Source organism: Escherichia sp. E2586, assembly GCF_005781105.1.
GTDB lineage: Bacteria > Pseudomonadota > Gammaproteobacteria > Enterobacterales > Enterobacteriaceae > Escherichia.
Genome location: NZ_VATN01000004.1, coordinates 115344 through 173014 on the forward strand (window position 1 = coordinate 115344; position 57671 = coordinate 173014).

Sequence of the window (57671 nt, forward strand, 5' to 3'; positions counted from 1 at the left end):
AAGCCAAATGGCATTAAGCGTTCATAGGCTTGTTTGGCAATTTCACTTTGAATCGATCCATCAAAGGTTTGGGTGGCCAGTGGTAATAGCGCCTGATATAAACCAAAAGCAAACCAGTTATCCGAGTTTTGATAATCTGATGCCACTTGCGAGTAGCGAATGTAGAGCGCCAGGTATTTGTCTTGCGTGTCGCGATTAAACAGCTGCTTATCGTGCAGTTGGCCTTGTTCGTCGCGGACAAACCACCCCCTTGAACAGTCGTTAATTTGTGCTACCAATTCATGGCCTAAACGTGATTTACCCCGACCCCATTCGGCTTCGACGGCAAACACATGGGCAAAGCGATCATCGTCGTGATCCACCGTATGCAAAAAGGTTTGAAAGCGTTTAAAAAAGCGGCTCTGGCCCACTAACGGGTCGCGAGGTGGATAATCTGATACGCCCGTCGCCGCCCAGCGATGTTGTTTTGCCAGGCTATCAACCATCTGTTCGTTTAATTCAAAACTCATAACGACGATCCTTGAAGGTTTATTCTATTGGCGGCGCGTTTTTTATTGGCATAGCAGTTTTGCGCCAGTTGCTTAATGGTCCGTTGTAACGTTTGGCTTTTGTAGCCAAATAGTGGTGCTAACGGCAGGCTATAACAGGCATCGCTGAAGCTTGTATGAATTCGATATTGGCCGGCCTCTCCACGACCCGCCTCGGTAAATTGCCAGATTTTTTTTGCCAACAATTCGGCAATGAATGAGCTCAGGACGCGGTTTAGGCGGTTGATGCTTTCCGTGTTCGCATCGAGTGCCGGGTAGAGGGGTATATTGAGCTCACCGAGCAGAAGCACAAGAAACTCGGCCAAACTACCCAGACTCACCTCATCACCTTCAATGCCCTGTACCGCAACATTTATTTGACCAGGGGCAAAGGCATTTTGCCCTGCAGGTAAGGTGAGCAACAAACCGCCACGCTGCTCGGCAGCCCAGGCATCTTGCACAAAGATAATTAGACTGAGTAAAAATAACCAGGGCTGTTGGGCGAATAGCTCGGTAAGCGGCACGTTGGCATGACCCGAGCGGGACACCAATAACCAATCGGCATTGGGTTTAAGGTCATGTTCATCAAGCAAGGTATTAGGGAGTGCTAACAACCGCCCACTACACCAGTTATTTGTCAGTTGTTTTGCGGTGACATCCACCGCTTGTATAGGTGCCGGTGGTTCATTTTGTTCGCTTACGGTAAACAAGGTATGGCTGGTGCGCAAAATACGACATAGCGCGGGAATGGCAGCATTGTCGTTTAGGCTATGACCGAGCAAATCGCGTTCGGTTTGTGCCAGAGGGCCGGCAATGATTTGCGGCGTGGTGGCAGTGCTTTCCAGCTGGGCTAAGACCCATTCACTGGCATTGCCCAGTTGCTGAATGAGTTTAACCAATACCATTGTGTCACTCATCGTGCCTGCTTCCTGGCAGCGAGCGGCGGCTAAATTTATCCAATGTTGGCGAACATCTGGGTTTAAGCCCAACAACGCTAATTGCCATTCACCTGACTGGCTTAAATCGTTAAAGGCATCAAGCAATGGCGCAGTGAGGCTAAAGGCGCTAACGATATCCGTTTCAGCGTCGTTCTTTTTCGGCTGTATTATTGGTTGTAGCAGTGACCTGAGGGCAGGCACAGCCGCCAGTAACAACGCTGCTTTACTGGCGATTAAACCGCCTTGCTGCCAAAGCTGCAGGCAGAGGTCAAGTGCCACTTCGCTATTTACGGGGTCGTTATTTTGCCTGGTTGTAATGCTGTCCATGCCCCTTGTCTCCATCTTTACTCTTCAGCCTCCGCTTGCGCCGCCTCTTCCAGCAAACTGTATAACTCATCCACATCGCTAAATAGCGGTGTGGCCCCTTCTATGGCATAACCCTCAGCGCTCAGTTTACTTAAAATCGCCTGATCTAAGCTGTTGTCGCCATCTTCCAGGGCTTGTTGGGCCTGGATTAATTGTTGCTCGGTCAGTTGGCCTTCGATTAGGGCTTCGACCAGGGTTTTGGCTACTTGTGTTAAAAATTTGGCATAACGATAAGCCAGCCTCGCATTGAGCAAATAATCAGCAAGCTTGTTTTCTAAGCTTTTATCCAGTCGAGGAATTAGTACGCGACCAATATCAGATAGGGATGTATGTTCTACAGTTGTTTTAACTGCCCATTGATTTAGCTGCATTTGTCCTTCGGGGCGATTTAGCCAATGTGTTAATAGTTCGCCACGAATATTTTGAGGTGAGAGCATGGCAACCCGTTGATTAACCAGCATAGGTAGCTCGTCAGATATGAAAAACTGCGAGCGGAAAATACCGTCCATACCGACAACGATCATTTTGTCTTTAGCTTGATACTTAGTCGCATCCTGATATACATCTTGGCTAACGCCAGTATCTAAACCAATAAAATCATCAAAACCGATATTGCGGATGCGAACTAAAGGTATGCCTGAGTTTTCCAAAAAGTCGTTACTGGATACTGGGCAGCCAGATGCCAATTCAACCAAAGTGCTAATGCTGTCATGAGGTAGTTTTTCAATTTCACGCACTAAACATAGGTAGTGAGTCCGATAAGGACGTGGATCGAGTCGATCCTCCATTGTTTGTGCGCTGACTCGGTTTAACAGTGCGGGGGGCTCGTTGATCGGCAGATTTAGACTATTAAGATGAGCGTCAACTGATGTGCGAAGCAGCTTCGCCCAAGCGCGCAGTTGCTCGGCTTGGCGAACTTTATCCCCGATGTATTTTTCTGCACTAGAATCTATTCTAATGACTCTAATCTGTCGTAGCTTTTCATTGTTTATCCATTTTTGAATAACACCAGTCGCTTCTCTTAAAAATCTCATTCTTCCATGATTAGAATTTAAGAATGTTGCTAGAAAATCTGCGTCATAAGAGTTATCTAAGCGAAATCGTGTAACATTTTCACTGATTGCAGCACCATGCATATCCGCTGATACTGCGCTTGCAGCACCAACTTTACCTTTTCGACATACAATCAAATCGCCAGTTTCACATAGTGACTTTGCAACCATGTCTTTACATTTAAGATCGACGTAAATACCATCCGAAAAATCTATATAACCGTCCATCAAGTTTTGAGTTCGTACATAAGGTATTCCATTTGTATTGTTAAACTGAATACCTCTCAGAAATTCAAAACTACCATTTGAGGTTAGGTCAGAAATAGCATTACGAATATTTGTAACGCAATTCTCGAGAGTTACTTGATTGAAATGATTAAGCTTAGTTTCATTTTCCAATAATTCTTTTGCATAGTATTCACCATCAAGTCGGTCTGCGATTTGATCTGGTCTTATACGGTTAAACAGGGAGGTAGTCATATATTATTCCCCCCGCTTATAAGCCGATACAATCTTATCCAGATCGTTTGCGACACCGGCGTTATAGTCTTCGATATTGTTTTTCACCACATAACCCAAGGTTTCAGCCACTGCCATAAACACGTCGGTTTGTGGCTCGGGCAAAAATTGCTCTGGCTGGTTGGGGTTAGCATGGCGTTTTTGTAAATATAATATCGAGGTTTTGGCCCCCGTGCCGGAGAGCTTAAAGCAGTCACTTGGCAATGAAATGACTGCTTTGACTATGGCTTTACCGCCAACAAATTCGCCGGTTAGTTCGTCTTTTTTGCCCATAATGTACTCACGGACATAACGGTCTCCGGAGTTACATAAAATGCCATCAGGCAGCACGATCATCAGACGGCCACCGGGTTTGAGGAGTTGCAAGCAGCGGTCGATAAACAGCACCGCCGGATCAATGGTGGCACCTACCGGTTGCCAGTTGCCCTTGCTATCGGGTTTGCTGCCCAGCGCGAGCCCTGCGGTTGAAGGCTGCAGGCTGTAAAACGGCTTTTTATCTGTACCGCCTGTTCTGCGCAAATCTGTACGATAGCCCGCCCATTTAGGCTCGCCGTTTTCATCCAGCTCTAAATCACCGATATCCTGCCACTTCATTTTCACGTGGTCATACCAGGCGTTGTAGCTATCAACGACTTTTTTGGTCGGACGAAAACCACCGAGCACTTGCTCCATATTGGCTTCGTAATTGGCTTTTGAGTTTTGACCATTTTTGCCTTTATCAAATTTAGGCGTACCGAACGGCGGGTTGGTGCAAATAAGGTCAAAGCTATTCGGCTTCAGAGCGTTAGTGGTGAGCGAGTTGTCGGTATAAAAAATCTGCGCTTTGGGGGCACCTTGCAATGCCATATTCACGCGGGCCAGCATTACCATGCGTGGTGCAGCATCGGCACCGGTAAATGCACAGTCGCGTAATTTCTGTTTCAATGATTCTTTTTTATCGTCGGCCAGCACCAGCTTAAAATCGATCCATTTATCAATCTGGCTTAACGCCACCGAGCCAAAACCAAAGGAGCCACAGGTGGGATCGCAGAAACGAAAATCGCCATTGGCTAAGCGCGATCGCATTTCATCGTCATCGTCGATGTCGTGCATAGCAATTTCTAGCATGGCCTGTTTTACTGGGTTAGGTGTTAAATAAACGCCAAGGCCACCTTTGGATTCAAAGTTAGCGCGTAGGAATACATCAAACACTCTGCCGAGTAAATCTCCTGACACATCAGCCAACGTGCCGTGTTCTTTAGCGATTTTGCCGTCGTTGGTTTTTACCGGACCCAGGTTTTGTATTGCTTCCAGCAAATCCTGATAGTTTTTCGCAACAGATAGCCGCAGGTGTGTTTCTTTACTAAAGATGGGGTTACGTGAGCCATCATCTGAGATCACAACGTAGTTTTCGTGGTTTTTAAATTCCTCAAAGGCGGCTTTGATTTGGGCAACGGCTTTATCGCCGTGGCTCTCCACATATTGCCAATCAAAGACATCACGAAAACGCAGGGTATTTCCCTCATCATCTTTAAAGGTAAGGTCTTCATCGTGATGCAGGCGGAAAGTTTCTAAAAACAGAAGCTTAGCTACTTCCTCAATAATGTCGTTCTTGTCGTTTACCTTGTCTTTGGTAACGCGATAAACATTTTCATGGAAGGCATCAAATCGCTGCATTAAGCGTGTATAAACACGCATCGACCAGCGAAAGGTTGGATCACGCTCCATGCGATCAAAGCTACGTAATTCTTCCAGACCTGGCAGGGTATCTGCACCGTGGGTACCGTCAGATCCATCGGCACCGAACAAGGCCAAAATACGTTGGTTCAAGCCATCGTCCACAACGGCATATACTGGCCAGTCACCTTCGATATCACTTAACAGCTGATAGGCTAAATCATCAAACTTTGCAGTGTCAGCGGCGTATTCCCAATGGCCTTCTGTCAGCGCAATCAACATGACTGGTGGCGTTAAGTTGCCTTCAACCAGGCCTTGAATGAGACCAGCCTTGGCGAATTCATGCTCGGGTAATTCGACCAATGGCTGAGTAAACTCGGAGTGCTGTTTGACCAGTTTATTGAACAGTGCTTCTAGCTGCTGTTGCGGGTCTTGTTTTTTTGCTTCTTTTGCCATGATGTTTTCTAAAATCCTTTAATACAGCCAATGGTTACTACAAATGCCGGCTAATTTATCAGTACCAGCAAGGGGCCTTTAATCTCTATCTGCGCGTGCTTCTGTGCCAGTTTGCGTATCTGCTGTTCACTGGTCGTAATACCAGCAGGGAGCTTTTTCAGTACTTGTGCAAGGGGCATGCGCCCACCAGCTTGTTGTAACAATGATACCAAATGTGCCGCGATATCAGGTATAACCTGGTACGTTGCCATTGTTGGCCCTTTTAGATGATTACTTTGAGGCAATGAGGCAAGCCATAGCGAAACTTGAGACTGGCTAAAGCCAAGTGTTTGCCAGAGGGTTTGGTTCTCATTAAATACAACGGCGGCGCTTTTGGCTGTTGCTGTTTGCTGAGTAATTAGTTGTTCCAGGCTTTGTCGCTGGTATTCATGGGTCATCTCATGCCTCCACTATAGGATACTGAAGCAGCCATCCGATCCTGCTTGGGGCTCATTGTACAGGACACGTCATTCGGCCACATCATCCTCTCACCGCGTTTTGCCGTTATCTGGTATGGCACAACCCATAATTTTAAGGTATCCGAGAAAGCAAAATGCTGCTGTATGGGTTGGTTAAAGTCATCATGTGCAGGGTAAATCAGATACATTTCGCCATGCCCCCCAAGATATTTTTGTCCGTAGGCAAACATTTGATAGAAGTCAGCTTGTGCCAGTCCATAGAGTGATTTTGTTTGCTGGCTGCTATTCACCAGCTTCCATTTTGTATCCATCACCATTTCGGTTTGAACTGGTTTGTGTGATTGAATCAGCAAGTCGGGGCGAAGCTTAAAGCAATCTTTAAGTCCATGCTTTACCAAAGAATAAGTTGCTGCTTGAGGTAAAACTTTGAGGTGAGAAGGTAATTCGTAGGGTAGGGTCTGTGCCACAAAGGATTCAAATACCGCTTCCATAGGGAACAAAAATGATATCGCTTTGGTGTTTCCCTGCAAAGCACTCGGGCTCATTCCCCTCAGGATCAATTGCGCCCATGCCATTGGCTCGTTGTAATGAGCCATACCACGCTCGAGGCGTAAGTTGTTTATATCACGTTCAATATCCCGGCTAAGTGGAATACCGTCAAACGCAAAGCGCAGTTCGTAAAGCCAGCGTTGATTCTCTGATGACAGCTTTAGACTAAGAAGCTTATCTAGCGCGGAGTGTAAGAGCCGATTGGCTGCACAGTCAGGCATGTAGTCATCATAATCGACACAAAACTTATGGCGATTCACCGCGTTATGTCGCAGCTGTGAAGAAAGCATCAGCTTGCCCTTCATAAAAGCCAGATTATCTTGCTCGCTCACATAGTCGGAGCGTAAACCTTGTTTAAGCAATTGGCTGACGCTATGCAAAAACTGATTGATAAAAATCTCAAGCAAAGGCATACGCTGAGCCTGAAGAGTGGCTTGCTGGGTTTGAATATGTCGAAACCCAGGCAGATGGCTTAGCATCGTCAGCAATGTTTGACGTGCATTAGCCGCTGTGAGGTTTTTACCAACCTTGGGCAGTATCTCAAGCTGGAAACCGTGAGGTGTTGAAAGCATCCCTGCGTAGTTTTGAACCTGAAGCAATTTGAAGCCTGAGCGAGAGGTGAGTTTGAGGAACTGGCTCCCTTGATTACTTGCCAGGCTAAGCGCTTCTAAATAATTAAAGACCTGTGGAGGCACCGGTTTTGCGCCAACTGAAGCCGCGTTTCCACTCCCCAGTAGGTCATATTCAAAAACGGAGATAACTTCACCCATGATTTACAGCCTGCTCATCAAGGGGAGTCTGCTGGGGCTGATAAATTGAACGATAAGCCTGTGGAATATTCCAGATCTCTTGATCGAAATCTTTGAGCTCATAAGCTGTTGATTGCTGATCATGGCGTCGTAAACCATGGTTGTTACCAAAAAGCGTATCGAGACCGTCGGTTTTCTCAATCACGAATTGCAGGTTGTCGTCTTGCTTTTGATTGTCTGCCAGCACCAACCGGATCTTGTTCCAGTCATCGAAAAAGTATTCCTGTAAAAGCGGAATGATCTTTTTCTGGAATGCGATCTTCAATTGTTTAAACGCTGCTTCTTCATCACCGGCATCGAGTGCATTTTTTACCGGCATAAAGAACGCATGCCCCAGCGTATGTTCACGATCGTAAAGAGCCTCGATGCGGCTATTGAGTTTCTCTAACAACGACTCGAGCTCTATGCCTTTCACCTTAGCTTCACTCAGTAAAGAGAGATCAGGCATCATTTCGACAAAGTCAAAGCGACGGCGCAAAGCCGTGTCCATCAGAGCTAAAGAACGGTCCGCTGTATTCATGGCTCCGATGATATCGACATTGCCGGGTACGCTGAAGTGATCACCGCTATAAGCCAGTTGCAGGCTCATTGCATTGGGCATGCCTGCACGCTTGTCAACTTCAATGAGTGAGATCAGTTCACCAAAGATCTTGGATATGTTGCCGCGATTGATCTCATCAATAAAAATGGCGTAGCGATGTCCTGGATCGGCATTCGCACGTTGGCAAAGGCGCATAAAGATACCCGGCTCAATGGGATAAGAGATATTGCCACTCTCGTCAGAGCGAGCGCGTATACCTTCAATAAATTCTTCATAGCCGTAAGATTGGTGGAACGTAACCACCGCAAAACGCTGGATGGCTTCGGCAGATTTAGGGCCACGTTTAAGTTCGGCGTAGAGCTCTACCAAATCCTCCACTTGCTCGAGCTGTGAATCAACTAGCAACCATTCGCTGTTATCTGTTTTGTTAAATACGGCAGGCTCACGCCGATTCTTATAATCAACAGTTAGCGACTCCGGAACTGTATAGGATTGCAAAGCTGCCCAGGCAGTATTCGATAGATTGCCATTACGACCGTTTAATAATGCCTTACGTTGAAACCACATATGTTCAATAATTTGGCGAACTTTCGCTCGTTTCCCAAGATCGAGCAGCACCAGCGTTATAACCTGCATCCAGTTCAACGATTCAAGGCGAGAATCCAGCCAGGCATCACGATCAGCGGGAACAGCATGAGAAGTGTACTCTTTCATTTTTTGCTGCAACCTGAAGGTCTTGCCAGTGCCAGGGGGGCCAAAGAAGATCACGTTAGTTGGTGAATGTAGGATGATCTTGTTCTCGATGGGCTCACTGCTGGTTATGGATGTAGTGCTAGCTACTTTCTCCTGCTTTTGTTCATTATCGCGTTCACGGAGCAATTCATAGAGATGCCAGATGGCCATATTCACGTAATAAGGATCTGTATCAGGAGATTGGGCGTGTATGGCTTGTTTCAATTCATAGTTTTTCTGTAACCAATTTCCGGTCAGTACCAAACCGAGATGGAAGTGCTGATTTAAGAATTCTGCTGCTTTATTAAAAGCATTCTCATCCACAGTACTGGTGTAGTTTTCTGGCGAGAACGCGGCAAAGACGCGATTTCTCAAACTCCAATACATGCGCTTGAGAAGTCCGTTTTCTTTAGCTTGTTGTAGTGCATTGCCAACATATTGGTAAGTTTCTTCATCCGGCTGTTGCCGAATTCGTTCAGTTAGTTCTCTAAGCAGTGGCAGGCTTTGCTGATATTCTGCTAAGGATGGAACGCCCTGGCGAATACTTGCAATGCCGTTATCACGTTCATACCAAAGCTGTTTGACCAGACCATCTGTTGCAGGTTCAGCAAAAGTTGAGGTTTGCTGTAGCAAAGTCGTAAACGCACGGTATCGCTGATACCATCTGGAAGCTGTGTAATTTTTATCTTTCGCCAGGGCATCAATCAATTCACTAATCGTTAGCCTACCTGCTTCGACACTATCTACAAGAGTCATCGTGACTTTTCCTCTGTTGTGACATTACTTATTTTTTAATTAATATGAGGTATTCTAACTATATTGAGTTAATCGTTGTGACAAGTGCCGGTTATATATACAACTATCTGTTAACTCAGCTCTAATTTAAATACAATGTAAGGTTGTAGGGTGAATGCTGTTATCAACCTCACCCCCTAAAAACCTCTTTCCGATGCCACTCCACAAACCCCTCATAAGGGTAATTTTTACGTACCTGCGGCAACGCAATAGTTTTCCCGTCAAAATCCCAGAATAGTTTCTCAACGATACCTCCGCCGTTTACCGCATCTGATACCAGCACCCGCATATTTTCATCCAGGCCAATCGATCCTTTATCAAAGGCTTTATGGTGAATTGCGCAAAGCGCCAGGCCATTAGGGATTTCACAAGGGCCGCCGTGCTGTTTCCATTTTATATGCGCCGCTTCCAGCGCGACGGTGGTGTCGTCGTGGCGCATATTAAAGCCACATATCGCGCACTGGTAGTTATAGGCACGTAATACATTTTTGCGAAATAACGGGTCGCGCTGTTTACGGATTTGCTGGAGATCAAAACCCAGCTCGTCAGCGATTTCTTCCTGAATACTCTCGGTGAAGTGCGCTTCGAGTATCTGTTGCGCCAGAGTGTTGATGAGTTTTTTATTGCCGGTTACCAGGGCGTAGTGCTGTTCATCGAAACCGCCTGCAACGTGGTATTCAGTCAGTTCCTTCACTGGCGGTTGTCGGCTGCTCCCTGCTGTTGAGCAAAGCCCGGCATTGTGTAATTGCCAGAATCCGTCGCCTTGTAATCGCCAGAACGGCATATCAGGTCGGTACTGTGAACGCTGTGGCCCAAAACGTTCCAGTAAACTGTGCAGAGGTTCGTAGATTTCCGAGCCATAATCGAAAAGGCGCGGATGTCCATTCAGGTATCCCGCTAATACGTATAGCAGTAACAATGGTTTATGCGGCGCGCGCTGTTCACCCTTGTGCCAGATTTTTATGTTGGCAATTGCCTGCTGTAGCGATTTACTGGAAGCCATTGTTATCCCTGGCAGTGAAATAATTGCGATCATGCTCGCAAATTTTCTGCTGTTCAAGCCTGCAAGCGAAGATATATTACCTTGATCTCATTTGTTTTTTTGCTTCCTGTTTGCCCTAATTGCCATGCGATGCTGCACCGACGCAAACCACCATTTACGCCGGAGGAGTTAAAAGCGTTGATGGATGTGAATAGATCAAATTAATGAATGCTCACCTTTCACGCCAAAACCGCAAATAGCGTCAACAAATTTGTCTACAATCATCCCCCGACTGAAATGACGGCTTCGTAGCGCCGTCGTCTTGTTCTCAGGAATTCGGTACGCTGAACCGTTATATCCCTTGCTCAAATTATTTGGATTTTCATCAGGCGCGTTTGTCAGTTCTCTTTTAACGTGATGTGGCGGGCGCAGGATGTATCTGCGCAAACCGCGCTAGCCGTTTTATTCCAGGATGAACAACATCTTTATTTTCAGGCAATGGAAATCCAGAAAAGTTAGTTTTGCACAGTAACTTTATTATCTCTCACTGAGAGCAACACTGAATCCGCAACAGCTTTACCCCCCGCAATTTCACCGCCAATAATCAATAGACTATTATTCCAGGGCAATGATACCCCGTAGGCTCGACCTTGCGACAGTTCGCCAGATTTCTCCCATTTCCCGTTATGCCACAGATAAATATCAGCGCTATACGATTTTTTCAGGTCTTCATGCGCATAGTTCTTACCGTTCTGATAATTTTCCCGTGAACCTTTGAATCCGGCACCTCCGGCAAATATAAGAAAGTCATTGCTTATCCCCGCAAAACCGCCAGCGACGCCATCTGGTGATGAGACGGGAGGAAGCTTATTCCATTTTACGTTATTGCCGGTAAAATCAAGTTCAAATACGGCATCCGTTCGCAATCCTGGTTTGGCTTCGCCATTAATAAGCCAGGTTTTATCACCTTTATTCACAACCGCCGCACCAGCCGTCCCGTACCAGGGCGATTCGCCAGCGTAACTCCATTGCTGTGTTGAGGGATCAAAAGACAACAAAAACTTATTGAAGAAATAATCTTCTGCTTTTTTGTCAAAATAGTGGGCGTTGATTTTATCTATAGCTTTTGAATCTTTTCCAGCTTCTTTGAGATCTTCAAAATAGCCATTGAAGATATTTTGGTTAACACCGCCAGTAACATAAGCCTTGCCGTTGTGAACAAAAGTCACATGACCCGCCATGCCCATCGGTGCGTGTGACATCAATTTAATCCAGGTATTAGTTGCTGGGCTATATTTGTACACATCGTTGAACACCCTGGTTAAACCTTGTTGGTTTTTGCCAATACCGCCAAATACATACAAATCACCATCAATAAATGCGGACGTTGCTTGATCTCTCGCACCACCGGGGAATTCAGCCAGAGCTGTCCATTTTTTATCTTTGGCCTGTGTGTCCAGCTTATACCATGATGTTCCTGCACTACCTAAACCGATGTAGACAGTGTTGTTATCAATTGCACCAGTACCACTTTTAAATGGTACTGGAATTTCCGGTAATACAGACGCGTTCGCGGCAAATGATGCCATCATGATAGCAAGCGCCGTTATTGTTCTCTTCATTGTGAATTACTCCTGCTCGCTGGAATTCAAATGTCGCACCATGTGCCTATATACCTTTTATACCAAAACTAAATAGCAATCTTCGCAACAACATCAGTTTTGTTGTGTCGGTCACAACTTATGCAATGGGGGAAGCAGGTTAAGAGAGAAGCATCAGGGGTATAAGGCGTTTTATAATCCACGCTGTCAGCATCACCACTACAATCGCCGAGAAACCAATAACATTTTACCTCTCCAGGTTAATCCATTGTTATGTTGGACGACACGTTATGTAAATTGGTCAACCATTATTGCGATGAATGTCACATCCCCCGCTCACTAACTGCTGATCTTCCTTTGTTGTCATTTGCGTCAACCGGCAGGAGAGTAGATTTCTTGTGATGTGGTTAACCAATTTTAGATTTCAGGTTGACATGTATTACCAAAAGGTAGAACTTATACGCCATCTCATCCGATGCAACGCCACGGCTGCGGTCTGGTCGTTCTTTCGGATACCTAAACAACTCCGGGGTTCCGCGTCTCTTCGCTGTTGAACCCACTACGTGAAAGAGGAATAAACATGGAACAGACCTGGCGCTGGTACGGCCCTAACGATCCGGTTTCTTTAGCTGATGTCCGTCAGGCGGGCGCAACTGGCGTGGTTACCGCGCTGCACCATATCCCGAACGGCGAAGTATGGTCCGTTGAAGAGATCCTCAAACGCAAGGCTATCGTTGAAGACGCAGGTCTGGTGTGGTCTGTCGTGGAAAGCGTGCCAATTCACGAAGATATCAAAACCCACACTGGCAACTATGAGCAGTGGATCGCTAACTATCAGCAGACCCTGCGCAACCTGGCGCAGTGCGGTATCCGCACCGTGTGCTATAACTTCATGCCGGTGCTCGACTGGACCCGTACTGACCTTGAATACGTGCTGCCAGACGGCTCCAAAGCTCTGCGCTTCGACCAGATCGAATTCGCTGCATTCGAAATGCATATCCTGAAACGTCCAGGCGCGGAAGCGGATTACACCGAAGAAGAAATTGCTCAGGCAGCAGTTCGCTTCGCCACTATGAGCGACGAAGACAAAGCGCGTCTGACCCGTAACATCATCGCAGGTCTGCCGGGTGCGGAAGAAGGTTATACCCTCGACCAGTTCCGTAAACACCTGGAGTTGTACAAAGATATCGACAAAGCGAAGCTGCGCGAAAACTTTGCCGTCTTCCTGAAAGCGATCATTCCAGTTGCCGAAGAAGTTGGCGTGCGTATGGCTGTTCACCCGGACGATCCGCCGCGCCCGATCCTCGGCCTGCCGCGTATCGTTTCCACCATTGAAGATATGCAGTGGATGGTTGATACCGTAAACAGCATGGCGAACGGTTTCACCATGTGCACCGGTTCCTACGGCGTGCGTGCTGACAACGATCTGGTTGATATGATCAAGCAGTTCGGTCCGCGTATTTACTTCACCCATCTGCGCTCCACCATGCGTGAAGATAACCCGAAAACCTTCCACGAAGCGGCGCACCTGAACGGTGACGTTGATATGTACGAAGTGGTGAAAGCGATTGTTGAAGAAGAACACCGTCGTAAAGCGGAAGGCAAAGAAGACCTGATCCCGATGCGTCCGGACCACGGTCACCAGATGCTGGACGACCTGAAGAAGAAAACCAACCCAGGTTACTCCGCGATTGGTCGTCTGAAAGGCCTGGCCGAAGTTCGCGGTGTCGAACTGGCGATCCAGCGCGCTTTCTTTAGCCGTTAATATCCACCGGCATGGCTGCGCGCCGTGCCGGTTCCTTCTTCCTTGCCGTCACTCTCTGAAGACGGATTCTGGAGTTTACGATGACTACTATTGTTGACAGCAATCTGCCGGTTGCCCGCCCGTCATGGGATCATTCTCGTCTGGAATCACGCATTGTGCATCTCGGTTGCGGGGCGTTTCACCGCGCGCACCAGGCGCTGTATACCCATCACCTGCTGGAAAGCACCGATAGCGACTGGGGTATCTGCGAAGTTAACCTGATGCCAGGCAACGACCGCGTGCTGATCGAAAACCTGAAAAAACAGCAGCTGCTATACACCGTGGCGGAAAAAGGCGCGGAAAGCACCGAGCTGAAAATTATTGGTTCGATGAAAGAAGCCCTGCATCCGGAAATCGACGGTTGCGAAGGTATTCTCAACGCGATGGCGCGTCCGCAGACGGCGATTGTCTCCCTGACGGTCACGGAAAAAGGCTACTGTGCCGATGCGGCAAGCGGTCAGCTGGATCTCAATAACCCGCTGATCAAGCACGATCTGGAAAACCCGACTGCGCCGAAGTCCGCAATTGGTTACATCGTAGAAGCCCTGCGTCTGCGTCGTGAAAAAGGGCTGAAAGCGTTTACGGTGATGTCCTGTGATAACGTGCGTGAAAATGGTCATGTGGCGAAAGTTGCCGTTCTGGGGCTGGCCCAGGCGCGTGACCCGCAACTGGCGGAATGGATTGAAGAGAACGTCACCTTCCCGTGCACCATGGTTGACCGTATCGTTCCGGCGGCGACGCCTGAAACGTTGCAGGAAATTGCTGACCAGCTGGGCGTTTATGACCCGTGTGCCATTGCCTGCGAACCATTCCGTCAGTGGGTCATTGAAGATAACTTCGTTAATGGTCGTCCGGACTGGGATAAAGTCGGCGCGCAGTTTGTTGCGGATGTTGTACCGTTCGAAATGATGAAACTGCGTATGCTTAACGGCAGCCACTCTTTCCTGGCGTACCTCGGTTACCTCGGCGGTTATGAAACCATTGCCGACACCATGACTAACCCGGATTACCGCAAAGCGGCCTTTGCCCTGATGATGCAGGAACAAGCACCAACGCTGTCAATGCCGGAAGGGACGGATCTGAACGCCTATGCGACGCTGCTGATCGAGCGTTTCAGCAACCCGTCTCTGCGTCACCGTACCTGGCAGATTGCGATGGACGGCAGCCAGAAGTTACCGCAGCGTTTGCTGGACCCGGTGCGTTTACACCTGCAAAACGGCGGTAGCTGGCGTCACCTGGCGCTTGGCGTAGCGGGCTGGATGCGTTACACCCAGGGCGTGGATGAGCAGGGTAATGCTATCGACGTGGTAGACCCGATGCTGGCCGAGTTCCAGAAGATCAATGCGCAGTATCAGGGCGCAGACCGCGTGAAAGCGTTGCTGGGCCTGAGCGGTATCTTTGCCGATGATCTGCCGCAAAATGCAGACTTTGTTGGCGCGGTGACTGCGGCATATCAGCAGCTGTGCGAGCGCGGCGCGCGTGAGTGTGTGGCTGCACTGTAACTGACTGATTACCCTACAGACTTACTGGTCAATCAAAATCATATTTGGTTGACCAGTTTTCGTTTTTTGCCCACCTGTACGTGCCAACTTCCAGTGCTGATGGTATAGTTTGAAATTAACGGCCAACGTAAAATTGCCCGGTAAGCAAGCCTGGCGGGCCTACGGATCAATCGCAATTTATTGAATACGCACTCTTTGTAGGCCGAATAAGGCGTTCACGCCGCATCCGGCAATAATTTGATTAATCGCATCTAACGGACACAACATCATGAAATCTGCCACCTCTGCGCAAAGACCTTACCAGGAAGTTGGGGCGATGATCCGCGATCTGATCCTTAAGACGCCGTACAATCCTGGCGAACGGCTACCGCCGGAGCGTGAAATCGCAGAAATGCTGGATGTCACCCGCACGGTGGTACGTGAGGCACTGATCATGCTGGAGATCAAAGGGCTGGTAGAAGTACGACGTGGTGCCGGTATTTATGTGCTCGACAGTTTACCCAGCCATAATGCAGAGAGCGCTGAGGCCAACGTCTGCAATGACGCCGGTCCTTTTGAACTGTTACAGGCGCGCCAGTTGCTGGAAAGTAACATCGCCGAGTTTGCCGCTTTGCAGGCTACCCGCGAAGACATCGTTAAAATGCGTCAGGCATTGCAACTGGAAGAGCGTGAACTGGCTTCCAGCGCGCCGGGTAGTAGCGAAAGCGGCGACATGCAGTTCCACCTCGCTATTGCTGAAGCCACGCATAACAGCATGCTGGTGGAACTGTTCCGTCAGTCCTGGGAGTGGCGGGAAAATAATCCAATGTGGATCCAGTTACATAGCCATCTCGATGACAGCTTATACCGCAAAGAGTGGTTAGACGATCACAAACAGATCCTGGCTGCGTTAATCAAAAAAGATGCCCGCGCGGCAAAACTGGCGATGTGGCAGCATCTGGAGAATGTGAAGCAGCGCTTGCTGGAGTTCTCTAACGTCGATGACATCTATTTCGATGGTTATCTGTTTGATTCGTGGCCGTTGGATAAAGTGGACGCCTGATCCCTCATTTCTGGTGCAAAGTTGAACCGCTTTGCACTATGTATGTTCCCTGAATAATTAATTATGTTCTGCAGAATATATTATGCGTAATTTAATCATTACGTACGATATATTGTTTTGGAATAATTATATATCAGTTTAACGCTGAGAAATTATTCGGAATAATCAGAATATGTTAACATATTTCCGTTATGTTTAATGACTTTTGTCAAATGATACCTTTTTAAATAAAAAGTCAGTGGATATTCTTTTCTGTACAGTGTTTTATCTTTGGCGGATCTTATAAATCCCTTATGAAAGTGCCAGGGACGCAATGAGCATAAAGGAATGATTATGGAATATGAGCATCAACCCAGTGGTGTCCAGCAGCCAGGGCAGGATACAGATGCCACTAAACGTCAGGAGTGCGCAAAATGATGCGCCAATCAGTTCAGACGGTATTACCTGAAAGTACAGGGAACAATACGTTATCGCTGCGTGATTCCGTATGTCGGGATCTCTTTCAACTTTTTAGTTCTCCCCATTCACCGCTACCAATATTACTTGTTTCAGGCATGCCTGAGTGGCAAGGGCATAATCAGAGCGACAAGCTTCTCCAGAGTTGGTATTGCCGCCAGTTACGTTCCGCGCTTTTATTTCATGAGCCACGGATTGCGGCATTGCAGGTCAATCTGAAAGCAGTCTATTGCCACGAGTTGGTCATTAGTCTGGAGATGATGCTGTACCACGATGATGAGCCGCTAACGTTTGACCTGGTCTGGCAGAAGGGGAGCTGGCATAGTTCAATACCGGGACTTTCAGCCAGGTTCAATCTTTAGCCCACGCAGTTCACGCCAGAAACGCTCTGCAACGGGATTCATCCGGAATGCGGGATAACTAATTCGTCCCGATTCAGGACAATGAGCTGCCCGCTGCGAATTTCTTGTTGTATGGCGTACTCCGGTAGCCAGATATTCCACAGCTGCCGAAGGCAACTTGCTTGAATAATTGGCCCATGAAGAGCCAAAAAGTGCTGAAACGTAACTCGCAGTGGCATGTCAGGGGGCGGTTAATAAATCGCCCCACACAGGAGTTGTAGCGTTGCCTTTGGCGATTAAACAGCTCAACGCCAGTCGCCTGTTCAAGCGTTCGGAACTGCTTATGCAGTTTTAAACGTCCCTTTCACACACGCTTTGCCGTCTTTGACCATCAGTTTGCCGCGAGCGTATACCTGCTCAATACGCAACTGCGGTGTCATCACTAACAGATCCGCGTCATTGCCCGGCAGAATTTCGCCTTTACCGGTCAGGTTGAGGAAACCAGCGACGCTACTGGTGAGTGGACGCAGAGCATCGCTGATACTAAAGCCATAGTCTTTAACCAACACTTGCACGGTTTCCAGCAACGTCTCAAAACCCGCAACACCGATATGCGTTAAATTCCCTTCATCGTCAAAGAACGGCTGACTGCCGTTGCCGTCGGAGCTAAGGGTAACGCGAGCCAGCGGAATACCCGCCTGAACGGCGCGGGCAATACCTTCGGCAGGGGCGACCGGTTCGTCAATGCTGCTGGTGATATCGATTGTGCCGCCTTTGCGCGCGAACTCCAGCGCCTGCTCAAACAACGGAACGTTGCGGTTAACGTGGGTCGGCAGCAACTTGCTGATGGGGACGTCGCAGTTCTCAAGAAGGTCATAGATGGGCTGTAACGCCTTTTTGCTGTCACCCATGTGGAACACGGTGACGCCAGGTTTACCGCCGAGCAAACCTCCAACGCGGGATTCCGCCGCCATATTGGCCAGATGATAAACATCCGGCGCGGCCGAGCGGTGGTCTGAGATGGCACATTTCACGCCAATCACGCGATCGATAATCGCCACATCTTTTTCCACCGAGCCTGTAATGGTACGGGAAGGCACATGATAAGCACCGGTCAGCATCCAGGCGCTGATGCCTTCTTCATTGAGCGCACGAGTCTTGGCGAGTAAGGATTCCGGGTGGCGAGAGATAGAGTCGGTGCCGAGCAGACCAACCACTGACGTGACGCCTGCTTCTGTCAGACGACTTAATGCCACTTCCGGCGTACGTGTGGTAGGGCCAGCTTCGCCGCCGCCGCCAATTAAATGGACGTGTTGATCAATAAAACCTGGGCAGAGGATCTGCCCGCTGAGATCGACAACTGTGCAGTCCGGTACGATGTCAGAAGGGATGTTGTTGGCAACGGCAATAATCTTGCCGTTAGCGACGAGGACATCGCAAATTCCCCGATCTTCGGGCGCATACAAATGCGCTCCCTGCAGCAGGGTAAAACCGGCTGCGGAATAATCAATCATGGTAACTCCTTGTTAAACAATAAGCTGCATAACCCAGATCGACAGCAATGCGTTAATCACCCCGACGGCAATGATGTGCGGGTAGCCTTTGGCATTCACTTTAGCTGTCTCCATGCAGCGATCGACATTTTGCACCGGGTTGCCCATTAAATACATCGCGGGCAGTAAAACGGTGACATCATGGTCGGTTAACACGCCAGCTACAGCATCCCCTTGTTGTGCCATAACAATCCCCATTATGTATGCTTGTGGCGGCTACGTGGAAAAATTACGCTGCGCGGAGAACTTTCCTGTAAGGATTGAGTTGCAGATAATTCATAAACACAGTGACAATAACAGCTGGTGAGTAAAGGCGGCGAATACAAGGACGAATGCAAAATGGCAAAATACAACGACAAAGAGCTGGCAGAGACGAGCAAGTTTTTAAGTTTTGTCCTCCGACATAAACCGGAGGCGATTGGCATCGTGCTGGACCGTGAAGGATGGGCGGATATCGATAAGCTCATACTCTGTGCACAAAAAGCTGGCAAGCGGTTAACCCGCGCATTACTGGATACTGTGGTCGCCACCAGCGATAAGAAGCGCTTTAGTTATTCCAGTGATGGTACGTGTATTCGCGCCGTTCAGGGGCATTCGACTTCGCAGGTCGCCATTGCCTTCATCGAAAAAACACCGCCACAATTTCTCTACCACGGTACGGCAAGCCGTTTTCTTGAGGCGATAAAAAAACAGGGGCTGATTGCAGGGGAGCGTCATCATGTGCATCTCTCTGCTGATGAAGCAACGGCCCGCAAAGTTGGGGCAAGACACGGTTCGCCGGTTATCTTAACCGTCAAAGCACAGGAAATGGCGAAACGAGGGATCCCTTTCTGGCAAGCGGAAAACGGGGTCTGGCTGACATCAATGGTTGAGGTTGAGTTTCTTGAGTGGTAAGGGAAACAGCCCTCATGAAGTGACCACTTGTAGCTTAAATAATTGCACTGTGCTGATAAGCGCAGCAATAAACAACGCCGCCGCGCCGCAGAGAGTGGCGCTGGCAAGCGCCGATGTTCCATTGCCGAGCATACTGGTTAGCGCCGGGCCGAGGATTTGCCCAATGCCGTAAATGAGCGTCACAAAGCCTAAAAGATTGAGATTTCCCGGTACGCTCAGTTGGCGGGCGATAGTCATCACCAGAGATGTCGTGCCCATAAAGGTACCGCCAAAACCGATACTACTGATGATAAGCAAGAGAGGCGAGTCGCTGGCGAGAGTAAGCAGCACACAGACAGCCTGCACCAGTAAATTCGCCGTCAGGCAGGGTAATGCTCCCCAACGTTTTGCTGCCCATAGCCAGCCAAAGCAACCAGGCACAATTGATAAGCCGACTAACGTCCAGAGATGGGCGGTTAACAATGGTGAGCCTGCATCTTTCGCCATGAGCGGCAGGTAAGTCGCTACGATGATATAACCAAATCCCGCCAGGCCGTACAGAATAGCCAGTAACCACCAGCTCATTATCTGTTGCTCCGTTTTTGCCAATGGCGTTGGCGCGACGGTGTGTTTTTTCGAGGGCATTAAAAGCGTAAGTGCAATCAGCATCATGCCAGAAAGCGCCCCGGCGCCTTGCCATAACGTTTGCGAGGAGAGGGCAAAATGCAGGCCTGCCAGAACATATTCATTGCCCAGCGCGATGCCAATGCCAACGCCAGAAAACAAAGCTGCCAGCACAAAAGGATGGCGCGTGTGCTGCATAATCAGCGTCGAACCAAAAATCAGCATTCCAGCGCTGGCGACACCCGCCAGGAAGCGAATCAATAACACCAGGATAAATGATGGCAACCATGCCATTGCGAGGATCAACAATCCGCTCGCCAGGGCAGAAGCCAACAGAAATGGGCGCAGACGCGACGGCTGGTGAAATGCGCCAAACGAAAATAGCAGACTGCCAGCCAGATACCCCGCATAGTTGCCGCTGGCAATCCACGAGAGCTGGCTAAATGAAAACGCCCCTTCCGCCATCATGACGGGCAACATAGGTGTATAAAGGAAGCGACCTAATCCCATACCTAAGGTCAGAACCAGCATCCCGAAAAGCGCGGTGCTGAAAGAAAAGCGTTCTACGGGATGCGAGGACGGAGGCATGTTTAACCTTGTTTGTATTTTTTGTAATTAACAAGTTAATAACAAAAAAGTGAAACATGCCAGCCTGTTAATGTGATTATTTAGGGGTAAAGCGATAAAAATGATTTGGTTCGCTAACGATATAAATATTACCAGAGGCATCCATCGCAACCCCTTCGGCCTGTTTGATGTTATGTGAAAGGCCATACTTGCCTTTGGTTAACGACATTTCGCCGATCACGTCTCCTGTTACGGTTACTTCCTGGAGTGCGCGTGATTCATGAGACAACACCAACAAGCTATTTTTTTGTGGGTTAAAATCTGCGCCAGAAACATCATCTAAATTAAACTGCTGCTGTAATGTCTGGTCTTTGCTGATGTGTAATTCATCGTTACGCAACAGCCCGCTCACTTTGTAGACCTCGATCGGATTTTTCTCTTTAAAAAACCAGAAAGTTTGATCGGCAGGAGAATAGGCCAGCCCTTCAAAACCACAATTGGTCGGGGTTTCCTGCAGCGGGATTTTTATTTTTTTGAGGATTTTTACTTCCGAGTTGGCATTAAGTGAAATCACATAAATGGCATAATCGCGCTCATCGCTAATGACAAACTGATTATCGCCAATGTATTCGATCGTCTCGAGATCCTTAACAAAATCCAGAGGAATAGTGCGGATCAAATCGCCATTGGTGGTCATTTCAACAATCGTCGCGGGCTTGTTGATAGTGCTAAACAGAGTATTGCTCTGTGCCGACCAGGTCAGCGAGGAGATATTATTCGTTACACCTGCAATTTCTTTGCCGTCAATGGTGGCGTGGTAATTCTGAAATGATGCTGCATGATTGCTTTTACGGGCGCAAGATTGCACGAAGAAAGTACACACTGCCACAATGGCAAAAAGAATCACAATAACGGAGATGCGTTTACTTAACGAAATACTTTTTGTCACGGTAATCCCTTTAAGGCAAATCAATAAGATATCGAGAAGTATACGTAGCGATCTTAATGAATCCTTAACGCCGTTCGGCTGTTGCATTACATGAACAGGTTTAAACGCCGCCATGTATTCGTACATTTTCTTTTTGCTGTCGCAGATAGCTTCACTGACCACCAGATCAGAAAAATAGAAGTAGGGGCATTATCGGTTTTGCTGAAACTGTAGCTGCTTTTCTCAGTTCGCCCCTGGCATAATTTTTATCGCTTCCTAAAAATTGCTGAAGGGTAGCAAGGCCGGGATCTGCGACAACAAATACAATATCAGCCCAATACAACCGCCGACCAGCGTGCCGTTAACGCGGATAAACTGGAGATCTTTGCCGATATTTAACTCGATTTGCCGGGACATATCCCGCGCATCCCAGCTTTTTACCGTATCGCTGATGTGGCGCGTCAGGAATGCCGAAAACTCTGGCGCGACGCGGTGCGCGGCCTGTTCCAGATGACCATTTAACGAGGCGCGCAGGGCATCATCGGCAATTAACGTCTCGCCAAACCACTGTCCTGCACGAGCAATACGTTCTTTCACGCGAGAATCGTCGCTGTTGATATCCGCTTTCAGCCATTCCCGTAAATCCCCCCACAATTCACCAAGATAGCGGTTAAATGCCTCATCTTCTTTCAGATAACTTTTCACGGCATCGGCCCGCGCCGCCATTTCCGGATCGTTTTTCAATTTATCGATCAGCGCGAAGGTAGCGCGATCAAACGCATGGCGGATCTGATGTGCGCGATCGCGGCTGATATCATCAAGCAAAGAATTCACGGCGTCAGAAACCAACTCCGCGCTATGTTCGCCCAGCCATTCAGTGGGCAAAATTTTGGCTTTCAGCGGATGCTCGCTCTCCAGCCAGCGGACGATCTGCTGGGCGATAAACTTGCGTGATTTGTCGCGCTGGAGAAGGGCGATCAGTTGTGCGATTAACGTATCGAGCAGCACCTGATGACGATCGTTTTTGGTCATGCTCTCCAGCATCAGTGCACTGGTGCCGGAAAGATCCACTTTATCGATCGCCTTATGCACCGCACGCTTAAGCAGACGTTGAATACGCGCATCATCGGTCAGTTCGAGAAAACCACTCATGATCTGCAACAGATGCTGTCCAACGCGACGGGCGTTTTCCGGCTGACTAAACCAGTTGCCAATTAACAACGCCGGTTCATGACGCCGGATTAGCGCTACCAGCGATTGAGTATCGAGAAATTTTTCCTGCACGAACTGGCCGAGATTTTCGCCAATCCGGTCTTTATTACGCGGAATAATCGCCGTATGGCGAGAAATAATCGGTATCGGCACGCGGCGAAACAGCGCCACCACCGCAAACCAGTCCGCCAGCGCGCCGACCATCGCCGCTTCGGCAATCGCCTTCACGCCGCTCACCCAAAAGTTGGGCGGCAAAAACAGCGTAACGATAAAAGTCGCGGCAGCAACGAGCAGCAAAGAGAGCGCCAGCATTTTGGCGCGTCGGAGTTCAATGATTTTATTCATATCGTAAGAATAGAGCCTGACGGTAAGAAAACGCAAAAAGCGAGATATCTTCCATAAAAATGTATCGCTTGCAGGAGAACAAAAATAGCCTGGAAAGTGCCTCGGGGAATGGGAAATTGCCGGGTGAGAATGGTTTTATTAGTCGCTAAAGTCGGGTCATCTTATCAACAGGTGATGGATCGCCATGACAAACTTCACGACCAGCACGCCGCATGATGCATTATTTAAAACCTTTCTCACGCACCCTGACACTGCGCGGGATTTTATGGAGATCCATTTACCAAAAGGCTTACGTGAACTGTGCGATCTCGACACCTTAAAACTGGAATCTGCCAGCTTTGTCGATGAAAAATTGCGGGCGCTACACTCCGATATTTTATGGTCGGTAAAGACCCGCGAAGGCGATGGCTATATCTATGTGGTGATTGAACATCAGAGCCGCGAGGATATCCATATGGCGTTTCGTCTGATGCGCTATTCCATGGCGGTGATGCAGCGCCATATCGAGCATGATAAACGCCGGTCGCTACCGCTGGTCATCCCGATGCTGTTTTATCACGGTAGCCGTAGTCCTTATCCCTGGTCCCTGTGCTGGCTGGACGAATTTGCCGACCCAACTACCGCACGGAAGCTTTATAACGCCGCGTTCCCGCTGGTGGATATCACTGTCGTGCCAGACGACGAGATTGTGCAGCATCGCAGAGTCGCCCTGTTGGAGTTGATCCAAAAGCATATTCGCCAGCGCGATCTGATGGGGCTTATCGACCAACTGGTAGTATTACTGGTTACAGAGTGCGCTAATGACAGCCAGATAACCGCGCTGTTAAATTACATTTTACTGGCTGGCGATGAAGCGAGTTTTAAAGAGTTTATCAGCGAACTAACCAGTCGAATGCCACAACACAGGGAGCGAATAATGACCATTGCAGAGCGAATTCATAATGATGGATGGCTGTTGGGAAGGGAGAGGGGGAGGAAAGAAGGGAAAGAAGAAGGGGAACAGAGCCTCCTCCGATTGTTGTTGCAGAATGGGGCGGATCCTGAATGGATACAAAAGATTACCGGACTTTCGGCAGAGCAAATGCAGGCATTAGATCAGCCCTTGCCTGAAAGCAAGCGCGATCCATGGATCGAGTACTAATCAGAGGCCGATGACAAACGCAAAGCTGCCTGATGTGCTACGCTTATCAGACCTACATAATCTCTGCAATCTATTGAATTTTCGCGGTTTGTAGGCCGGATAAAGCGTTCACGCCGCATCCGGCATGAACAAAGCGCGCTTGGCCTAAGCCATGCTGGAACGTGGCGATGGCCCAGCAGAGATAAAACGAGTTACAGGTGATTCGTGAGAGTAAATCAGGTGTTTCGCCACTATTTCGAAATTATTCCATTGCCCGATACACGGCCTCGCCAATTTGCTTCAGTGCTTCGCGATAGGTTTCGCTGAGCGGCAAAGCGCAGTTGATGCGCAGACAATTACGGTATTTGCCGGAGGCCGAGAAAATCGAGCCTGCCGCCACCTGGATTTTCATGCGATACAGCTGCCGCGCGACGCAGACCATATCGACCTGTTCAGGCAATTCTATCCACAGCAAAAATCCGCCTTTCGGGCGCGTAATACAGATTTCGCAGGGAAAATATTCCCGTATCCAGCAGGTATAAAGCGCCATATTGCGCTGATAGTTCTGCCGCATACGCCGGATATGGCGATGATAGTGACCTTCCAGTACAAATGTTGCTGCCGCCATTTGCGTGGACGGTACATTAAAGCTGCTGGTGGCATATTTCATATGTAGCAGTTTATCGTGATAACGTCCCGGCGCGACCCAACCCACGCGCAGGCCAGGCGCAATGCTTTTACTGAACGAGCTGCACAGCAGCACCCGGCCGTCGATATCCCAGGAATGAATGGTCCGCGGGCGCGGATACTCCGTTGCCAGCTCGCCGTAGACATCATCTTCAAAAATTACAATATCATGACGCTGAGCGAGAGAGAGAACGGCCCGTTTGCGCGCGTCCGGCATAATAAATCCCAGCGGATTATTACAGTTTGGCACAAGAATGATGCCTTTAATCGGCCACTGTTCCAGCGCCAGTTCCAGCGCTTCAACGCTGATGCCAGTTTCTGGATCGGTCGGGATTTCAATCACGTTCACGCCAATGCCACGCAGCATCTGCATCGAACCGTAATAACAGGGCGATTCGACCGCGACGATATCGCCTGGTTTACACACTGCCATTAACGCCAGCGCCATCGAGTTATGACAGCCGCTGGTGATGACAATGTCATCAGCGGTGACCACCGAGCCGCTGTCGAGCATCAGTCGGGCAATCTGCTCGCGCAATACCCGCTGACCGGTTAATGAATCATAGCTGAGAACGGTTTGTAGATTATGCTGCACCACCCGACTTAGCTCCCGCCAGAGCGGTTTCAGGCTGGGCGCTTCGACATCCGGCGTGCTTTTACTGAACGGAACAATAGAACTGTCGCTATGCGCTTTCAACATATCCAGCACCTGATCCCACTGGGTAATTTCCACCGGGCGCTGCACCGGACGTGTCATTGGCGGCACTGGCGGCTGGGCTTTATGTTGCGTGACAAAATAACCCGAACGTGGTTGCGGAGTGATAAGCTTCATCGTCTCCAGCGTCTGATACGCCTGCTGCACGGTGCTGATGCTGACGCCGTGCTCCTGACTTAAGCTGCGCACCGACGGCAATTTCTCCCCGTGACGATACAGCCCTTGCTCAATCCGCCCGGCAAGCAGAGTCGCCAGATGTTGGTAACGCGTCATGCTGTATTCCTTCTTTGGACCATACAGAGAGAAAAACCGGTACAGATGAGGCTAAAAAACCGGATGCAGATGCTGTTTTAACCTGTCTGTATGTTAAATAAAAGTAATATTTGCATCTGTATTGTGAGCTGCCAGAAGGCGGATGATGAAGCCTCTGAAAGATGAGGAGGCAGCTGATGGAATTTCACGAAAACAAAGCTAAAGCGCCGTTTATCGGACTTGTGCAACTCTGGCAGGCGGTGAGGAGTTGGTGGCTGAAAAAGCAGACTCGGCGGGTGTTACAGCAGATGAGTGATGAACGGTTGAGGGATATTGGGCTACGCAGGGAGGATGTGGAGTGAGGGGGCAATTCCCCTTCCCGTGTGGGGAAGGGGAGAGAAACTTAGCATGACGTTTTGCGACTAATCACCCCAATAAACTCCTGCACCTGCTTTTGTTTACGCGCCGACAGCCTGCACACCTGGCGCAGCAACCGCATATGTTCGCTCTCTTCGACGGCGGAAGGGGGAATATCCGCAACGGGCTACAAGCATGAATATAGCATCGGTGAAGAGAAAGAAAGCCCGAGTAAATTATAAATGATATGAATGAGTTCCTTGACTCAACCTTTTAATAGTTTTATCTGTTTTTTATCATTAATTATAAAATTTAAGTTTTTATAGGTTATTCCATTTTTCCATGGATTGGTTGATGTTCTGAAATAACCTACCACAATAATCTCTTCTTGAGGTTTAAGGGTATTCAATAAACTTGAGGAGAAACTCGTTAATGATGGAGAAAAATAATTTTTAGTGTTATCGTTGTTGTTTACATTACAGATCTCACCTTTCAGTGAGTAAAATTTCCCATCGGACTTTTCGACACATTTTTGTGGTTCTTTGACAGTGAGTAAAATCGCTATAGGGTGATTTATCTTGTTTGCTCTTTTGAACAGAATTGGATAACGATCTTCATCGTAGAAAAAATCATTCCAATTTATTGTTTGATCGTAAAGATCTATTTTAATAAGATCTGAAAGTAATTTTTTATCACTGCTTTCTTCAATTCTGGCTCTAATCTTTGCTATGCCTGACGCAGAGTTTAAATAACTACTAAGTTGTTTTTCTAATCGTTGATATTGCGTTCTTTTTCGAGACTTTTTCTCAGGGTCAGGCTCGTTATTCATTGCGATGAGTGCTGCTTTCATTGCATTGCCAGACTTTATCAATATATTCATCCGGAAAATAATGGTTTTATTCTCTTCTTCAAAGATTGGTTCATCATCTTCAGCATTTCGAGACTGAGCAACAAATTTGTTTACGGCGGAACGTACCATATTATCACAATTGGTTGAATGTTTAGCGTTTTTTTGCAAACGTAAATATGCCGAAACTTGCCTTCCGTTACGTTTATGAGCAGAAACTAAACTAATTTTTGCTTCACAGTATTGACATATCAACCCATCTTTTGCTTCTGGTTTGATATCTGATACTGGTATGGCATTAGTTTTATCGCTTATATAGCGAGCATAAAACATTTTTAATCCTTCGGCCATAATTTGTTTCCTTGTAAGTTATTTTCACTTTTGAGAATGAACACGTTGTGACATTAATGATATTCTCGATATTATGACTGCGATGGGCAAAGAAAGTTCTGTTGGTTATATTTATTATCAAATAATTTTGTTTTTTATTATTAGAGTGATTTTTAGAACATGTCACGATAATCTGTAACAAGTTTTTTACGTATCAGGGAGGGGGGATTATCTAATTAGTTGATGTCATAATTATAGTTTCGAATTATAAAGGAAAAGATTAATTTATAATTTATATAAATTCGATTTAATCATTGCTTTAATGAATGATTGCACGAGAAGTTTCGTGCTGTATTAAGAGATTTCCTAGAATATGATGTTTTCGTAGTAACAGAAATATAGTTACTTGATTTTGCTATTCGCAGCATAATGACGCCGTTTGCCAGCGCAATTTGACAGGAGTCATTCATGAAAGCCACCGAAGCCCGATTACTCGATTTTCTAAAACGCTCTCAGCAATTCGTTATTCCCATTTATCAGCGTACTTATTCATGGTCAGAGGAACAGTGCCGCCAGCTCTGGGACGATGTAATACGTGCCGGGCAGCGTGATGATGTCCCGGCGCATTTCATCGGCTCGGTGGTGTATATCGAACAGGGCCTATATCAGGTTTCGGGGATCTCGCCATTACTGGTGATTGACGGTCAGCAACGCCTGACAACGGCGATGTTATTGCTGGAAGCGTTGTCCAGACATCTTGGCGATGACGAGGTGATGGATGGTTTCTCCGCCATGAAATTACGAAACTATTATCTGCTCAATCCGTATGAATCGGGCGAGCGTGGTTTTAAGTTACTGCTTACGCAAACGGACAGAGAAAGCCTGCTGGCATTGATTAGGCAAAAACCGCTGGCAGAAAATTGCTCTCTACGCGTGAAAGAGAATTTTGAGTTTTTCTATGAGCAAATAGGCAAACTCCACGGCAATTTCACCGCGTTATGTCAGGGCCTTTCCAAACTGCTTATTGTGGATGTCGCCTTGAATCGCGGTCAGGATAATCCGCAACTAATCTTCGAAAGCATGAACTCAACAGGAAAAGCGCTGAGTCAGGCGGATCTAGTACGCAACTATGTTTTGATGGGGCTGGAGCCAGAACATCAAAGCCAACTGTATGACGATTACTGGCGGCCCATGGAGCTGGCGTTTGGTCAGAAGGGATACACTGACTATTTCGACAGTTTTATGCGTAATTACCTGACGGTAAAAACAGGTGAGATTCCGCGAATTGGTGATGTCTATGAAGCCTTTAAACGCTATGCGCGAAAACCTGGAGTGATGGATAGTGGGATGGAGGCGCTGGTTGCGGATATTCGTACGTTTGCTGACTATTTTTGTGCGATGGCGCTGGATAGCGAAAAAGACAAAATATTAAAGATGGCGTTTCAGGATCTGCGGGAACTTAAAGTTGATGCTGCATGGCCGTTCCTGTTGGTGCTTTATCACGACTATAAACAGGGAATTCTTTCTTCCGCGGATTTTTTAAGTGCCGCGCGTTTAATTGAGTCGTATATCTTCCGGCGCGCAGTCTGTGCCATTCCCACCAACTCATTTACTAAAACTTTCGCCACGTTTTACAAAGTGCTGGATAAAGAGCGTTATCTGGAGAGCATTGCGGCGCAATTGCTGGAACTACCTTCCTACCGTCGTTTCCCGGATGATGATGAATTTCAACGTGAACTGAAAACTCGCGATCTCTACAACTTCCGTAATCGCAGCTATTGGCTACGCAGATTTGAAAACCACGGTCGTAAAGAACGGGTCTGCGTAGACGAATATACGATTGAACATATCATGCCGCAGAACCCTAATTTATCGGCGAAGTGGCGCGATGACCTTGGTCCGGAATGGAAGCGTATCCATAAAAAGTGGCTCCATACGTTGGGTAATTTAACGTTAACTGGCTATAACTCAAGCTACAGCGACCGTCCATTTGCGAAGAAACGAGATATAAAAGGTGGCTTTAAGGAAAGTCCATTACGCCTGAACACGGGGTTAGGGCAATGTGAAATATGGGATCGTGCAGCGATACAAAAGAGAGCGGAACGTCTGGCCGAGCTGGCAATAGACGTCTGGGCGATCCCCAAACTTTCTGAAGACGTGTTGGCTCGTTATCGCACCGTCGTTGAACGAGGAACGGGATATGTCCTTGCTGATTTCCCGCAACTTGAAGAAGGTACGCACATCCGCGTACTTTTTGACAGTCTTTCTGATGCCGTTATGGCGCTGGACGCTGGGGTTACGCGAGAAATATTGAAGCTCTATGTTGCCTTCAAAGCGGAGACGAATTTTGTTGATGTGGTGCCGCAAAAAAGTCGCTTACGTTTATCACTAAATATGCCATTCCATGAACTGGTTGACCCAAAATGTATGGCTAAAGATGTCACAGATATAGGCCGTTGGGGCAATGGCGATGTTGAAGTAGGCTTCAGCGATCTTTCTGAGCTTCCTTATGTGATGGGATTAATTCGTCAGGCATTTGAAAAGCAGATGGATAACGCGATGGTTTAATATGGAATAATATCCTCTTTACCAAGCAATCAAGGATCCTCTAATGACAACCAAACTACTGGACCTGAGCTGGAATGCAAATGCCATCCCGGCGATGCAAATTGTCGGTACGCGCGCAGCCTTGTTTACCTTCAAAACGCATATGGCAGGGTTTGTCTGGGATGCCGCGCAACTGGAAAATAACCCCTATACCTTTGTTGAAGTTAAAACGCTGCTCGATGGTGTCACCGTTGGCGGGCATAAGGTCAGTGATACTGAGCAGGTGTTGAACCTGGCAGATAGCGCAAAAAAACTGATTGAACTTGTGCAATCCGGGCGTTTCGACCTTGATAAGAAAACGTTCACGTTGCTTAACGGCATTATTGCGCGTAATGAGGCGCTGGAGTGGGGTGTTTTTCGCGGCGAAGGTGAAGAGTTACATTACAATGCGCGCGTTCATCTCGGTGAACTGGGCACTCATTTTCCACCAGCCACTGAAGCAGGTGCACCTGAACTGAATCGAATATTCGCCGCAGGTGTGGCACAAATAAAAGAGATGCCACCGTTCGAAGGGGCGCTGGCGATGTTCCTTTTTGGAGCCTACTATCAGTTTTTCTTTGATGGCAACAAGCGTACCAGTCGCCATATGATGAACGGCTGGTTAATGCGCCACGGTTACAATCCCATTAGTGTACCCGCAGCTCGTGCGCTGGAGTTCAACAGCAAAATGGTGCGCTTTTATCACAGCAAAGATGCCAGTGAAATGATGGCATTTTTGGTGGATTGCTATCAGGTTTGAATAAGTGCTGGATGGTGTCCCAATGTTGCCATCCAGCCCTTTAATATCAACTTCCCTATCTTTTCCTAAAACGTGATGCTATTTCCAACATCAACGCTATAATTGCAGAATAATTGTAGATACATTTTTGTATATACAATCAGGGATGGCAACTATGCCTATGGAGTTTGAATGGGATGCAAACAAGGCCAAAAGTAATCGGGTGAAACATGGCATCCGCTTTGAAGATGCGGTGTTAGTGTTTGATGATCCACAACATTTGTCACAGCAAGAACGCATAGAAAACGGTGAGTATCGCTGGCAGACAATAGGCCTGGTTTACGGCATCGTGGTTATTCTGGTTGCGCATACCATCCGTTTCGAAAGCGGAAATGAAATTATTCGAATCATCAGTGCACGAAAAGCAGATCGTAAAGAGAGGAGCCGCTATGAGCATGGTTAAACATAAACGAGGGACACCCTCTACACTCGATGTGCAGCATGAGGCCGAACTGAAGGCACTGGCGAATAAATCCGACGAAGATATTGATTACAGTGATATCCCGCCTTCCAGCGATGAGCAATGGTCTAACGCAGAACGCGGTAAGTTTTATCGGCCATTGAAAACTCAGGCTTCGGTGCGTATTGATGCTGATGTGATGGAATGGTTGAAGCGACCAGGTAAAGGCTATCAAACTCGCCTGAACGCAATTTTACGTGAAGCGATGCTGCGCGATCAGAACAAAAAATAATTCAGGCCGCCACATGGCGGCCATCATCCAAAATTACTTCCTCAACCCCGCAAACGCCGCCCGAATCTCATCCTCCGGCAGCTGAATCCCGATAAACACCATCGTGCTATGCGGTTTTTCATCGCCCCACGGGCGGTCCCAGTCGGCGCTGTAGAGGCGCTGGACGCCCTGGAACAGCAGGCGGTTAGGTTCGCCGTCAATCCACAGCATCCCTTTGTAACGCAGCAGTTTATCTGCTGATTCCAGCAGCAGGTTTTCCATCACCAGGGAAACTTCGCTGATATCTACCGGGTAATCCAGTTCCACCACAATCGACGAAATATCGTTTTGTTTATCCGCGATAAAGTGGAAACGCGGTTTGGTGCTGATGACGTTCTCTTCCAGCATAAAACCGTTGGTGTTGAACAGCAGGCCCAGGTCGATGTCGCCGTGGGTGACGGTGTAGACCGGTGCGCGGGCGTTGATGCGTGCCAGACGTTCGCGCAGTTTTTCTGCTTCGCCTGCGACGTCGGTTTTGGTCAGCAGAATACGGTCGGCGTAGCCAACCTGGGACTGGGCGATGGTGAACTGGTTCATCTGCTCATCGGCATGTACCGCATCCACCAGCGCAATCACGCCGTCCAGCAGGTAACGCTGGCATAAAATCTCATGGGAGAAAAAGGTCTGAATAATCGGGCCGGGATCGGCCATGCCGGTGCATTCAATGACCAGACGGTCGAACTGAATATTGCCCTTGTCGAGATTATCCAGCAGGTCGAGTAGTGCGTCTTCCAGCTCGTTGGAGCGCGAACAGCAGATGCAGCCGTTGGTCAGCGTTTTGATCTGCGTGGCGCGGTCGCCAATTAGTTGATCATCAACGGAGACTTCGCCGAATTCGTTTTCAATCACGGCAATCTTGTAGCCGTGTTGTTCGTTAAGAATATGGCGCAGCAGGGTGGTTTTTCCCGCGCCTAAAAAACCGGTGAGTAGGGTAACTGCAATCGGGTTCATGCTCTCTCCATTAACAACAGCGCATACCGCCTTTACCATCGCCGCCGTAGCGCGCGTTCTGACGTTCGCGGAAGAATTCTTCATAGCTCATGTACGGCTTGTCGGGATGGTTGGTCTTCATATGCTCGACGTAGTTGTCGTAGTCTGGAATGCCAATCAACATCTTCGCCGCCTGGCCGAGATATTTTTTTGCCTGTCCTAAGTTACCAAACATAGTTCACTCTGATAAGAACAAAGCCCCGCCGAAGCGGGGCTAAACACGATTAGTGGTGCGAAGAGATCTTCACGCCGCCTTCCGGGATTGGAACGTACGGTGTTTCTTTGTCAGTACGTTTGTCGCTGTTACGCACCTTCAGCCAGGTTTTGAAACCGTAGAAGATGATGCTGTACACCACAATCAGGAACAGAATACTCAGGCCTGCGTTGGTGTAGTTGTTCACAACGATGTGGTTCATGTTGGCAATCTGCTGCGCCGTCAGGTCAGTACCGTTAGCAATCTTCTCTTTGTACTGGCTCGCCATGTAGAAGAAGCCTTCCATCTGCGGGTTGGTGCTGAACAGTTTCAGACCCAGCGCCCAGGTGGTGCAGATAAGCAGCCATACAGCCGGAACAACAGTTACCCAGATGTATTGGGTGCGCTTCATCTTAATCAGCACAACGGTGCCCAGTACCAGCGCCACGGCTGCCAGCATCTGGTTGGAGATACCGAACAGCGGCCACAGGCTCTTAACGCCGCCCAGCGGATCGACCACGCCCTGATACAGCAGGTAGCCCCACAGACCCACACAGCCCGCAGTACCGATGATACCGGCAACCAGAGAGTCGGTTTTTTTCAGGAACGGGATGAAGTTACCCAGCAGGTCTTGCAGCATAAAGCGGCCAGAACGGGTACCGGCATCCAGCGCGGTCAGGATGAACAGAGCTTCGAACAGAATACCGAAGTGATACCAGAAGCCCATGTCAGCCATCGGCAGCACTTTGTGGAACACGTGAGCGATACCTACCGCCAGCGTCGGCGCACCACCTGCACGGTTCAGGACAGAAGGCTCACCAATGTCTTTCGCGGTTTGCAGGATCTGCTCTGGCGAAATCACGAAGCCCCAGGAGCTGACAGTCGCCGCCGCGTGTGCGGTAACGTCTTTCAGTTGCGCCATGATGATCGGCGCGTTCTCGCCACCCATTTCATGCAGGTTAGGCATGGTGATGCCAAGGCCCGCAGGCGGTGTGTTCATCGCGAAGTAAAGACCCGGTTCGATGATGGACGCAGCAACCAGCGCCATAATCGCCACGAAGGACTCCATCAGCATTGCGCCGTAGCCGATGAAACGCGCGTCGGTTTCGTTAGCCAGCAGTTTTGGCGTCGTACCGGAAGAGATCAGCGCGTGGAAGCCAGATACCGCACCACAGGCGATGGTGATGAACAGGAACGGGAACAGAGCGCCTTTCCACAGCGGGCCAGTACCGTCAATGTACTGGGTCATCGCAGGCATTTTCAGTTCCGGGTTCAGCACCACGATACCCAGCGCCAGGCCGACGATAACGCCGATTTTCAGGAAGGTTGCCAGATAGTCGCGCGGTGCGAGGATCAGCCACACTGGCAGCAGTGCGGAAACAAACGCATAACCAATCAGCGCAAAGGTAATGGTGGTGTCTTTAAAGGTCAGTGCCGGACCCCAGTACGGATCGTGAGCAATCACGCCACCGAAGTAGATAGAGGCAACCAGCAGCACGATACCAATGACAGAGACTTCACCCACACGCCCCGGACGGATAAAGCGCATGTAGATACCCATAAACAGCGCAATCGGTACGGTTGAGCAAACGGTGAAGACACCCCACGGACTTTCGGCCAGGGCTTTAACCACAATCAGCGCCAGGACGGCGAGGATGATGATCATGATTAAGAAACAGCCAAACAGCGCGATAGTCCCCGGTACTGGCCCCATCTCTTCTTTGATCATCTCACCGAGAGATGCGCCGTTACGGCGAGAGGAGATAAACAGCACCATAAAGTCCTGTACCGCACCGGCCAGCACTACCCCCGCCAGCAGCCACAGCGTGCCAGGCAGGTAGCCCATCTGCGCGGCGAGAACCGGACCAACCAGCGGACCAGCACCGGCGATAGCGGCGAAGTGGTGACCAAACAACACGTAACGGTTGGTCGGAACGTAGTTCAGACCGTCGTTGTTAATAACCGCAGGCGTCGCGCGCGTGGGGTCGAGTTTCATCACCTTCTGGGCGATGTACAGACTGTAGTAGCGATACGCCACCAGATACACCGACACAGAGGCGACCACGATCCACAGGGCGCTGACGTGCTCCCCCCGACGTAATGCAACTACCGCGAGGCAGAATGCACCGATGATTCCGAGAATCACCCAGGGTATGTGCTTGAATAGTTTTTTCGTATCCATAGTAAAACCTGGCATTTTACTCGTCGTCTTTTGGCTTACAGTTGCGGCAGCTGCGTTCGTTCACCCCTGTCACTTACTGTTGTAAGCTCCCGGGGATTCACTCACTGGCTGCCTTCCTGCAAACCAAAATCCATAGAGTAATTTGTTAATCATTGGCCGAAGCCGTTCTAGGTTTGCGTTGCGTTTGAGGAGGTAAATTGACCGCTATCCTGCAGTGATGTTGCCAGAGTTACGCGCGCGTAAAGTAAGGTAAATAACTGAGTGGTTATATTAGGGACGTAAGCGGTCAGGAATGGCGGTGAGCGGTTGGGCAAGAATTATTCGCCGGGCTAATATGTGATTGAGATCACGAATTTTTTTGCCTGGATAGATTTCTCGTTTGCGCCTCAATAATTGCCAGATGCGCCATGCTTATCTGGCCTGGATAGATTCTGCAATGTATTGAATTTGTAAGATTTACCAGACCGGATAAGCCATTAACGTCAAATCCTTATCAGGGATTTAATGTGGTGAAGGTGGCTGGTGCGCCAGGGCAATTAACGTTTCGCTGCGAGAGGGGGAAAGGGGTTCTCGCGGTTGCGGTAATGGCCAGCCGTACAACCATCGAGCGGTAGCGGCGCAGGTTCTCCCCTGACAGGCTCCCATGCCGCAGCGGGTCGTTAATTTGGCCTGCAGCCAGCTTTGTGCTTGCTCTACATCGCTACAGCGAATGTCTTCGCAGCGGCAAAGCAGCGTTTCTGGTGTCGCAACGCGCTTGAGACTTTCGGGCAGGGCAAAGGTTTTATGAAGTGCAAGGGCGAAGCGCTGCCACCCGGCACGTTTTTGTTGCAGAAACCTGGTTTCATGGGCGCGATCGGCCGCACAAAGTCCGGCTATCTCACCTTCTATCAGTGCCAGTTCACTGCCACCAAATCCAGTACATTCACCGGCTGCATAGATGTTTTTAACCGAGGTTCGCTGAAGTTCATCCACCTGCACGGCATCATTGCTGATGACACAATTGAAGAACAACCCTGGTTCAAGATTAGGCACCAGACCATAGCCAATAGCCAATTTGTCGCATGGCAGTGTGATTTCCCTACCATTGTGTCGGAGGGTGACAGCACGCAATGTGGCGTCGCCGTGAGCAGCGATAACCTGGCTTGCACTGAGATAACGACGAGGAAATAGTGTCGCCAGTTGGCGCAGCTTACCCGGCCAACGCCATAGCCCGAGGCCAAAGCGCAATAGCGCTGCGCGTGGGGCTTGTTCCACAATCGCCACCACTTCGCCTCCGGCACGGCGAACGGTGTCAGCAACGGCCAGTAATAGTGGCCCGCTTCCGGCAATAACCACTTTTTGATTCGCCATGTGCAGCCCCTGTTTCACTTGTGCCTGTAACCCACCCGCGCCACTGACACCGGGCAGCGTCCAGCCTGGAAACGGTAATGCAAGTTCACGAGCACCGCAGCAGAGAATCAGCTTATTCCAGCTTACTGTGCCGTAGTCTTCTGCAGTTTCGAACAGTACACAATTTTCGCTGCGGCGGGCGATTAACCTCGCTCCGTTGAGCACACGAATCCGCGATTCGTTGGCAACGGCATCGCGGTAATGGCGGGCCAGTGGAGGAAGCTGACTTTGTGGGCCATCGCGCCAGATTTGACCGCCAGGACGCGGATTATCATCAAGAATGATGACCTGCTTATCGCACTTTGCTGCGGCCAGAGCAGCTGATAGCCCCGCCGGACCTGCACCGAGAATTAAAATGTCACACTGTAAGGTCTGCATATCCGCTCCTTTCAATCTGCATGTCTGGCTGGCAAAGGGTCTGACAACCTGGTACCCGACGACCATTAACGCTCACCCGACACTCCTGGCAAACTCCCATGCCGCAGAAGGGTGTACGTGGTTGCCCGCTCACCGAAAGGCGCGTAATGGGGTTATTAGTTAAGGCCAGTGCCGCCGCTACGCTAATACCCGTCGGGACAAACCAGGGCTGTCCGGCAATAAAAACTCGAATGGTGCCACTCATGCGCTGGCCTCCAGGGAGATAAGTCTGGCGGGTAGCCAGGGGGCAGGAGATACGAGGCTACGTTCACCCAGCAACTGTGCGGCTAACAGCGACGCGCTGGCGGGGGCAGTGGTCACGCCAAGCCCTTCATGACCAAGAGCCAGCCAGACGCCAGCACGGGAAGGATGCGGACCGAGAAGGGGATTGCCATCCTGCGAGGCGGCGCGAAAACCGCTCCAGCAACGAATAATATTGAGCGTTGCCAGAGACGGCAGAAAGTGTTGCGCTCTGGACAGCATCGCGGCCAGGAGTGGAAGGTCCAGTTCGCGATCCAGGTTATCGAACTGACGCGAAGAGCCAACCAGCAGTTGGCCGGTGGGACGAGGCTGCACATTAAAGGCCACTGACGTGCCGCCGCCGTGAGCACTGGCGCCGTAGCCAAGTTCAACCAGTTGGTGATTGACCAGTGGACCATAGCGATCAGTAATCGCCAGTTGGCCTTTCTTCGCGCGCAGCCATGGCTCCCCCAGTAACGTATTGGCCCCCAGACCACTGGCGATGACGATCGCGTCGGCGCGTAATTGGCGACCGCTCTGTAATGTCACTGTTGGTTCTTCCAGACGAATGGCCGGATCAACCAGATGTGTCAGCTTATCGCCCGCATTGGCAATAAACCAACGGGCAACGTTTGGGGCGTAGACGATGCCATCGCCCGGCACCCATAACCCGCCGGATAACCCCGGGCGTAGCATAACTTCTCGCTCGGCCAATTGTGCGGCGCTTTGCATTTCGCTGTTTACTTTCTGCGATGCCAGACGTCGCTGCTTCTCTCGGGCAATTTCCAGTTCTTCTGGTGTTTCCGCCAGCCACAATGTGCCACAGCCGCGCCAGGCACAGTTTTCCGGTAACTGAGGCGTCAACGTGCGCCACAGTTCCAGCGACCAGGCAGAGAGCGTCAGTTCTGCGGGATCATCATCCATACAGACCAGATGCCCCATTCCTGCAGCTGTAGCTCCGGCTCGGCCGTCGTCAATTAACGTGACTCTCACCCCTCGTTTTGCCAGTTGCCATGCGCAGGCGGCCCCGATGATGCCTGCGCCGATGACAATGACCTCCGTGCTGTTCACAGGCTAATCCCCCAGCAGAAGGGATCGTCCGGATTAAGGAGCAGGCGATTGTCGCCGCATACCCAGGCTTCTCCACGAATGGTGGGGATAATCTTCTCGCCATGGCGGGTATAGTGAGCCGTAAACTGGCTACCAATAATACTGGCCTGGCGCCAGATATCGCCGGGGGCGAGTTTTCCGTCCTCTGCCAGACAGGCCAACTTGGCGCTGGTGCCTGTGCCACAGGGAGAACGATCCCACGCTTTGCCTGGGCAAAGGACGAAGCTACGGCTATCCGCCTGATCGTCATCGGCAAAAAGTTCGATATGATCGATAATGCCACCATTTTCACCGACGATCCCCGCATTATCGAGTCCTTCCCGTACCGCCCAGGCGTATTCAGTTAACTGCGGGATTTGTTCCGGCACAATATCAAATGGATGATCATTAATAAGAAAAAACCAGTTGCCACCCCAGGCGATATCACCTGTAACTGTACCCACCGCCGTTTCCACACTTACCTGTTTTTGCCAGCGCCAGGCCGGAACGTTTTCAACTGACACACTGCCATCGTCATGCAATGTGGCGTTTACATCTCCAACAGGGGTTTCAATGCGGTGAACGCCTGGTTTAATACGACCTAACCAGGCCAGTGAAGCAATAAGCCCGATAGTGCCGTGTCCACACATATTCAGGTATCCGGCATTATTGAAAAAGATGACACCCGCCGTGGCATGAGGGGAAACCGGCTCACACAGTAGCGCGCCGACCAGCACGTCGTTGCCGCGTGGCTCAAGAATTATGGCTTTGCGCCAACTGTCAAATTCCCGGGCAAAACGTTCGCGCCGTTCGGCCATGCTGCCGCTACCGAGATCGGGAAAGCCATCAATAATCAACCGGGTCGGCTCGCCTCCGGTATGGGAGTCGATAGCCCTGAGTTCAGTGATTTGGTGAGGAACATGCATGCTTTGGCTCCATGTGGTTAACGAAATGTTTCTAAATGCTGGCGTAATTGCAACTTTATCGCTTGAAGGGTTTCTGCAAGGGAAATGACGAAATCAGCACAGTGAATTATTTCGCGACACCAGGAGCGGTCATACTTTTTTAATATTAATCATCTTGTTAGTGATGTGTTAGACCAAGAACAAGCGTTCGTCAGTAGTGAGAGCAACGGAAAGTGGAAATACACGGAAGGATCGCAAAATGCGCTTTCAGTACTTGTCATGTTAACTAAAGGTTAATAAACATTCATCCTCAATCGCTATGAGGAACAGCTATGTCCAGCATATGTCATCAGACTATTGAGTTTTCCCCTTGTGAAGAAACTGCGCTGGCCGTTGATGAACTTAGTCAAATTTGCGAGGGGCTGGCGCGGCAGCGTCCACAAAATATTCAGGCATTGTTAAATGCACTGGCACTGATTGCGCCACTTCTTAACGCCATTCCTAATGTGGTGTTTTTTATTAAGGATGTGCAGGCCCGTTATCTGTTAGTCAATATGACATTGGCGCGACGCTGCGGGTTTAAAAACGTGACATCGCTACTGGGGAAGACATCGGCAGATGTTTTCCCTTCTGCGCTGGGACGAGGATATACCGAACAGGATCTGCGTGTGCTACGCGAAGGGGTTGCGTTACGTGATCAACTGGAGATGCATCTCTATAACGGGCGCGAACGCGGCTGGTGCCTGACGCAGAAACTGGCACTGCGCGATATGCAGGGGCGTGTGATTGGAATGGCGGGGATCTCACATGATCTCCAGGAAGCACATGCGCGTCATCCTGCCTGGCAACGTCTGGCGATCATCGATGAGCACATTCGCAATCACTACCACCGCGCGATCTCTATGGAAGAGTTGACTGAAATGAGCGGAATGTCTGTGGCGCAAATTGAACGCTACTGTAAGCGGATTTTTCACCTGACTCCTCGCCAGATGATCCACAAAGTTCGACTGGAAAAGGCCACGGAGTTGCTTGCCGGAACTACGCCGATTACCGATATCGCTTTGCAGTGTGGTTATACCGACCACAGTGCGTTCAGCCGTCAATTTAAGGCGATGACAGGCTCAACACCGCGTGATTTTCGGATGACGTTGGTCGGGTAGCACGACAAATCGCAACCGGGCATTGTGCTAATTTCGTCATCCTGGGGAAAGAAAATCGACAAGCCGCCAGCGCAAGGAGAGGTCAATCTGTTAATGGAAATTCACTTTTAATTCACATTAACGCAACAGGTTGACAATAAGGAAACCAAAGATGAGCAATAAAGCGATTAACTGGAGTGGCGTTTTTCCGGCGGTTAGCACTCAGTTCCGTAGTGATTACTCACTTGATTTGGATGCCACCCATGCGGTGATGAAAAACCTGGTTAAAGACGGGGTTTCTGGCCTGGTAGTGTGCGGTAGCGTAGGAGAAAACACGTCACTTACCACTCAGGAAAAACTGCAAATCATCGAAGTCGCGAAAGATGCTGCTGGCGGAAAAATTCCGGTGATTGCCGGGGTTGCTGAGTTCACCACCGCCTTTGCCCGGACGATGGCAAAAGAGGCCGAGAAGGTCGGTGTTGATGGCGTTATGGTGATGCCTGCTTTGGTTTACTCGTCTAAGCCTCATGAAACTGCAGCGCACTTCCGCAGTGTGGCAATGGCGACCGACCTGCCGATCATGGTCTATAACAACCCACCGATTTATAAAAACGATGTCACCCCTGATATCCTGGAAACACTCGCTGATTGCGAAAATATTGTCTGCTTTAAAGATTCCTCTGGTGATACTCGTCGCTTTATCGATCTTCGCAATGCGGTAGGAGATCGCTTTGTGCTGTTTGCAGGGCTGGATGATGTCGTGGTTGAGAGCATTGCGGTGGGCGCTGAAGGCTGGATTTCCGGGATGTCAAACGCCTTCCCACGCGAAGGTGAGACGTTGTTCCGTTTGGCAAAACAACAGCGTTTTGACGAGGCTATGGCGCTGTATCGCTGGTTTATGCCGCTGCTGCATCTCGATGCGCGCCCTGACCTGGTGCAGTGTATCAAGCTGTGCGAAGCCCTGTTGGGGCGTGGCAGTGAGGTTACTCGCCCGCCGCGTCTGGCGCTGGAAGGTGAAACGCGTGCCCAGGTTGTGGCGATAGTTGAGAAAGCGCTGGCGACTCGCCCTGCGCTGCCGGACGTGGGCCTTTGAGGTGGGGAGAGACTATGACTGAAACTTTCCCTTTCACCGGGCAACAGTTCATCGCCGGGCAACGTGTTGCCAGCGGTGAACCGTCGCTGGTCAGCCTGCGAGCGCAGGATGGCGAACCTACCGGGCAACGTTTTTACCCGGCCTCCGTGGAGGAGGCCGCGCAGGCGGCTATTGCGGCGCAGCAGGCTTTTGTGCGCTATTCACAGACCAGTGCCGGGCAACGTGCCGATTTTTTAGAAACAATCGCCGATGAACTTGATGCGGCAGGCGACGAACTGTTCGCTACGGCACATCAGGAGACGGCGTTACCCCTGGCGCGTTTACAGGGAGAGCGGGCAAGAACCAGCGGGCAGATGCGCATGTTTGCCGGGTTATTACGTCGGGGCGATCTGTTTGAGGTAAGAATTGATACTGCGTTGCCGGAGCGTCAGCCTTTGCCTCGACCGGATTTGCGCCAGTATAAAACGGCTCTCGGGCCGGTGGCGGTATTTGGTGCCAGCAACTTTCCACTCGCTTTTTCTACCGCCGGTGGTGATACAGCAGCGGCACTGGCTGCAGGATGCCCGGTAGTTGTGAAAGCGCATCCTGGGCATATGGCAACGGCAGAAATTATCGCGTCAGCGATCGCTCGTGCCGTGACTAAATGCGCCATGCCCGCAGGCGTATTCAATATGATTTTCGGTACTGATATCGGTGCTGAACTGGTGAAACATCCCGCAATTCAGGCGGTGGGTTTTACCGGCTCATTACGTGGTGGCATGGCACTCTTTCGTTTGGCTCAACAGCGTCCACAGCCGATACCGGTTTTTGCCGAAATGTCGGCTCTCAATCCCTTTTTCATTCTGCCGCAGGCGCTATCAGTACGTGCCGATACGCTGGCCCGCGATTTAGTCGCGTCGTTCACGCTGGGATGTGGACAGTTCTGCACTAAACCAGGCTTGGTTGTGTTGCTGAAGGGGGAGAAAAACGCGGACTTTTTGCAGCAACTGGTTGAGAAAGTGAATGCCGCCTCACCGCAACTCATGCTGAACGCCTCCACGCTTGAGCACTATCGCCACAGCGTAGAGAAACTGGCAGGACATCCGACAATTCAGTGTTTGGCGGGGGACGATAATCATCAGACCGGACGTGCAGAGGCTCGTCTCTATCAGGCTCAGGTGGCAAGCGTACTTGAAAAAGATCCTCTGTTGCAGGAGGAAGTGTTCGGGCCGCTCGCGATTGTGGTTGAAGCCGCTGATGAAGCGGAGTTGTTGCAGGTGATTAACGCTCTGCAAGGGCAACTTACTGCCACACTTCAGGCGGATGAGGATGACCGGCAACTGGCTGGTCGTTTATTGCCGTTGTTGGCTGATAAAGCCGGACGCGTATTGTTCAATGGCTATCCCACCGGCGTCGAGGTTTGCGATGCCATGGTACACGGTGGTCCGTTCCCGGCAACCACCGACGCGCGCGGCACGTCCGTAGGCACGCTGTCCATTACTCGTTTTCTGCGCCCGGTATGCCTGCAAAATGCACCCGCTGCGCTATTACCGCCTGCGTTGCAGGACAGTAATCCATTAAACCTGCTGCGCCTGGTTAACGGCCAGTGGACCCGGGAAGCCATTTCCTCCTTGTTGACTCATTGAAGGGCATCACTATGACAATTCCTTCTACCCAAAGCACGCAAACCGTCGTTGTTGAGTCGGGGAAGTTTAAAAAGCAGTTAACGCTCACCGACTTGACCTTTATTGGTCTGGGGGCGATTTTTGGTTCTGGCTGGCTGTTTGCTGCCAGCCATGTCGCATCGATCGCTGGCCCAGCCGGGATTGCTTCCTGGGTTATTGGCGGTTTTGCGGTGTTGCTACTGGGGATTATTTACTGCGAACTGGGGGCGGCGCTTCCCCGCGCGGGCGGTATTATTCGTTACCCGGTATTTTCGCACGGCGAATTGATGGGCTATCTGCTGGGCTTTATTACCCTGATTGCCTTCTCCAGCCTGATCTCCATTGAGATTGTAGCCGCACGGCAATATGCTGCCGCCTGGTTTCCGGCGCTGACGCAGACGGGGAGCAGTGACCCGACGCTGTTAGGCTGGGTGGTGCAGTTCTTACTGTTGTGCTTCTTTTTTGCCCTGAACTACTACAGTGTCAAAACGTTCGCCCGCTCGAACAATTTTATTAGTGTGCTGAAGTTTCTGGTGCCGTTGCTGGTGGTAATAACGTTATTTGCCTTCTTCAAACCGGAGAATCTGCATATACAGGGTATGGCTCCATTTGGTATGTCAGGAGTGGAAGCGGCAATTAGCGCGGGTGGGATTATCTTCGCTTACCTTGGGCTGACACCGATTATCTCCGTTGCCAGCGAGGCGCAAAATCCGCAACGTACCATCCCATTTGCGCTGATCCTCTCGGTAATTCTCTCGACCATCATCTACGTTCTGCTGCAGATAGCCTTTTTGGGTAGTATTCCTACTGAATCGCTAAGTGGGGGTTGGGCGGAGATCAGTAAGAACTATTCGCTGCCGTATCGTGATATCGCCATTACCCTTGGGATGGGCTGGCTGGCATTTATGGTGGTATGTGATGCTATTGTGTCTCCCAGCGGCACTGGCAATATTTACATGAATGCGACACCGCGCGTGATCTATGGCTGGGCGAAGGCGGGGACATTCTTTAAAACCTTTACTCATATCGATAAGGAGTCAGGTATTCCACGTCCGGCACTGTGGCTGACGTTTGGTTTATCTATCTTCTGGACGCTGCCGTTCCCGTCGTGGGAGCAATTGATTAGCGTGGTTTCTGCGGCTCTGGTACTGAGCTACGCCATCGCGCCAGTTACAGCTGCCGGGCTGCGTCGTAATGCACCAGATATGCCGCGCCCGTTCCGCGTTCGTGGTTTTGCGGTGCTCGGCCCACTCTCTTTTATGATTTCCGCGCTGATTGTTTTTTGGTCTGGTTGGGGAACGCTTTCCTGGCTGCTGGGGCTACAAATCGTAATGTTTGTGGTTTACGTGGTTTGTAAGTCGAAAGTGCCTGTTCAGCATGTCAGCCTGGCGCAGCAGATTAAATCTTCATTGTGGCTTATTGCCTTCTATGCCCTGATTATGCTGTTTTCCTGGTTGGGTAGTTTTGGCGGTAGCGGCATTATAGGTCACCCGTGGGATACTATCGTCGTCGCGCTGATGTCGTTGGGAATTTATTACTGGGGCGCATACACCTGTCTTCCTCGGGCGAACTTTAACGGGGATGAAGAAGAATAAAGGAGTAGAAAATGGATAGAGTAATCCTCTCATTATCAGAGGCTTACGCACTAGCCTATCATGCGCTCATCAGTAACGGATTTAGTGAGCAACATGCGGTGGTGATTGCAAACAACGTTACCGCCGGGGAGCGCGACGGTTGTGCCTCGCACGGTTTATGGCGACTGCTGGGGATTGTTGACACGCTGCGAAAAGGGAAAGTCTCTGCCGATGCTCTGCCGACAGTGGAATCTCAGGCTCCGGCAATCGTTAAGGCCGATGCCAAAGGTGGCTATTCGCTGTTGGCTTATCAGCAGGCACTGCCGTTACTGATCGAGAAAACGCGTCAGTGCGGGATTGCAGCACTGGCGATTAATCATTGTGTTCACTACTCCGCCTTATTTGCGGATGTTGAACCGCTGACTGAAGCCGGACTGGTGGCGCTGGCGACCACGCCAAGCCATGCCTGGGTTGCGCCGAAAGGGGGGCGCAAACCTCTTTTTGGTACTAACCCAATCGCGTTTGGTTGGCCGCGCGACAAACAGCCGCCATTTATTTTTGATATGGCGACCAGTGCGGCGGCACGCGGTGAGATTCAGTTACATCAGCGAGCCGGGAAATCACTTCCTGAAGGTTGGGGGATCGACAGTAATGGCAATGCCACCACCGATCCACAAGCTGTGCTGGACGGAGCAATGTTAACCTTCGGCGGTCATAAAGGTTCGGCACTGGCAGCGATGGTGGAGCTGATTGCGGGGCCACTGATTGGCGATATGACCAGTGCTGAGTCTCTTGCGTGGGATAATGGTGCAGGTGGTTTGCCATATGGTGGAGAGTTGATCCTGGCACTCGATCCGCAGCGTTTTCTTGGTGAGGATGCCGGGAGGCATCTGGCAAGGGCGGAAACACTGTTTAGTCAGATGCAGGCACAGGGCGCGCGCCTGCCGGGAGAACGTCGCTACCAGGCACGATTGCGCAGTGAGCAACAGGGTGTAGAGATCAGCCAATCACTCTATGACGATATTCGATCCTTAAGTAGCTGATAGATATTAAAGGATATACATACAATTAATGGCGGGAAGGATCCCGCCATCTGCGCTATCAAAACAACGTATCCAGCTCTGCCAGTACGTTGTAGTTGTCATCAGTCAATAACAACGTTTTCCATTTGTCGAAGGTCAGGCACGGATGGGAAGTGCCAAACACCAGAATATCCCCCACCTGCACGTCGCTATTAGCTGACAGTTGCAACATACAGTGCTGATCCATAATGCCGACACTGCGAATAGCCTCAGGATCAAACGCCAGTGGCTTGCCGTTGCGGTAGTGGGCGACCGGTTGTGGCAGTCCGGCGTCGAAGGCGCAATCACGCTTACCAAAATTAGCCACCGCACGATCGGCCTCCGGTACCGATTGCACCATGGCGACCAGTTCCAGTGCAGATGTGAGATCGCCTGCCAGATCGCAAGCCACTGGATCACGGGCGATCAATTGCTGTTGCGCGATGTCGTAGATCCCTGCGTCATGGGTGATGTAGCAGCCTGGGCGAATGACGATCCGGCAGTTATCAGGCTTTTCTGCCGCCAGCCAGATATTGCACACCACGTCATACCAGACCGTGCCTGCTCCGGTGAGAATAAACTCGCCATCAACCAGACTTGCCATATCACAAGCCAGTTGTGCGGCATCGCGCAGCAGCGCTTCTACCTGCGGTTGTGGATCGTCACCGTGTAAAACACCTTCATATAACTCCAGCCCGCGCAGACGTAGCCCTGGTAATTGGGCCGCTTGTTTAGCCAGTGCCGGTGCGGCATCCGTTGAGCGGCAACCACAGCGCCCGCCGGGAACCCCCAGCTCAATCATCACGTTCAGCGTCTGTTGCTGGCTGGCAAAAAAGGCAGACAAAGCGCGGGCGTTCTCAATGCTGTCGATACAGCAGATAAAATCGACTTTCGGGTAATGCCGTTGCAACTGGGCAATCAACTGCATATTCGCCTTGCCGACCAACTGGTTAACCATCAGCACACGCTGAATACCGCTCGCCATTGCCGCACCAGCCTGCCACGCGCTACCGACACCAATTGCCCAGGCACCAGCCGCCTGCTGCGCCTGAAAAATCCACGGCGTCATGGTGGTTTTACCGTGCGGTGCCAGCGAAACGCCGCGCGCGTCAGCATAGCGTTGCATCCACATAATGTTGTTCTCCAGAGCCTGCTTTTTAATGATCGCGGTAGGTAAACAAACATCTTCGGCAAGGATATTTGCGGGCATTTGCATCAGAGCAGATTTATGGGGAACCAGAGGTTCTGATTGGTATTTCATAACATTTACCTTTTGAGTTTTTCACCGTATCGGATGCGAGTATCATTTGTAACTAAATGAAATATAGGTATTTAGTTTATTTATCTTATGATTTGTGAATAAAAGTATCAGAAAATCATCTGGGTTTTGCGTAGTTTTCCACTGTTTTTCATCCTTGTAAATGGTTAACTTATCACCATTGCAGAAATGGAGTGACGAACATGCAGGTTGACTGGTTATTCAAAAATGTGACGGTTATCGACGGCAGCGGCGGCCCTGAATTTCGCGGTGACGTGGCAATAACAGGTGATCGGATTGTCGATATAGCCCCTGCGCTTAACGTTACGGCGCAGCAGGTCATTGACGGTGAAGGACGGGTGCTGGCACCAGGGTTTATCGACGTTCATACCCATGACGATATCAACGTTATTCGCATCCCGGAATATCTGCCAAAAATCAGCCAGGGGATCACCACCGTGATTGTCGGCAACTGCGGGATCAGTGCAGCGTCGGCGAAAATGAAAGGCGAAGTCCCTGACCCGATGAATCTGTTGGGGGAAGCGGAGCACTTTATTTATCCCACCGTTGAAAGCTATGCCCAGGCAGTGGAAGCAGCCAGACCGTCACTGAACGTAGGCACGCTGATTGGTCATACGGCGCTGCGTAATAATCATATGGACGACCTGTTTCGCCCGGCGACGGCGGATGAAATTGCCGCTATGCGTGCCGACTTACGTCTGGCGTTGAGTCAGGGAGCGCTGGGGTTAAGTTCCGGACTGGCTTATGCCACGGCATTTCAGGCGACTACCGAAGAGGTAATGGCGCTGGCGGAAGAATTAGCCGGTGAGAAGGGGGTTTATACCACTCATCTGCGTTCTGAATTCGAACCGATTCTGGATGCGCTGGATGAGGCGTTTCGTATTGGGCGTCATGGCAAAGTGCCTGTTGTGGTTTCCCACCATAAATGCGCCGGGGCGAAAAACTGGGGGCGGACAAAAGAAACGTTGGCCTTTTTTGACCAAATGCGTCAACACCAGGAAATTGGCTGCGATGTCTACCCTTACTCAGCCAGCTCTTCAACGCTGGATCTCAAACAAGTCACCGACGAATTCGATATTGTGATCACCTGGTCACAAACACATCCGCAGCAGGCCGGGAAAACACTGGCGCAAATCGCCACCGACTGGCAGATGAGTATGCTGGAGGCCGCGAAGCTGCTAATGCCTGCCGGGGCTATCTACTACAACATGGACGAGCGCGACGTCCGCCGAGTATTGAGTTATCCAGTCAGTATGATTGGCTCTGACGGCCTGCCTAATGATCCCATGCCGCATCCGCGTTTATGGGGCGCTTTCCCTCGTGTGCTGGGTCACTATTGTCGTGATGAAGGCTTATTCCCGCTGACCACGGCTATCCACAAAATGACCGGGCTTTCTGCCAGCCGTTTTTGTCTGCCCCTGCGTGGACTGGTAAAAGTCGGCTATTTTGCGGACCTGGTGTTGTTCGATCCGCAAACCATTCGTGATGTTGCCAGTTTTTCTGATCCCAAACGCCCGGCAGAGGGCATTGAAGCGGTGATGGTAAATGGCGTTATGAGCTATGGTCGCGATAAACATATTACAGGCCGTGCGGGCCGTTTCCTGCGCCGCCAGACCTCACATTAAGGAGTGAATATGAGCATTAAACGTTACGGTACGGAAGGTGGAACAGGCACTGGTGGGCAGCATTTGCCGTTTGCCAGGGCGGTTGAGGCGGGCGGCTGGCTGTACGTCTCCGGGCAAACACCCATGAAAAACGGTGAAGTGGTAGAAGGCGGTATCGTTGAACAGTCACGACTGGCGATCCAAAACTGTGTCGACATCATGACTGAAGCCGGTTATAGCCTGGCGGATGTGGTTCACGTGAAAGTGATCCTGACCGACGCCCGCTATTTCCAGTCCTTTAATAAAGTATTCAGAGAATTTTTTGGCGAAAATCCGCCTGCACGTATTTGTTGTGTGGCTGATCTGGTTGTCGATTGTAAAGTCGAAGTCGATGTGACCTGTTATAACGCGACCCGCTAATAAATTTAAGAATTAAAAAAACAGACCGCAATTGAGTGCTGAATACATTCAGCACTCCGGGAACTCTTACATTATTTTCTCTCTACTGGCAGGATGTGAATTATGAACAGTCATATCTTTTTAGTCGGCTTTATTATTTATGCCATCGCCATGATTTGGCTTGGTTGGTTCGTTTCTCGTAATCAGAAAAGCGGAGAAGATTTTCTGCTGGGCGGGCGTTCGCTGCCGCTGTTTCTGACGCTGGGCTCAACCGTTGCCACGATGGTTGGCACGGGTTCCAGTATGGGCGCAGTGGGCTTTGGCTACAGTAATGGCTGGGCCGGAATGCTTTATGGCGTCGGTGGGGCCGTAGGTATATTGCTGGTGGCGTGGCTGTTTGCTCCGGTACGTAAATTACGTTTTATGACCATGAGTGAAGAACTCTCTTATTATACTGGCGGGAGTCATTTAATTAAAAACATTGTCGGTCTAATGATATTTATTGCCTCTATTGGCTGGCTGGGCGCGCATATTTTAGGTGGCAGTATGTATCTTGCCTGGGCAACAGGTATTGATCTTACTGTAGCAAAATTAATTATCGCCTTAGCTTTTGCGATTTACGTTATTATCGGCGGTTATTCGGCGGTAGTGTGGACAGACACCATTCAGGCCTTAATTTTGTTCTTTGGTTTTATTTTGATGGCTATTCTCGCCGTTGTTCACGTTGGCGGCTGGAGTGCGATTGAACAGGCGATGGACCCAAAAGCGATGAGCCTGTTTGCGATTGATAAAATGGGCGTGTTACCTGCGCTTTCGCTGGCGCTGGTTATTGGCGTAGGTGTGCTGGCAACACCGTCTTATCGCCAGCGTATTTACTCGGGTAAAGATGTTCCCTCTGTACGCCGTTCGTTTGTTATTACTGGCGTGTTGTATCTGTTCTTCTCGATTCTGCCTGCCATTATCGGCATGGCGGCGTTCACCATGAACCCGAATCTGGAAAACAGTAACTATGCCTTCTTGTTCGCCACCAGTTTTCTGCCGCCATTGCTTGGCCTGGTGGTACTGATTGCCGGGCTTTCAGCCACCATGTCTTCTGCCAGCTCTGATGCCATCGCTGCGGTGGCGATTATGATGCGCGACGTCTACACCATGGTTACCGGCAGAATGCCGCCGGAGAACAAGGCAATCACTTACTCACGCTGGATGCTGACCTTTGTTATTGGCCTGGCGCTGGTCTTTGCTCTGACCTCTAACGACATCATCAGCTACATTACCAAAATGATTTCGATGCTGATGTCCGGGCTGTTTATCTGCTCGATTCTCGGTCGCTTCTGGCTACGTTTTAACTGGCAGGGCGCGCTGGCGGCGTTAGTGAGCGGTATGGTGATGTCAATTGTGGTGCTGATGAATGCCGACTGGCTGGCTTACTGGGGTAACCCATGTATTCCGTCAGTGCTGGGAAGCCTGGTCGCTGGCGTACTGGTGACGCTGGTAACGCCAGCAAGCGAGATCAGCCGGGAAGAAGCTCTGGCTATTATCACCAATGAGCGTGAAAACCAGAGTGTCGTGATCACCAAACCTGAAGAGGCATAACCAATAGTGCTAATCGCCAAGTGGCTGGCGGTTAGCGCCACCCCGGTGGCTGTCTAGTGCCAGTTTTATCCGCCGCAGGCGATCTTTCGCCTGCGCTTTATTTGCCATAGCCAGCTCTGTTGCCAGCACATCGATCATCGCGAGCATGGCGTAACGGGAAGGGGTGGGCTTAAAAATGTAATCACTTTCCTGAACCAGCAACGGCAATACCAGATCCACCTGTTCTGCCAGCGGTGTTTGTGCTGGCGTAATGGCAATAACACGCGCGCCATACTGACGGGCGATAGCGGCACTTTCGATGATTTCCGGTGTATAACCGCCCAGCGACAGCACAATCACCACATCCTGCGGCATCACTGCCGAGCACATCATTCTCATCATGAGTGAGTCGTTCTGACTGACCACTGGCAATCCCAGGCGGAACAGACGGTACTGGATCTCCTGCGAGCAGATGGTAGAACCGCCGCCCGTTCCCAATGCAAGAATTTGCCGCGCCTGACTTAACCAACTGACCGCCTGACTGATGGCGTTCATATCCAGTGAGCGACGATGCGTTTCCAGCACGCTGATAATTGATTCGTAGATCCCCTGAACACCGTCAAGATCCGGTACATCGAGAATAAACCGCTGCCCGATAGCCAGTGACTGCGCCAGTTTGACTTTCAGCTCGCGGACATCTTTACACCCCAGAGCACGGGCAAAACGCGTCACCGACGCCTGGCTGGTTTGTGTTAACCGCGCCAGCTCGGCAATTGGCAGTTCCACGGCTGCGGAGACGTCATCAAGAATAAATTGTGCGATACGCTTTTCAGTGGCGGTTAACGCCATAAACCGTTCGGTAATGCAGGAGATGATATCGATGCTATAAGCCATGGGAGTATCACTGATTCAGTAAAAACTGGTACTTTGTACCATAAAAATTGCTCCAGAGTGTGACCCTCATAAAAAATGTAAGTACGCAGCGACAAAAAAACGCTCAACACCGCTCCAGATCATAAAGTTTTCTACCACCAGGCCGACAACCTGAGTATCAGGTCTGGAGGGAAGAGAAACCATGTTTAAACGTATTAAGATCGTGACCAGCTTATTGCTGGTTTTGGCCGTTTTTGGCCTTTTACAACTGACATCAGGCGGTTTGTTCTTTAATGCCTTAAAAAATGACAAAGAAAATTTCTCCGTTTTACAAACCATTCGTCAGCAGCAATCCACGCTGAATGGCAGCTGGGTCGCGTTGTTGCAGACACGTAACACTCTCAACCGCGCGGGTATCCGCTACATGATGGATCAGAACAATATTGGCAGCGGTTCAACCGTCGCCGAGCTGATGCAGAGTGCCAGTATTTCGCTGAAGCAAGCGGAAAAAAACTGGGCGGACTACGAAGCGTTGCCGCGTGACCCGCGTCAGAGCACAGCCGCAGCGGCGGAAATCAAACGTAATTACGATATTTACCACAATGCGCTGGCGGAGCTGATCCAGCTGTTAGGCGCAGGCAAAATCAATGAGTTCTTTGATCAGCCAACTCAGGGATATCAGGACGGTTTCGAGAAGCTGTATATGGCTTATATGGAGCAAAACGATCGTCTCTACGATATTGCCGTCAGCGATAATAATGCTTCCTACAACCAGGCGATGTGGGTGCTGGTGGGCGTGTTGATCGTCGTGTTAGCCGTCATTGTGTCCGTCTGGTTTGGTATTAAAGCCTCGCTGGTAGCACCAATGAATCGCCTGATCGAAAGCATTTGTCATATTGCTGGCGGGGATTTGGTAAAACCCATTGAGGTGGATGGTTCTAACGAAGTAGGACAACTGGCTCAGAGTTTGCGCCATATGCAAAGTGAACTGATGCGTACTGTCGGAGATGTACGTAACGGTGCTAATGCCATTTATAGCGGTGTCAGCGAAATTGCCACGGGTAATAACGATCTCTCATCACGTACTGAGCAGCAAGCGGCTTCACTGGAAGAGACGGCGGCCAGCATGGAGCAACTGACTGCAACGGTGAAACAGAACGCCGAGAACGCGCGTCAGGCCAGTCATCTGGCGTTAAGTGCTTCTGAAACCGCGCAACGTGGTGGCAAGGTAGTGGATAACGTGGTACAGACGATGCGCGATATCTCCACCAGTTCGCAGAAGATTGCCGATATTATCAGCGTTATCGATGGTATTGCCTTCCAGACCAATATTCTGGCTTTGAACGCGGCGGTTGAAGCGGCGCGCGCGGGCGAGCAAGGGCGTGGTTTTGCGGTAGTTGCGGGGGAAGTGCGTAACCTGGCGCAGCGTAGCGCCCAGGCGGCCCGTGAAATTAAAAGCTTGATTGAAGACTCCGTAAGTAAAGTGGATGTCGGATCTACGCAGGTCGAAAGTGCCGGGGAAACCATGACAGAGATTGTCAGCGCCGTAACACGCGTTACTGACATTATGGGAGAAATCGCTTCAGCCTCTGATGAGCAAAGCCGTGGCATTGATCAGGTTGGTTTAGCGGTTGTCGAAATGGATAGGGTAACGCAACAGAACGCCGCGTTAGTGGAAGAGTCTGCTGCCGCTGCCGCCGCGCTGGAAGAGCAGGCCAGCCGTCTGACCGAAGCCGTAGCGGTGTTCCGTATACAGCAAACGCAACAGCATCAGTATGAAGCTTTGCCAGTGGTAAACGCAGCGTTGCCGGTAGTGTCGCGCAAAATTGTCGTCGCTGATAGCGGGGATAACTGGGAAACGTTTTAATCGCCATGAAAAATGCCCGATAAGCGATGACTTATCGGGCAATGTGTTGTTTATTTAGTTATTTTGTTGCTGATGCGTTTGCATTCGTAAGTGATGTCTTATTGATTTTTGTATCTGATGAATCCAGATCGCCCCTGATGCCAATCTGGAAAATTCCCGCAAGCATGAGAGCACCAATGATTGCTATACCTCCAAGTAAATACAATCCTGCAACATTTGAATCAAATACATTTTCAGCCCAAACCCGGATGTTAGGAGCAACGAATCCACCGAGATTTCCAAGTGAGTTGATCAAAGCTATTCCTGAGGCGGCTGCTGCTCCACCGAGATAGCTTGTTGGGAAAGTCCAGTAAATAGGTTGAACGGCTAATAAACCTGCACATCCAATACATAATGCGATAAAAGCCAGGATTGGCGTTCCCGCAAGCATTCCTGATAAAGCAACACCAAAGCCTCCGAGTAGTAAAGTAATAGTGCTAATCCAACGCCGTTCTTTCAATTTTGTTGAAAGATGAGGAATGTACCATGCCGCAAATAGGGCACATAACCATGGAATACCGGATAAAACACCGACAATAAAGCCAATTCCCTGCCCTGATAATGCTGCTACTTGTGATGGCAGAAAAAAGGCAATGCCGTATGAGCCAACTTGAATCGTAAAACAAATCAGACATAAATAAAGTACGCGAGGATCGCAAAGTGCCTTTAATATACCCTGAGGGCTGTGACTTATTTTTGTTTTTTCCTCCATTTCCATTATGCGACTGAGAGCTACTTTTTCTTGTGGTGTGAGGAAAGTGCAACGTTTGTCGGACGGCTTATCATCCAGGTAGAAAAATGCGACTACCCCAACTAACGCAGCTAATAATCCTTCGACTAAAAACATGAGTTGCCAGTTATGCAGTCCCCATAAATCATGGATGGTTAATAACCCACCAGAAATAGGGCCACCAAGAATAAATGCAATCGGTGGACCAAACCAAAAATAACCCGCAACTTTTGCTCGTATATTAAGAGGGAACCAAAATGTTAGATATAACATAACACCCGGCATGAATCCTGCTTCCGAAGCACCCAAGAAAAAACGCAAAATGATAAATGTTTTTTCCGTATGGGCGAACATCATCGCTGCTGAAATAAGTCCCCATGTGAACATGATTCGTGAAAGCCACAAGCGAGCCCCCACTTTGTATAAAAATATATTACTGGGGACTTCAAAAATCGCATATCCAATGAAAAATACGCCGGCACCAAATGCATAAGCAGCGTTACTTAATCCCGTGTCGACCTGAAAAGCATCCTTAGCAAAACCAATGTTGGCACGATCCAGATAAGCCATGACGTACATAAGAGCTAAGAAAGGTAGAAGTCTTATTATTGACTTTCGCACTGCAGAGTTGACAACAATTTCATCATCAGTTTGACTCATAATTGTGCTTCCGAATAAACGGTGGACATTTTTGCTATCCAGTAATTTTTATGTATTACTGGATAATCTCTTGTTATGAAAAAATATAGACATTTTGCGTCTGCTAGATATTTAATTTTTATTGATTGACCCATTCACGACCATCTGGCCATGAGTAACATGCCAAAGTTTCTGGTTTCATTTGTACACCATAACCTGGTTGTAAAAGAGGGAAATACCGGCCTTGCTTAATAACTAAAGGTTCTTCAAAATTCTCATGTAAATGGTCAACATACTCGAGAACTCTATTTTCCAATGTTGCTGAGACTGAGATATAGTCAAAAAGAACAATATTCAGTGAATACTGACACAAACCAACCCCTCCGCCATGAGGACAAACTGGAATATTGAATTTTGCGGCCATAAGTACAACTGCGAGTACTTCGTTTAAACCACCAAGTCGCGCGGGATCTAACTGGCAAAAATCCATTGCATTAGCCTGAAAAAATTGTTTAAACATAACTCTGTTATGTGCATGTTCACCAGTAGCAATACCAATATTACCAATGCGTGATTTGATTGCAGCATGGCCAAGAATATCATCAGGGCTAGTAGGTTCTTCAATCCATAAAGGATCAAATTTTGCCAATTTCCTCATTGCAGTAATGGCCTGATCAACCCCCCATGTTTGGTTAGCATCCATCATGAGTTTGCGTTCCCAGCCCAGTTCTTCACGTAAGATTGTCGCCCTGTGGATATCCTGCTCGAGATCTGCACCTACTTTTTGTTTCAGGTGAGTCCATCCATCAGCAACAGCCTGGCGTGCCAGATGTCGCATTTTTTCTTCAGAGTAACCGAGCCACCCTGCTGCAGTTGTATAACCTGGGAAACCTTCCTCAAGCATTTCTCTTTCACGCTGTGCTTTACCTTTTTCAGAACGGCGAAGTAATGCAATGGCTTCTTCTGGAGTCAATACATCTATAATGTAGGTAAAATCAATGCAATGCACGATTTCTTCTGGTGACATGTCTACCAGCATTTTCCAGACAGTTTTATTTTGTGAACGGGCCCAAAGGTCCCAAAGTGCATTAATAATTGCAGCGGTGGCTAGATGAATAACTCCTTTCTCTGGACCTACCCAACGCAACTGACAGTCTCCTGAAACTAGTTCATGCCAAAACTGCCCAAAGTTTTCTGTTATATCTTCTAGAGTTCGTCCTATTACAAACAATTCTGCTAATGATTTTACGGCACTTACACATAAGTCATTTCCACGTCCAATCGTAAATGTTAATCCATAACCTTTTAAATCATCTGAATAATCGGTAATTAAGGTAACATAAGTCGCAGAGTAATCAGAAATTGCATTCATTGCATCAGAACCATCCAAATTTCTGGATGTTGGAAAACGAATGTCCTTAACGCTGATATCTTTGATAGTAATTGCCATACTGACTCCTGTATTGATATTTTTTACTATTAAAAAATATAAAAACTAAAAGACGTCTTCAGTTTATGTGTGCGCAACACAATGAAATGTGAACTGATTATAATAATGTGGTGCAATTTACATTTTTCTGTATTTAATGTGTTTTTAATCTAATCGCAAATTTGTCTTACTGAATGAATCATTGACTTTTTTGCTGTATCGAGATGTGTGCGTAATGCAAGTAAAGCATCTAGGTCACTGCGGCAAATCAGGGCGTTGAGAATGGTCATGTGCTCATCGACGGCAATGATATTGCGCTGTTTAAGATCGCTTTCGTCCCATTGATAGTGAAAATGAAAGATGATTGAGATTATCTCAAGCGATTGATCAAAAAAGATATTATCGGCAGCTGAAAGCAGTAAGGAGTGAAAATCTCTGTCCAGTTGGGAAAACATACGAAAGCTATTGCTGATGTTGTCTCGTAGTAGGCGATGACGTACGAGCATGTTTTTCACCTGCAACCAGCGGGGATCATGATCAGGCAGGTTAAGAAAGTGCTCAAGTGAATGTATTTCGAGCATTTCACGCAGTTCAAACAACTGCTCGGCGTAGGATTGATCGAATTGCTTCATACTCCACTGTCCGCGCTTTTCGCTTTGAATAAGATTATACCGACCGAATTTTAAAAGGTATTCCCTCACTACCACCGGGCTGACACACGCGGCTCGCGCCAGCTGCAGTTCAGAAAAAGTTTCCCCAGGGCGTAACTGGCGCTGGTTTATCATTGTGAAAAAAGCCTGCTCAAACACTTTGTTTTGCTCACTCATTGAAGCGATAGTGCAGGCGAAACCATCATCGTAGTCAGGTTTGCGCGTGATAACATGGTCATTTCCAACCAGTGTCAGGACGCCGCATTCGCGTAAGTAGCTGAGAATATGCCGTACTGTGGTGCGACTGATGTTGTACATTTCCGCCAGCGCGCTTTGCGATGGTAGTGGTGAAGGGATATGACCACGCGCCATATCACCAATGACCTGGTTAATCACATTGTGGCGTAAATTTTGCGAACGACTCATATTTTCTCCTTGTGAGTCCATTAAAACCATAATTAAAACATTTTTATATGTGTGTTTTCACAAAATAGATTTTCTGTTTCGCTGCCATTTTTAATTTTCATTGATATCTATTGCAACAAAAAATGGAGAGCCGAATCGTGTCTACGATGAATGTTTTAATTTTCCAACAGCCGGAAGAATTAATCTGGAAACAACACGAGATACCTATTCCGGGAGACAATGAAGCATTAATTAAAACCGTCGGAATTTATGGTGCCGATATTCATGCCTGGGGTGGAAATCAACCATTTTTTAGTTATCCACGCGTTTTAGGCCATGAAATATGTGGGGAGATTGTTGGGCTGGGTAAAAATATTGCTGATCTTAAAAATGGTCAGCAAGTTGCTGTGATCCCTTATGTTGCCTGTCAGCAATGCCCGGCGTGTAAAAGCGGTCGTACCAATTGCTGTGAAAAAATTTCAGTCATTGGCGTGCATCAGGATGGCGGTTTTAGTGAGTATTTGAGCGTGCCGGTGGCGAACATTTTGCCCGCAGACGGTATTGACCCGCAGGCGGCAGCATTGATTGAACCTTTCGCTATTAGCGCTCATGCGGTGC

The 57671-nt window shown here is 49.4% G+C and carries 48 protein-coding genes and 7 pseudogenes (2 of these 55 cut by a window edge); 23 read left to right on the forward strand and 32 right to left on the reverse strand.

The features are described 5' to 3' along the window. From FEK50_RS03705 to FEK50_RS03740, 8 genes are all read right to left on the reverse strand, one after another. On the reverse strand, positions 1-509 hold the start of the coding sequence (locus FEK50_RS03705; protein WP_131161314.1) for a hypothetical protein. It extends 3778 nt beyond the left edge of the window; only the first 509 of its 4287 coding nucleotides appear in the window; its start codon is at positions 507-509; its stop codon lies off the left edge, out of view. Then, positions 506-1792 carry a hypothetical protein gene (locus FEK50_RS03710; RefSeq protein ID WP_131161313.1) on the reverse strand — a complete coding sequence of 429 codons (1287 nt, stop codon included), beginning with the start codon at positions 1790-1792 and terminating at the stop codon, positions 506-508. Before FEK50_RS03710 ends, FEK50_RS03705 begins: the two co-directional genes overlap by 4 nt. Positions 1793-1809: 17 nt before the next feature. Further along, positions 1810-3363, reverse strand: coding sequence for a restriction endonuclease subunit S (locus tag FEK50_RS03715; RefSeq protein WP_131161312.1), 1554 nt, complete (start codon positions 3361-3363; stop codon positions 1810-1812). 3 nt (positions 3364-3366) lie between these two features. Next, positions 3367-5514, reverse strand: a complete 2148-nt coding sequence (locus FEK50_RS03720) for an N-6 DNA methylase (protein ID WP_131161311.1) — start codon at positions 5512-5514, stop codon at positions 3367-3369. Positions 5515-5564: 50 nt separating this feature from the next. Next, on the reverse strand, positions 5565-5951 hold the full coding sequence (locus FEK50_RS03725) for a hypothetical protein (RefSeq protein WP_131161310.1): 387 nt from the start codon (positions 5949-5951) through the stop codon (positions 5565-5567). Continuing rightward, entirely contained in the window at positions 5948-7291 is a 1344-nt protein-coding gene (locus tag FEK50_RS03730; RefSeq protein WP_131161309.1) for an McrC family protein, read from the reverse strand. Before FEK50_RS03730 ends, FEK50_RS03725 begins: the two co-directional genes overlap by 4 nt. Next, complete coding sequence (locus FEK50_RS03735) at positions 7284-9359, reverse strand: AAA family ATPase (RefSeq protein WP_131161308.1); 2076 nt, start codon at positions 9357-9359, stop codon at positions 7284-7286. The genes FEK50_RS03730 and FEK50_RS03735 overlap by 8 nt, the downstream gene beginning before the upstream one ends. Positions 9360-9528: 169 nt before the next feature. Continuing rightward, positions 9529-10401 (reverse strand): phosphorothioated DNA-binding restriction endonuclease, encoded by an 873-nt coding sequence (locus FEK50_RS03740; RefSeq protein WP_131161307.1) that lies wholly within the window; start codon positions 10399-10401, stop codon positions 9529-9531. Between the two features lie 99 nt (positions 10402-10500). Here FEK50_RS03740 and FEK50_RS03745 point away from each other — a divergent pair. Beyond that, positions 10501-10605: pseudogene (locus FEK50_RS03745) on the forward strand (HNH endonuclease); the annotation flags it as partial. A gap of 7 nt (positions 10606-10612) precedes the next feature. Here FEK50_RS03745 and FEK50_RS24410 read toward each other — a convergent pair. Together FEK50_RS24410 and FEK50_RS03755 are read right to left on the reverse strand one after the other, a co-directional pair. After that, positions 10613-10791: pseudogene (locus tag FEK50_RS24410) on the reverse strand (sialate O-acetylesterase); the annotation flags it as partial. A 104-nt stretch (positions 10792-10895) separates the two neighbouring features. Continuing rightward, a complete protein-coding gene (locus FEK50_RS03755) occupies positions 10896-12002 on the reverse strand; it encodes an N-acetylneuraminate epimerase (RefSeq protein WP_131161305.1) in 1107 nt (368 codons plus the stop codon). A 559-nt stretch (positions 12003-12561) separates the two neighbouring features. Between FEK50_RS03755 and uxuA the strand changes: the two genes are divergently transcribed. The 4 genes from uxuA (at position 12562) to iraD (ending at position 17147) form a co-directional block, all read left to right on the forward strand. After that, complete coding sequence (gene uxuA, locus FEK50_RS03760) at positions 12562-13746, forward strand: mannonate dehydratase (protein WP_000438591.1); 1185 nt, start codon at positions 12562-12564, stop codon at positions 13744-13746. A gap of 80 nt (positions 13747-13826) precedes the next feature. Continuing rightward, a complete protein-coding gene (locus FEK50_RS03765) occupies positions 13827-15287 on the forward strand; it encodes a fructuronate reductase (RefSeq protein ID WP_130204660.1) in 1461 nt (486 codons plus the stop codon). Between the two features lie 268 nt (positions 15288-15555). Next, complete coding sequence (gene uxuR / locus FEK50_RS03770) at positions 15556-16329, forward strand: Uxu operon transcriptional regulator (protein WP_130216613.1); 774 nt, start codon at positions 15556-15558, stop codon at positions 16327-16329. A gap of 413 nt (positions 16330-16742) precedes the next feature. Beyond that, entirely contained in the window at positions 16743-17147 is a 405-nt protein-coding gene (gene iraD, locus FEK50_RS03775; protein WP_130259557.1) for an anti-adapter protein IraD, read from the forward strand. Here iraD and FEK50_RS24415 read toward each other — a convergent pair. From FEK50_RS24415 to FEK50_RS03790, 3 genes and pseudogenes are all read right to left on the reverse strand, one after another. Beyond that, positions 17127-17403 (reverse strand): annotated as a pseudogene (locus FEK50_RS24415) (LysR family transcriptional regulator); the annotation flags it as partial. The gene iraD and the pseudogene FEK50_RS24415 sit on opposite strands and share 21 nt — an antisense overlap. 64 nt (positions 17404-17467) lie before the next feature. Next, complete coding sequence (gene iadA, locus FEK50_RS03785) at positions 17468-18640, reverse strand: beta-aspartyl-peptidase (RefSeq protein ID WP_131161304.1); 1173 nt, start codon at positions 18638-18640, stop codon at positions 17468-17470. Between the two features lie 12 nt (positions 18641-18652). After that, positions 18653-18847: pseudogene (locus FEK50_RS03790) on the reverse strand (hypothetical protein); the annotation flags it as partial. Between the two features lie 171 nt (positions 18848-19018). Here FEK50_RS03790 and kptA point away from each other — a divergent pair. Next, on the forward strand, positions 19019-19573 hold the full coding sequence (kptA, locus tag FEK50_RS03795) for an RNA 2'-phosphotransferase (RefSeq protein WP_130204700.1): 555 nt from the start codon (positions 19019-19021) through the stop codon (positions 19571-19573). Positions 19574-19585: 12 nt separating this feature from the next. Here kptA and FEK50_RS03800 read toward each other — a convergent pair whose 3' ends face one another. The 4 genes and pseudogenes from FEK50_RS03800 to FEK50_RS03810 all read right to left on the reverse strand — a co-directional run bounded on the left by FEK50_RS03800 (position 19586) and on the right by FEK50_RS03810 (position 23228). Continuing rightward, the gene (locus FEK50_RS03800; protein ID WP_131161302.1) at positions 19586-20764 is read right to left on the reverse strand and encodes an MFS transporter; all 1179 of its coding nucleotides are present in this window, start codon (positions 20762-20764) and stop codon (positions 19586-19588) included. Positions 20765-20840: 76 nt separating this feature from the next. Next, entirely contained in the window at positions 20841-21692 is an 852-nt protein-coding gene (locus tag FEK50_RS03805; protein ID WP_131161301.1) for a YjiK family protein, read from the reverse strand. Positions 21693-21752: 60 nt separating this feature from the next. Continuing rightward, a pseudogene (locus tag FEK50_RS24420) lies at positions 21753-21913 on the reverse strand (2-hydroxyacyl-CoA dehydratase); the annotation flags it as partial. Between the two features lie 34 nt (positions 21914-21947). After that, a complete protein-coding gene (locus tag FEK50_RS03810; protein WP_130204706.1) occupies positions 21948-23228 on the reverse strand; it encodes a DUF445 domain-containing protein in 1281 nt (426 codons plus the stop codon). 184 nt (positions 23229-23412) lie between these two features. Here FEK50_RS03810 and FEK50_RS03815 point away from each other — a divergent pair, with 184 nt between their 5' ends. Beyond that, positions 23413-24369, forward strand: coding sequence for an Rpn family recombination-promoting nuclease/putative transposase (locus FEK50_RS03815; protein ID WP_131161300.1), 957 nt, complete (start codon positions 23413-23415; stop codon positions 24367-24369). Between the two features lie 241 nt (positions 24370-24610). Here FEK50_RS03815 and FEK50_RS03820 read toward each other — a convergent pair whose 3' ends face one another. Next, positions 24611-26023: a PLP-dependent aminotransferase family protein gene (locus tag FEK50_RS03820; protein WP_131161299.1), complete on the reverse strand. Its 1413-nt coding sequence runs from the start codon at positions 26021-26023 to the stop codon at positions 24611-24613. Between the two features lie 176 nt (positions 26024-26199). Between FEK50_RS03820 and FEK50_RS03825 the strand changes: the two genes are divergently transcribed. Next, positions 26200-26364, forward strand: a complete 165-nt coding sequence (locus FEK50_RS03825) for a DUF1127 domain-containing protein (RefSeq protein WP_105287040.1) — start codon at positions 26200-26202, stop codon at positions 26362-26364. A 41-nt stretch (positions 26365-26405) separates the two neighbouring features. Here the strand turns inward: FEK50_RS03825 and FEK50_RS24425 are convergent. Further along, positions 26406-26513: pseudogene (locus FEK50_RS24425) on the reverse strand (hypothetical protein); the annotation flags it as partial. Between the two features lie 111 nt (positions 26514-26624). Continuing rightward, a complete protein-coding gene (locus FEK50_RS03830; RefSeq protein WP_131161298.1) occupies positions 26625-27557 on the reverse strand; it encodes a hypothetical protein in 933 nt (310 codons plus the stop codon). A 447-nt stretch (positions 27558-28004) separates the two neighbouring features. Between FEK50_RS03830 and FEK50_RS24430 the strand changes: the two are divergent. The 5 genes and pseudogenes from FEK50_RS24430 to FEK50_RS03850 all read left to right on the forward strand — a co-directional run. Next, positions 28005-28808, forward strand: a pseudogene (locus FEK50_RS24430) (DUF262 domain-containing protein); the annotation flags it as partial. 162 nt (positions 28809-28970) lie between these two features. Beyond that, positions 28971-30104: a DUF1524 domain-containing protein gene (locus FEK50_RS24435; protein ID WP_240780250.1), complete on the forward strand. Its 1134-nt coding sequence runs from the start codon at positions 28971-28973 to the stop codon at positions 30102-30104. Positions 30105-30147: 43 nt separating this feature from the next. Then, positions 30148-30882: a cell filamentation protein Fic gene (locus FEK50_RS03840; protein ID WP_131161296.1), complete on the forward strand. Its 735-nt coding sequence runs from the start codon at positions 30148-30150 to the stop codon at positions 30880-30882. Positions 30883-31036: 154 nt separating this feature from the next. Continuing rightward, positions 31037-31324 (forward strand): BrnT family toxin, encoded by a 288-nt coding sequence (locus FEK50_RS03845; RefSeq protein WP_131161295.1) that lies wholly within the window; start codon positions 31037-31039, stop codon positions 31322-31324. Then, the gene (locus FEK50_RS03850; protein ID WP_000063150.1) at positions 31311-31613 is read left to right on the forward strand and encodes a BrnA antitoxin family protein; all 303 of its coding nucleotides are present in this window, start codon (positions 31311-31313) and stop codon (positions 31611-31613) included. The genes FEK50_RS03845 and FEK50_RS03850 overlap by 14 nt, the downstream gene beginning before the upstream one ends. Positions 31614-31646: 33 nt before the next feature. Here the strand turns inward: FEK50_RS03850 and yjiA are convergent, their stop codons facing one another. The 7 genes from yjiA to FEK50_RS03885 all read right to left on the reverse strand — a co-directional run bounded on the left by yjiA (position 31647) and on the right by FEK50_RS03885 (position 39078). After that, positions 31647-32603, reverse strand: a complete 957-nt coding sequence (gene yjiA, locus FEK50_RS03855; RefSeq protein ID WP_131161294.1) for a GTPase — start codon at positions 32601-32603, stop codon at positions 31647-31649. 10 nt (positions 32604-32613) lie between these two features. Next, positions 32614-32817 (reverse strand): YbdD/YjiX family protein, encoded by a 204-nt coding sequence (locus tag FEK50_RS03860; protein WP_000467859.1) that lies wholly within the window; start codon positions 32815-32817, stop codon positions 32614-32616. A 49-nt stretch (positions 32818-32866) separates the two neighbouring features. Then, a complete protein-coding gene (btsT, locus tag FEK50_RS03865) occupies positions 32867-35017 on the reverse strand; it encodes a pyruvate/proton symporter BtsT (RefSeq protein WP_001309197.1) in 2151 nt (716 codons plus the stop codon). Between the two features lie 501 nt (positions 35018-35518). Beyond that, entirely contained in the window at positions 35519-36784 is a 1266-nt protein-coding gene (locus FEK50_RS03870; RefSeq protein ID WP_130204728.1) for an FAD/NAD(P)-binding oxidoreductase, read from the reverse strand. Continuing rightward, complete coding sequence (locus FEK50_RS03875) at positions 36765-37028, reverse strand: 2Fe-2S iron-sulfur cluster-binding protein (RefSeq protein WP_131161293.1); 264 nt, start codon at positions 37026-37028, stop codon at positions 36765-36767. The genes FEK50_RS03870 and FEK50_RS03875 overlap by 20 nt, the downstream gene beginning before the upstream one ends. Beyond that, positions 37025-38134, reverse strand: coding sequence for an FAD-dependent oxidoreductase (locus FEK50_RS03880; protein ID WP_131161292.1), 1110 nt, complete (start codon positions 38132-38134; stop codon positions 37025-37027). The genes FEK50_RS03875 and FEK50_RS03880 overlap by 4 nt, the downstream gene beginning before the upstream one ends. Further along, positions 38131-39078, reverse strand: coding sequence for a 4-hydroxyproline epimerase (locus FEK50_RS03885; protein WP_130257902.1), 948 nt, complete (start codon positions 39076-39078; stop codon positions 38131-38133). The genes FEK50_RS03880 and FEK50_RS03885 overlap by 4 nt, the downstream gene beginning before the upstream one ends. 311 nt (positions 39079-39389) lie before the next feature. Between FEK50_RS03885 and FEK50_RS03890 the strand changes: the two genes are divergently transcribed. From FEK50_RS03890 to FEK50_RS03910, 5 genes are all read left to right on the forward strand, one after another. Further along, complete coding sequence (locus tag FEK50_RS03890; RefSeq protein ID WP_130221703.1) at positions 39390-40217, forward strand: AraC family transcriptional regulator; 828 nt, start codon at positions 39390-39392, stop codon at positions 40215-40217. A gap of 151 nt (positions 40218-40368) precedes the next feature. Next, positions 40369-41289 (forward strand): dihydrodipicolinate synthase family protein, encoded by a 921-nt coding sequence (locus FEK50_RS03895; RefSeq protein ID WP_130204736.1) that lies wholly within the window; start codon positions 40369-40371, stop codon positions 41287-41289. 14 nt (positions 41290-41303) lie between these two features. After that, on the forward strand, positions 41304-42914 hold the full coding sequence (locus FEK50_RS03900; RefSeq protein ID WP_131161291.1) for an aldehyde dehydrogenase (NADP(+)): 1611 nt from the start codon (positions 41304-41306) through the stop codon (positions 42912-42914). An 11-nt stretch (positions 42915-42925) separates the two neighbouring features. Continuing rightward, positions 42926-44527, forward strand: a complete 1602-nt coding sequence (locus FEK50_RS03905) for an APC family permease (protein ID WP_130204740.1) — start codon at positions 42926-42928, stop codon at positions 44525-44527. 11 nt (positions 44528-44538) lie between these two features. Then, the gene (locus FEK50_RS03910; RefSeq protein ID WP_131161290.1) at positions 44539-45549 is read left to right on the forward strand and encodes an Ldh family oxidoreductase; all 1011 of its coding nucleotides are present in this window, start codon (positions 44539-44541) and stop codon (positions 45547-45549) included. 58 nt (positions 45550-45607) lie between these two features. Here FEK50_RS03910 and FEK50_RS03915 read toward each other — a convergent pair whose 3' ends face one another. After that, positions 45608-46828 carry an amino acid deaminase gene (locus FEK50_RS03915; RefSeq protein WP_131161289.1) on the reverse strand — a complete coding sequence of 407 codons (1221 nt, stop codon included), beginning with the start codon at positions 46826-46828 and terminating at the stop codon, positions 45608-45610. A gap of 200 nt (positions 46829-47028) precedes the next feature. Between FEK50_RS03915 and FEK50_RS03925 the strand changes: the two genes are divergently transcribed. From FEK50_RS03925 to FEK50_RS03935, 3 genes are all read left to right on the forward strand, one after another. Next, on the forward strand, positions 47029-48471 hold the full coding sequence (locus FEK50_RS03925; protein ID WP_131161288.1) for a D-aminoacylase: 1443 nt from the start codon (positions 47029-47031) through the stop codon (positions 48469-48471). A gap of 9 nt (positions 48472-48480) precedes the next feature. After that, positions 48481-48870, forward strand: coding sequence for a RidA family protein (locus FEK50_RS03930; RefSeq protein ID WP_000023754.1), 390 nt, complete (start codon positions 48481-48483; stop codon positions 48868-48870). Between the two features lie 102 nt (positions 48871-48972). Beyond that, positions 48973-50442, forward strand: coding sequence for a sodium:solute symporter family protein (locus FEK50_RS03935; RefSeq protein ID WP_130259575.1), 1470 nt, complete (start codon positions 48973-48975; stop codon positions 50440-50442). A gap of 9 nt (positions 50443-50451) precedes the next feature. Here the strand turns inward: FEK50_RS03935 and FEK50_RS03940 are convergent, their stop codons facing one another. Continuing rightward, positions 50452-51315, reverse strand: coding sequence for a MurR/RpiR family transcriptional regulator (locus tag FEK50_RS03940; RefSeq protein ID WP_064530245.1), 864 nt, complete (start codon positions 51313-51315; stop codon positions 50452-50454). A gap of 181 nt (positions 51316-51496) precedes the next feature. Here FEK50_RS03940 and tsr point away from each other — a divergent pair, with 181 nt between their 5' ends. Then, positions 51497-53161, forward strand: coding sequence for a methyl-accepting chemotaxis protein (tsr, locus tag FEK50_RS03945; RefSeq protein ID WP_131161287.1), 1665 nt, complete (start codon positions 51497-51499; stop codon positions 53159-53161). A 58-nt stretch (positions 53162-53219) separates the two neighbouring features. On the opposite strand, the gene FEK50_RS03950 is transcribed toward tsr, so the two are convergent. The 3 genes from FEK50_RS03950 to FEK50_RS03960 form a co-directional block, all read right to left on the reverse strand. Next, positions 53220-54590 carry an MFS transporter gene (locus tag FEK50_RS03950; RefSeq protein WP_130204750.1) on the reverse strand — a complete coding sequence of 457 codons (1371 nt, stop codon included), beginning with the start codon at positions 54588-54590 and terminating at the stop codon, positions 53220-53222. A 118-nt stretch (positions 54591-54708) separates the two neighbouring features. Then, positions 54709-56019, reverse strand: a complete 1311-nt coding sequence (locus tag FEK50_RS03955; RefSeq protein ID WP_131161286.1) for an enolase C-terminal domain-like protein — start codon at positions 56017-56019, stop codon at positions 54709-54711. Between the two features lie 149 nt (positions 56020-56168). After that, complete coding sequence (locus FEK50_RS03960; protein ID WP_135524473.1) at positions 56169-57074, reverse strand: GntR family transcriptional regulator; 906 nt, start codon at positions 57072-57074, stop codon at positions 56169-56171. Positions 57075-57211: 137 nt separating this feature from the next. Here FEK50_RS03960 and lgoD point away from each other — a divergent pair, with 137 nt between their 5' ends. After that, positions 57212-57671: the 5' end (the start) of an L-galactonate oxidoreductase gene (gene lgoD, locus FEK50_RS03965; protein ID WP_131161285.1), read on the forward strand. It continues 557 nt past the right edge of the window; 460 of the gene's 1017 nt are visible here — the first part of the coding sequence; it begins with the start codon at positions 57212-57214; the stop codon falls past the right edge of the window.

Excerpts from the sequence above, each read along its gene's own strand:
- FEK50_RS24435 (WP_240780250.1), top strand. The coding sequence starts at position 28,971 with ATGGCGTTTCAGGATCTGCGGGAACTTAAAGTTGATGCTGCATGGCCG.
- FEK50_RS03765 (WP_130204660.1), top strand. The coding sequence starts at position 13,827 with ATGACTACTATTGTTGACAGCAATCTGCCGGTTGCCCGCCCGTCATGG.
- FEK50_RS03940 (WP_064530245.1), bottom strand. The coding sequence starts at position 51,315 with ATGGCTTATAGCATCGATATCATCTCCTGCATTACCGAACGGTTTATG.
- FEK50_RS03955 (WP_131161286.1), bottom strand. The coding sequence starts at position 56,019 with ATGGCAATTACTATCAAAGATATCAGCGTTAAGGACATTCGTTTTCCA.
- FEK50_RS03930 (WP_000023754.1), top strand. The coding sequence starts at position 48,481 with ATGAGCATTAAACGTTACGGTACGGAAGGTGGAACAGGCACTGGTGGG.
- uxuA (WP_000438591.1), top strand. The coding sequence starts at position 12,562 with ATGGAACAGACCTGGCGCTGGTACGGCCCTAACGATCCGGTTTCTTTA.
- FEK50_RS03935 (WP_130259575.1), top strand. The coding sequence starts at position 48,973 with ATGAACAGTCATATCTTTTTAGTCGGCTTTATTATTTATGCCATCGCC.
- FEK50_RS03890 (WP_130221703.1), top strand. The coding sequence starts at position 39,390 with ATGTCCAGCATATGTCATCAGACTATTGAGTTTTCCCCTTGTGAAGAA.
- FEK50_RS03715 (WP_131161312.1), bottom strand. The coding sequence starts at position 3,363 with ATGACTACCTCCCTGTTTAACCGTATAAGACCAGATCAAATCGCAGAC.
- FEK50_RS03755 (WP_131161305.1), bottom strand. The coding sequence starts at position 12,002 with ATGAAGAGAACAATAACGGCGCTTGCTATCATGATGGCATCATTTGCC.
- FEK50_RS03870 (WP_130204728.1), bottom strand. The coding sequence starts at position 36,784 with ATGCAGACCTTACAGTGTGACATTTTAATTCTCGGTGCAGGTCCGGCG.
- FEK50_RS03815 (WP_131161300.1), top strand. The coding sequence starts at position 23,413 with ATGACAAACTTCACGACCAGCACGCCGCATGATGCATTATTTAAAACC.
- FEK50_RS03900 (WP_131161291.1), top strand. The coding sequence starts at position 41,304 with ATGACTGAAACTTTCCCTTTCACCGGGCAACAGTTCATCGCCGGGCAA.
- FEK50_RS03960 (WP_135524473.1), bottom strand. The coding sequence starts at position 57,074 with ATGAGTCGTTCGCAAAATTTACGCCACAATGTGATTAACCAGGTCATT.
- FEK50_RS03735 (WP_131161308.1), bottom strand. The coding sequence starts at position 9,359 with ATGACTCTTGTAGATAGTGTCGAAGCAGGTAGGCTAACGATTAGTGAA.
- FEK50_RS03905 (WP_130204740.1), top strand. The coding sequence starts at position 42,926 with ATGACAATTCCTTCTACCCAAAGCACGCAAACCGTCGTTGTTGAGTCG.
- FEK50_RS03800 (WP_131161302.1), bottom strand. The coding sequence starts at position 20,764 with ATGCCTCCGTCCTCGCATCCCGTAGAACGCTTTTCTTTCAGCACCGCG.
- FEK50_RS03950 (WP_130204750.1), bottom strand. The coding sequence starts at position 54,590 with ATGAGTCAAACTGATGATGAAATTGTTGTCAACTCTGCAGTGCGAAAG.
- FEK50_RS03850 (WP_000063150.1), top strand. The coding sequence starts at position 31,311 with ATGAGCATGGTTAAACATAAACGAGGGACACCCTCTACACTCGATGTG.
- FEK50_RS03885 (WP_130257902.1), bottom strand. The coding sequence starts at position 39,078 with ATGCATGTTCCTCACCAAATCACTGAACTCAGGGCTATCGACTCCCAT.
- FEK50_RS03830 (WP_131161298.1), bottom strand. The coding sequence starts at position 27,557 with ATGGCCGAAGGATTAAAAATGTTTTATGCTCGCTATATAAGCGATAAA.
- FEK50_RS03720 (WP_131161311.1), bottom strand. The coding sequence starts at position 5,514 with ATGGCAAAAGAAGCAAAAAAACAAGACCCGCAACAGCAGCTAGAAGCA.
- FEK50_RS03895 (WP_130204736.1), top strand. The coding sequence starts at position 40,369 with ATGAGCAATAAAGCGATTAACTGGAGTGGCGTTTTTCCGGCGGTTAGC.
- FEK50_RS03820 (WP_131161299.1), bottom strand. The coding sequence starts at position 26,023 with ATGACGCGTTACCAACATCTGGCGACTCTGCTTGCCGGGCGGATTGAG.
- iraD (WP_130259557.1), top strand. The coding sequence starts at position 16,743 with ATGATGCGCCAATCAGTTCAGACGGTATTACCTGAAAGTACAGGGAAC.
- tsr (WP_131161287.1), top strand. The coding sequence starts at position 51,497 with ATGTTTAAACGTATTAAGATCGTGACCAGCTTATTGCTGGTTTTGGCC.
- kptA (WP_130204700.1), top strand. The coding sequence starts at position 19,019 with ATGGCAAAATACAACGACAAAGAGCTGGCAGAGACGAGCAAGTTTTTA.
- FEK50_RS03860 (WP_000467859.1), bottom strand. The coding sequence starts at position 32,817 with ATGTTTGGTAACTTAGGACAGGCAAAAAAATATCTCGGCCAGGCGGCG.
- btsT (WP_001309197.1), bottom strand. The coding sequence starts at position 35,017 with ATGGATACGAAAAAACTATTCAAGCACATACCCTGGGTGATTCTCGGA.
- FEK50_RS03915 (WP_131161289.1), bottom strand. The coding sequence starts at position 46,828 with ATGAAATACCAATCAGAACCTCTGGTTCCCCATAAATCTGCTCTGATG.
- FEK50_RS03925 (WP_131161288.1), top strand. The coding sequence starts at position 47,029 with ATGCAGGTTGACTGGTTATTCAAAAATGTGACGGTTATCGACGGCAGC.
- FEK50_RS03825 (WP_105287040.1), top strand. The coding sequence starts at position 26,200 with ATGGAATTTCACGAAAACAAAGCTAAAGCGCCGTTTATCGGACTTGTG.
- yjiA (WP_131161294.1), bottom strand. The coding sequence starts at position 32,603 with ATGAACCCGATTGCAGTTACCCTACTCACCGGTTTTTTAGGCGCGGGA.
- FEK50_RS03875 (WP_131161293.1), bottom strand. The coding sequence starts at position 37,028 with ATGAGTGGCACCATTCGAGTTTTTATTGCCGGACAGCCCTGGTTTGTC.
- uxuR (WP_130216613.1), top strand. The coding sequence starts at position 15,556 with ATGAAATCTGCCACCTCTGCGCAAAGACCTTACCAGGAAGTTGGGGCG.
- FEK50_RS03910 (WP_131161290.1), top strand. The coding sequence starts at position 44,539 with ATGGATAGAGTAATCCTCTCATTATCAGAGGCTTACGCACTAGCCTAT.
- FEK50_RS03840 (WP_131161296.1), top strand. The coding sequence starts at position 30,148 with ATGACAACCAAACTACTGGACCTGAGCTGGAATGCAAATGCCATCCCG.
- FEK50_RS03810 (WP_130204706.1), bottom strand. The coding sequence starts at position 23,228 with ATGAATAAAATCATTGAACTCCGACGCGCCAAAATGCTGGCGCTCTCT.
- FEK50_RS03725 (WP_131161310.1), bottom strand. The coding sequence starts at position 5,951 with ATGACCCATGAATACCAGCGACAAAGCCTGGAACAACTAATTACTCAG.
- FEK50_RS03845 (WP_131161295.1), top strand. The coding sequence starts at position 31,037 with ATGCCTATGGAGTTTGAATGGGATGCAAACAAGGCCAAAAGTAATCGG.
- FEK50_RS03710 (WP_131161313.1), bottom strand. The coding sequence starts at position 1,792 with ATGGACAGCATTACAACCAGGCAAAATAACGACCCCGTAAATAGCGAA.
- FEK50_RS03740 (WP_131161307.1), bottom strand. The coding sequence starts at position 10,401 with ATGGCTTCCAGTAAATCGCTACAGCAGGCAATTGCCAACATAAAAATC.
- FEK50_RS03730 (WP_131161309.1), bottom strand. The coding sequence starts at position 7,291 with ATGGGTGAAGTTATCTCCGTTTTTGAATATGACCTACTGGGGAGTGGA.
- iadA (WP_131161304.1), bottom strand. The coding sequence starts at position 18,640 with ATGATTGATTATTCCGCAGCCGGTTTTACCCTGCTGCAGGGAGCGCAT.